The organism is Agrobacterium sp. 16-172Ci (assembly GCF_053522725.1).
On sequence record NZ_JBNWBW010000019.1, the window covers coordinates 57,672 to 113,750 of the forward strand.

At 58.4% G+C, this 56,079-nt stretch carries 53 protein-coding genes, 1 tRNA gene and 4 pseudogenes (1 of these 58 cut by a window edge); 29 read left to right on the plus strand and 29 right to left on the minus strand.

Annotated elements, in window-relative coordinates; translation table 11 throughout:
- The 10 genes from ACQZ40_RS17120 to ACQZ40_RS17165 all read right to left on the minus strand — a co-directional run.
- Nucleotides 1-620, minus strand: partial view of an ABC transporter permease gene (locus ACQZ40_RS17120; protein ID WP_003521979.1) — the 5' portion only. It extends 259 nt beyond the left edge of the window; only the first 620 of its 879 coding nucleotides appear in the window; the start codon lies at nt 618-620; its stop codon lies beyond the left edge, outside the window.
- On the minus strand, nt 617-1,690 hold the full coding sequence (locus ACQZ40_RS17125; RefSeq protein ID WP_174037449.1) for an ABC transporter ATP-binding protein: 1,074 nt from the start codon (nt 1,688-1,690) through the stop codon (nt 617-619). The genes ACQZ40_RS17120 and ACQZ40_RS17125 overlap by 4 nt, the downstream gene beginning before the upstream one ends.
- A gap of 277 nt (nt 1,691-1,967) precedes the next feature.
- Complete coding sequence (locus tag ACQZ40_RS17130; protein ID WP_142845637.1) at nt 1,968-3,008, minus strand: ABC transporter substrate-binding protein; 1,041 nt, start codon at nt 3,006-3,008, stop codon at nt 1,968-1,970.
- A gap of 62 nt (nt 3,009-3,070) precedes the next feature.
- Entirely contained in the window at nt 3,071-3,736 is a 666-nt protein-coding gene (locus ACQZ40_RS17135; RefSeq protein WP_003521976.1) for an RraA family protein, read from the minus strand.
- 15 nt (nt 3,737-3,751) lie between these two features.
- Nucleotides 3,752-4,534 carry a carbon-nitrogen hydrolase family protein gene (locus tag ACQZ40_RS17140; protein WP_448748341.1) on the minus strand — a complete coding sequence of 261 codons (783 nt, stop codon included), beginning with the start codon at nt 4,532-4,534 and terminating at the stop codon, nt 3,752-3,754.
- Between the two features lie 147 nt (nt 4,535-4,681).
- Entirely contained in the window at nt 4,682-5,590 is a 909-nt protein-coding gene (locus ACQZ40_RS17145; RefSeq protein WP_448748315.1) for a LysR family transcriptional regulator, read from the minus strand.
- A gap of 186 nt (nt 5,591-5,776) precedes the next feature.
- Nucleotides 5,777-6,373 carry an NUDIX domain-containing protein gene (locus ACQZ40_RS17150; RefSeq protein WP_078052933.1) on the minus strand — a complete coding sequence of 199 codons (597 nt, stop codon included), beginning with the start codon at nt 6,371-6,373 and terminating at the stop codon, nt 5,777-5,779.
- 28 nt (nt 6,374-6,401) lie between these two features.
- Entirely contained in the window at nt 6,402-7,247 is an 846-nt protein-coding gene (locus ACQZ40_RS17155) for a PhzF family phenazine biosynthesis protein (protein WP_448748316.1), read from the minus strand.
- Nucleotides 7,248-7,297: 50 nt separating this feature from the next.
- Nucleotides 7,298-7,927: a LysE family translocator gene (locus ACQZ40_RS17160; RefSeq protein ID WP_448748317.1), complete on the minus strand. Its 630-nt coding sequence runs from the start codon at nt 7,925-7,927 to the stop codon at nt 7,298-7,300.
- 36 nt (nt 7,928-7,963) lie between these two features.
- Nucleotides 7,964-8,368, minus strand: coding sequence for a VOC family protein (locus tag ACQZ40_RS17165; protein ID WP_448748318.1), 405 nt, complete (start codon nt 8,366-8,368; stop codon nt 7,964-7,966).
- A 130-nt stretch (nt 8,369-8,498) separates the two neighbouring features.
- Here ACQZ40_RS17165 and ACQZ40_RS17170 point away from each other — a divergent pair, with 130 nt between their 5' ends.
- Entirely contained in the window at nt 8,499-9,851 is a 1,353-nt protein-coding gene (locus ACQZ40_RS17170; protein WP_448748319.1) for an aminotransferase-like domain-containing protein, read from the plus strand.
- Between the two features lie 54 nt (nt 9,852-9,905).
- Nucleotides 9,906-10,512, plus strand: a pseudogene (locus ACQZ40_RS17175) (nucleotidyltransferase domain-containing protein).
- A 58-nt stretch (nt 10,513-10,570) separates the two neighbouring features.
- Here ACQZ40_RS17175 and ACQZ40_RS17180 read toward each other — a convergent pair.
- On the minus strand, nt 10,571-11,428 hold the full coding sequence (locus ACQZ40_RS17180; protein ID WP_448748320.1) for a LysR family transcriptional regulator: 858 nt from the start codon (nt 11,426-11,428) through the stop codon (nt 10,571-10,573).
- 91 nt (nt 11,429-11,519) lie between these two features.
- Between ACQZ40_RS17180 and ACQZ40_RS17185 the strand changes: the two genes are divergently transcribed.
- From ACQZ40_RS17185 to ACQZ40_RS17210, 6 genes are all read left to right on the plus strand, one after another.
- A complete protein-coding gene (locus tag ACQZ40_RS17185; RefSeq protein ID WP_448748321.1) occupies nt 11,520-12,770 on the plus strand; it encodes an MFS transporter in 1,251 nt (416 codons plus the stop codon).
- A 10-nt stretch (nt 12,771-12,780) separates the two neighbouring features.
- A complete protein-coding gene (locus ACQZ40_RS17190) occupies nt 12,781-13,047 on the plus strand; it encodes a hypothetical protein (RefSeq protein WP_448748342.1) in 267 nt (88 codons plus the stop codon).
- Nucleotides 13,048-13,204: 157 nt separating this feature from the next.
- Nucleotides 13,205-14,134: an MYG1 family protein gene (locus tag ACQZ40_RS17195; RefSeq protein WP_448748322.1), complete on the plus strand. Its 930-nt coding sequence runs from the start codon at nt 13,205-13,207 to the stop codon at nt 14,132-14,134.
- Between the two features lie 219 nt (nt 14,135-14,353).
- A complete protein-coding gene (locus ACQZ40_RS17200) occupies nt 14,354-14,902 on the plus strand; it encodes a TRAP transporter small permease subunit (RefSeq protein ID WP_059761233.1) in 549 nt (182 codons plus the stop codon).
- Between the two features lie 18 nt (nt 14,903-14,920).
- Nucleotides 14,921-16,426 carry a TRAP transporter large permease gene (locus ACQZ40_RS17205; RefSeq protein ID WP_448748323.1) on the plus strand — a complete coding sequence of 502 codons (1,506 nt, stop codon included), beginning with the start codon at nt 14,921-14,923 and terminating at the stop codon, nt 16,424-16,426.
- A 68-nt stretch (nt 16,427-16,494) separates the two neighbouring features.
- The gene (locus tag ACQZ40_RS17210) at nt 16,495-17,607 is read left to right on the plus strand and encodes a TRAP transporter substrate-binding protein (protein ID WP_448748324.1); all 1,113 of its coding nucleotides are present in this window, start codon (nt 16,495-16,497) and stop codon (nt 17,605-17,607) included.
- A 63-nt stretch (nt 17,608-17,670) separates the two neighbouring features.
- Here ACQZ40_RS17210 and mctR read toward each other — a convergent pair whose 3' ends face one another.
- The 3 genes from mctR to ACQZ40_RS17225 all read right to left on the minus strand — a co-directional run bounded on the left by mctR (nt 17,671) and on the right by ACQZ40_RS17225 (nt 21,160).
- Complete coding sequence (gene mctR / locus ACQZ40_RS17215; protein ID WP_448748325.1) at nt 17,671-18,303, minus strand: two-component system response regulator MctR; 633 nt, start codon at nt 18,301-18,303, stop codon at nt 17,671-17,673.
- Entirely contained in the window at nt 18,300-19,697 is a 1,398-nt protein-coding gene (mctS, locus tag ACQZ40_RS17220; RefSeq protein ID WP_448748326.1) for a two-component system sensor histidine kinase MctS, read from the minus strand. The genes mctR and mctS overlap by 4 nt, the downstream gene beginning before the upstream one ends.
- Nucleotides 19,698-19,876: 179 nt before the next feature.
- On the minus strand, nt 19,877-21,160 hold the full coding sequence (locus ACQZ40_RS17225; protein ID WP_125146510.1) for a cystathionine gamma-synthase family protein: 1,284 nt from the start codon (nt 21,158-21,160) through the stop codon (nt 19,877-19,879).
- A gap of 123 nt (nt 21,161-21,283) precedes the next feature.
- On the opposite strand from ACQZ40_RS17225, the gene ACQZ40_RS17230 reads away from it, so the two are divergent.
- Nucleotides 21,284-21,742, plus strand: a complete 459-nt coding sequence (locus tag ACQZ40_RS17230; protein WP_003521846.1) for an Lrp/AsnC family transcriptional regulator — start codon at nt 21,284-21,286, stop codon at nt 21,740-21,742.
- A gap of 55 nt (nt 21,743-21,797) precedes the next feature.
- Here the strand turns inward: ACQZ40_RS17230 and ACQZ40_RS17235 are convergent, their stop codons facing one another.
- The gene (locus tag ACQZ40_RS17235; RefSeq protein WP_078052891.1) at nt 21,798-23,486 is read right to left on the minus strand and encodes a dihydroxyacetone kinase family protein; all 1,689 of its coding nucleotides are present in this window, start codon (nt 23,484-23,486) and stop codon (nt 21,798-21,800) included.
- A 235-nt stretch (nt 23,487-23,721) separates the two neighbouring features.
- On the opposite strand from ACQZ40_RS17235, the gene ACQZ40_RS17240 reads away from it, so the two are divergent.
- The 9 genes and pseudogenes from ACQZ40_RS17240 (at nt 23,722) to ACQZ40_RS17280 (ending at nt 31,743) form a co-directional block, all read left to right on the plus strand.
- On the plus strand, nt 23,722-24,084 hold the full coding sequence (locus ACQZ40_RS17240) for a hypothetical protein (protein ID WP_065654901.1): 363 nt from the start codon (nt 23,722-23,724) through the stop codon (nt 24,082-24,084).
- 84 nt (nt 24,085-24,168) lie between these two features.
- Nucleotides 24,169-24,560 (plus strand): annotated as a pseudogene (locus tag ACQZ40_RS17245) (GFA family protein).
- A gap of 120 nt (nt 24,561-24,680) precedes the next feature.
- The gene (locus tag ACQZ40_RS17250; protein WP_065654962.1) at nt 24,681-24,986 is read left to right on the plus strand and encodes a hypothetical protein; all 306 of its coding nucleotides are present in this window, start codon (nt 24,681-24,683) and stop codon (nt 24,984-24,986) included.
- A 17-nt stretch (nt 24,987-25,003) separates the two neighbouring features.
- The gene (locus ACQZ40_RS17255) at nt 25,004-25,381 is read left to right on the plus strand and encodes an EAL domain-containing protein (protein ID WP_448748327.1); all 378 of its coding nucleotides are present in this window, start codon (nt 25,004-25,006) and stop codon (nt 25,379-25,381) included.
- A gap of 83 nt (nt 25,382-25,464) precedes the next feature.
- Nucleotides 25,465-26,733 carry a sugar ABC transporter substrate-binding protein gene (locus tag ACQZ40_RS17260; protein WP_104679853.1) on the plus strand — a complete coding sequence of 423 codons (1,269 nt, stop codon included), beginning with the start codon at nt 25,465-25,467 and terminating at the stop codon, nt 26,731-26,733.
- 13 nt (nt 26,734-26,746) lie between these two features.
- Entirely contained in the window at nt 26,747-27,835 is a 1,089-nt protein-coding gene (locus tag ACQZ40_RS17265; protein ID WP_338808598.1) for a carbohydrate ABC transporter permease, read from the plus strand.
- Complete coding sequence (locus ACQZ40_RS17270; protein WP_338808597.1) at nt 27,832-28,713, plus strand: carbohydrate ABC transporter permease; 882 nt, start codon at nt 27,832-27,834, stop codon at nt 28,711-28,713. The genes ACQZ40_RS17265 and ACQZ40_RS17270 overlap by 4 nt, the downstream gene beginning before the upstream one ends.
- A 307-nt stretch (nt 28,714-29,020) precedes the next feature.
- On the plus strand, nt 29,021-30,778 hold the full coding sequence (ggt, locus tag ACQZ40_RS17275) for a gamma-glutamyltransferase (protein WP_448748328.1): 1,758 nt from the start codon (nt 29,021-29,023) through the stop codon (nt 30,776-30,778).
- A 266-nt stretch (nt 30,779-31,044) separates the two neighbouring features.
- Nucleotides 31,045-31,743 carry a glutathione S-transferase gene (locus ACQZ40_RS17280; protein WP_448748329.1) on the plus strand — a complete coding sequence of 233 codons (699 nt, stop codon included), beginning with the start codon at nt 31,045-31,047 and terminating at the stop codon, nt 31,741-31,743.
- Between the two features lie 493 nt (nt 31,744-32,236).
- Here ACQZ40_RS17280 and ACQZ40_RS17285 read toward each other — a convergent pair.
- Nucleotides 32,237-34,014 (minus strand): annotated as a pseudogene (locus ACQZ40_RS17285) (thiamine pyrophosphate-binding protein).
- 130 nt (nt 34,015-34,144) lie between these two features.
- Nucleotides 34,145-34,324 carry a hypothetical protein gene (locus ACQZ40_RS17290; protein WP_065654894.1) on the minus strand — a complete coding sequence of 60 codons (180 nt, stop codon included), beginning with the start codon at nt 34,322-34,324 and terminating at the stop codon, nt 34,145-34,147.
- 727 nt (nt 34,325-35,051) lie between these two features.
- Here ACQZ40_RS17290 and glgA point away from each other — a divergent pair.
- Nucleotides 35,052-36,605: a glycogen synthase GlgA gene (glgA, locus tag ACQZ40_RS17295; RefSeq protein ID WP_448748330.1), complete on the plus strand. Its 1,554-nt coding sequence runs from the start codon at nt 35,052-35,054 to the stop codon at nt 36,603-36,605.
- Nucleotides 36,605-38,407 (plus strand): malto-oligosyltrehalose trehalohydrolase, encoded by a 1,803-nt coding sequence (gene treZ / locus ACQZ40_RS17300; RefSeq protein ID WP_448748331.1) that lies wholly within the window; start codon nt 36,605-36,607, stop codon nt 38,405-38,407. Before glgA ends, treZ begins: the two co-directional genes overlap by 1 nt.
- Here treZ and ACQZ40_RS17305 read toward each other — a convergent pair.
- Nucleotides 38,387-38,592, minus strand: a pseudogene (locus ACQZ40_RS17305) (sigma factor-like helix-turn-helix DNA-binding protein); the annotation flags it as partial. The gene treZ and the pseudogene ACQZ40_RS17305 sit on opposite strands and share 21 nt — an antisense overlap.
- Before the next feature lie 23 nt (nt 38,593-38,615).
- The gene (locus ACQZ40_RS17310; RefSeq protein WP_065654892.1) at nt 38,616-38,813 is read right to left on the minus strand and encodes a hypothetical protein; all 198 of its coding nucleotides are present in this window, start codon (nt 38,811-38,813) and stop codon (nt 38,616-38,618) included.
- A gap of 182 nt (nt 38,814-38,995) precedes the next feature.
- Here ACQZ40_RS17310 and ACQZ40_RS17315 point away from each other — a divergent pair, with 182 nt between their 5' ends.
- Together ACQZ40_RS17315 and ACQZ40_RS17320 are read left to right on the plus strand one after the other, a co-directional pair.
- The gene (locus tag ACQZ40_RS17315) at nt 38,996-40,165 is read left to right on the plus strand and encodes a zinc-dependent alcohol dehydrogenase (protein WP_448748332.1); all 1,170 of its coding nucleotides are present in this window, start codon (nt 38,996-38,998) and stop codon (nt 40,163-40,165) included.
- Nucleotides 40,166-40,175: 10 nt separating this feature from the next.
- Nucleotides 40,176-40,970 (plus strand): SDR family NAD(P)-dependent oxidoreductase, encoded by a 795-nt coding sequence (locus ACQZ40_RS17320; RefSeq protein ID WP_448748333.1) that lies wholly within the window; start codon nt 40,176-40,178, stop codon nt 40,968-40,970.
- 141 nt (nt 40,971-41,111) lie between these two features.
- On the opposite strand, the gene ACQZ40_RS17325 is transcribed toward ACQZ40_RS17320, so the two are convergent.
- The 4 genes from ACQZ40_RS17325 to iolG are packed head-to-tail and all read right to left on the minus strand — an operon-like array spanning nt 41,112 to nt 45,317.
- Nucleotides 41,112-42,158 carry a Gfo/Idh/MocA family protein gene (locus ACQZ40_RS17325; RefSeq protein ID WP_448748334.1) on the minus strand — a complete coding sequence of 349 codons (1,047 nt, stop codon included), beginning with the start codon at nt 42,156-42,158 and terminating at the stop codon, nt 41,112-41,114.
- Between the two features lie 31 nt (nt 42,159-42,189).
- Nucleotides 42,190-43,362 carry a Gfo/Idh/MocA family protein gene (locus ACQZ40_RS17330; RefSeq protein WP_022557482.1) on the minus strand — a complete coding sequence of 391 codons (1,173 nt, stop codon included), beginning with the start codon at nt 43,360-43,362 and terminating at the stop codon, nt 42,190-42,192.
- 14 nt (nt 43,363-43,376) lie between these two features.
- A complete protein-coding gene (gene iolE, locus ACQZ40_RS17335; protein WP_077981793.1) occupies nt 43,377-44,291 on the minus strand; it encodes a myo-inosose-2 dehydratase in 915 nt (304 codons plus the stop codon).
- Between the two features lie 18 nt (nt 44,292-44,309).
- Entirely contained in the window at nt 44,310-45,317 is a 1,008-nt protein-coding gene (iolG, locus tag ACQZ40_RS17340; protein WP_448748335.1) for an inositol 2-dehydrogenase, read from the minus strand.
- A 119-nt stretch (nt 45,318-45,436) separates the two neighbouring features.
- Between iolG and ACQZ40_RS17345 the strand changes: the two genes are divergently transcribed.
- A complete protein-coding gene (locus ACQZ40_RS17345; RefSeq protein WP_448748336.1) occupies nt 45,437-46,450 on the plus strand; it encodes a LacI family DNA-binding transcriptional regulator in 1,014 nt (337 codons plus the stop codon).
- An 82-nt stretch (nt 46,451-46,532) separates the two neighbouring features.
- On the opposite strand, the gene ACQZ40_RS17350 is transcribed toward ACQZ40_RS17345, so the two are convergent.
- The gene (locus ACQZ40_RS17350) at nt 46,533-47,399 is read right to left on the minus strand and encodes an aldo/keto reductase family oxidoreductase (protein ID WP_448748337.1); all 867 of its coding nucleotides are present in this window, start codon (nt 47,397-47,399) and stop codon (nt 46,533-46,535) included.
- A 119-nt stretch (nt 47,400-47,518) separates the two neighbouring features.
- On the opposite strand from ACQZ40_RS17350, the gene ACQZ40_RS17355 reads away from it, so the two are divergent.
- Nucleotides 47,519-48,436, plus strand: a complete 918-nt coding sequence (locus ACQZ40_RS17355) for a LysR family transcriptional regulator (RefSeq protein WP_078052924.1) — start codon at nt 47,519-47,521, stop codon at nt 48,434-48,436.
- A gap of 512 nt (nt 48,437-48,948) precedes the next feature.
- On the opposite strand, the gene ACQZ40_RS17360 is transcribed toward ACQZ40_RS17355, so the two are convergent.
- The 3 genes from ACQZ40_RS17360 to ACQZ40_RS17370 form a co-directional block, all read right to left on the minus strand.
- The gene (locus ACQZ40_RS17360; protein ID WP_081307784.1) at nt 48,949-49,248 is read right to left on the minus strand and encodes a DUF982 domain-containing protein; all 300 of its coding nucleotides are present in this window, start codon (nt 49,246-49,248) and stop codon (nt 48,949-48,951) included.
- 78 nt (nt 49,249-49,326) lie between these two features.
- Nucleotides 49,327-49,806, minus strand: a complete 480-nt coding sequence (locus ACQZ40_RS17365) for an Hsp20 family protein (RefSeq protein ID WP_174037378.1) — start codon at nt 49,804-49,806, stop codon at nt 49,327-49,329.
- A 166-nt stretch (nt 49,807-49,972) separates the two neighbouring features.
- Nucleotides 49,973-50,263, minus strand: a complete 291-nt coding sequence (locus ACQZ40_RS17370) for a hypothetical protein (protein ID WP_448748338.1) — start codon at nt 50,261-50,263, stop codon at nt 49,973-49,975.
- Between the two features lie 78 nt (nt 50,264-50,341).
- Between ACQZ40_RS17370 and ACQZ40_RS17375 the strand changes: the two genes are divergently transcribed.
- Genes ACQZ40_RS17375 through ACQZ40_RS17395 form a run of 5 tightly spaced genes read left to right on the plus strand, consistent with a single transcriptional unit; the run spans nt 50,342 to nt 54,823 of the window.
- Nucleotides 50,342-50,524: a hypothetical protein gene (locus ACQZ40_RS17375; protein ID WP_065654881.1), complete on the plus strand. Its 183-nt coding sequence runs from the start codon at nt 50,342-50,344 to the stop codon at nt 50,522-50,524.
- A 23-nt stretch (nt 50,525-50,547) separates the two neighbouring features.
- Nucleotides 50,548-51,657, plus strand: a complete 1,110-nt coding sequence (locus tag ACQZ40_RS17380) for a PAS domain-containing protein (RefSeq protein ID WP_125146495.1) — start codon at nt 50,548-50,550, stop codon at nt 51,655-51,657.
- Nucleotides 51,658-51,668: 11 nt separating this feature from the next.
- Nucleotides 51,669-52,115: a response regulator gene (locus ACQZ40_RS17385; protein WP_065654879.1), complete on the plus strand. Its 447-nt coding sequence runs from the start codon at nt 51,669-51,671 to the stop codon at nt 52,113-52,115.
- 9 nt (nt 52,116-52,124) lie between these two features.
- Complete coding sequence (locus tag ACQZ40_RS17390) at nt 52,125-54,437, plus strand: GAF domain-containing protein (protein ID WP_448748339.1); 2,313 nt, start codon at nt 52,125-52,127, stop codon at nt 54,435-54,437.
- Nucleotides 54,434-54,823, plus strand: a complete 390-nt coding sequence (locus tag ACQZ40_RS17395) for a response regulator (protein ID WP_104679844.1) — start codon at nt 54,434-54,436, stop codon at nt 54,821-54,823. Before ACQZ40_RS17390 ends, ACQZ40_RS17395 begins: the two co-directional genes overlap by 4 nt.
- 674 nt (nt 54,824-55,497) lie before the next feature.
- On the opposite strand, the gene ACQZ40_RS17400 is transcribed toward ACQZ40_RS17395, so the two are convergent.
- On the minus strand, nt 55,498-55,857 hold the full coding sequence (locus tag ACQZ40_RS17400; RefSeq protein WP_448748340.1) for a hypothetical protein: 360 nt from the start codon (nt 55,855-55,857) through the stop codon (nt 55,498-55,500).
- Between the two features lie 123 nt (nt 55,858-55,980).
- Nucleotides 55,981-56,057, minus strand: a tRNA-Met gene (locus tag ACQZ40_RS17405).
- Nucleotides 56,058-56,079: the final 22 nt, after the last annotated feature.

Sequence of the window (56,079 nt, forward strand, 5' to 3'; positions counted from 1 at the left end):
ACCTTCCACGGCGATGCGCCGAGCGTTTCCGCCGCCTCTTCGACACGCGGATCGAGCCTGCCGAAACCGGCAAGCAGCGCCAGGATCATATAGGGCATCAGGATTTCGGTTAGCCCGATGACGACGCCGACCTTGTTGAACAGCAACCGCACGCCGCTTTCGGCACCGAGCGCTAAGAGGATGTTGTTGATGAGGCCGTCATCGGCAAGGATCGCGATCCAGCCATAGGTGCGCACCACGGCCGATGTGAGCAACGGCGAAATGACGAGCACCAGCAGCAACGTCTTCCAGCGGCCCTGCGCCCGGTGAAGATAAAGCGCGATGGGATAGGAGGCGATGAGTGTGAGAACCGTAATCAGAAGGCTGGTCAGGATACTCTGGCCGATCAGTTCAATATAAAAACCGTCGGTCAGGGTGGACGACCAGTTGTCGAGCGTGTGGGCTTCGCCGAGACCGCCGCCGCCAAGGCTTTCACGGAAGGAAAGCAGGAGCAGGTTGAAGACAGGCATGACGAAGGCCAGCCCATTGACCGCAATGATCGGCCCGAGAAGAAGCGTTGCTAGAAACACCATGGAGGATGTGCGGCTGCCGGGAGCCGTGATCATGACCGCCGCTGTCATTGGCCTGCTCCGAAGACCAGCGTGTCCTCCACGCGCCAGACGAGGCTGACCGCGCTGCCCGCCGCCACAGGTGTTTCCCCGCCGGAAGTCGCGCGCTCCACCGACAATGTCTGTCCGCCCGCGGTAATCTCGTAGTGAAGGATATCGCCCGCATAATAGACATCGCGAACCTCACCGGCGATGCGATTGACCGGCGCTCCGTCGAAATCGGGTGCGGCGTCACCGGCAACCGTCATGGCCATGCGGTGCGGCCGTACCATAAGGTCGATCTTGCCATTGTGCGAGCCGGGCGCACGCAGTGTCGCGTCGCCGACCGTGATGTGATCGCCGACCGCGTTTCCGACCAGCCTGTTGGTGCGGCCGACGAAAGAGGCGACGAAAGCCGTTGCCGGGCGCTCGTAAAGATCATGCGGCGTGCCGAGCTGTTCCAGACGCCCGCCATTGAGCACGGCGACCTTGTCGCACATGCTGAGCGCCTCCACCTGATCATGGGTGACGAAGATGGAGGTGATGCCGAGCTGTTTCTGGATGCGGCGGATTTCAGAGCGCATCTCGTCGCGCAGCTTGGCGTCGAGATTGGAAAGAGGTTCGTCAAACAAAAGGATGGAGGGCTGGATGACCAGTGCACGCGCCAGTGCGACGCGCTGCTGCTGGCCGCCGGAAAGCTGGGCGGGCCGGCGATCCTCGCGCCCTTCCAGACGCACCATGGCAATCGCTTCGCGTGCACGCCGTTCCGCTTCGGCAGCCGGTACCTTGCGCATTTCAAGACCGAACATGACGTTCTTGAGAACCGTCATATGCGGGAAAAGCGCGTAACTCTGAAAAACGAGGCCGATATCGCGCTTGTAGGGAGCAAGCTGGGTCACATCCTTGCCGTCGATCAGGATCGAACCCGACGTCACGGGGGCAAGGCCGGCAATCATGCGCAGCGATGTCGACTTGCCGCAGCCGGATGGACCGAGGAAGGCAACCAGTTCGCCCTTGGGAATCTCGAGATTGAGATTATCCACGGCGACCATGGTTTCGTAGCGCTTGGTCAATGAACGAATCGAGAGAAATCCTGGCTGCATGATGTCTGAAGTTCCCATTCTGGCTTTTTGCCTTTCTCCAGAACATGTCCCATCCCGGCGGGGTCGCGGACATGCCCTGTCCCTTGATCTATGCAATCGCGGCGGAAATTCACCTGCACTGTGCGCGGCGCTTTCCCCAAGCAGGCCTTCGGGCCACCCACCCCTCCATCGATCCCAACACCGACGGAGGAAATGAGCCGGGGCCTATGCCGTTTCCGCATCCGCCCGAAGGGGATGCGGAAGACTTGCCATTTTTCACGACAGAGACGCGAAAGCCTTAGCGGCTGAGCGGGATGACCTTGCGGCGCCAGTCCTGCGTGATCTGGTCACGAACCTTCGAGAGGCCGATCCAGTCGACCGGGATAACCTTGTCCATCGCCTTGACGACCGTGCGATCGCTGACATCGGGAGCCACCGTGGCCTTGGCGTTCGTCGGCGCATAATACATGGCGGCGGTGAAGGCGGCCTGAGCTTCCGGGCTCAGCGCGTAATCGATGAACTTGCGGGCCGCCTCGGACGACGGGCCGCCCTTGACGAGATTGAGCGTGTTGATCTGCAGGATCGTGCCTTCCTTCGGAAGAACGACCTTCATCTTGCCCTTGGAACCATCGGCATTCACCTGGCTGCGGGCGTTCCAGCCCACGCCCAGCGACACCTGACCGTTGACGACAGTCGGATAGACTTCCGGCTTCGGTTCCCAGGTCTGGACGTTCGGCGCGACTTCAGCCATGGCATTGATGCCGGCGTCGATATTCTTGATGAAATCGGTGCCGCCATTCATATGGTCCATGATGATGGTCGTGCCGATACCGACGATGTCAGGAGCGCTCAACATGGCGATCTTGCCCTTGAAGGCGCTGTCTTTCAGGGCATTCCAGCTGTCCGGCGCGGTCTTGATTGCATCGGTATTGTAGATGAGAACGAGGTTGTCGAAGGTCACGCCGACACCGGCGACGCCCTCGAAGCGGGCGTTCGGATAGAGGTCGGCAACGTTCTTGGTAACGCTTTCATCGACCTTGTCGAACAGGCCTTCGTCCGTGCCGGTCTTGGCGACGGAGACGTCCATCAGCGCGATATCGGATTGCGGCGCAGCTTTCTGGGCACGCAGCGAGCCGAGCATGGCGGCGGAACCCTGCTGCGGGAAATAGTCGACCTTGATATCCGGGTTGGCGGCCATGAAAGGCTCGATGACGGCCTTGGTGTAACGCTCCTGGAAAAGGCCACTATAGCCGAGGAACGTCACGGTCTGCTGGGCGTGCGCCGGCATGGCGGCCGCACCCAGCATGAGAATCCCACTCAGAAGTATCGATTTCTTCATTGTCCTGTTCTCCTCTATTGTTATTGGGAGTGGCGAACGGATCCGCCACCCGAAAGATTGTGTCAGGCGCTGAGCTTCGCCTGGACGAATTTGTTGGCGCCGGAAATATCCGGCAGCTTCTCGCCGTTGCGCAGGCGTTCCAGAAGCACGATCTCGGCTTCCTGCATGCCGATGGCGCGTTCCGCCATGGCGCGGGCCTGGCTCGGATGAAGGGCGACAACGCCGCTTTCGTCGCACAGGATCGCATCGCCCGGATTGATCATCTGGCCGCCGACGCTGATCGGAACGTTGATCGCGCCTTCCAGACCAAGGATCTTGGTGGTGATCGGCGACGGGCCGCGGCACCACATTGGCATGTCTACCTTGGTGAACTCCGAGAAGTCGGTCGCCGGGCCATCGACGACACCGGCTTTGACGCCGGCCATCTTCATGGTGTTGGTGATGACACCGCCCCAGCAGGCGTGGCGGGTGTCGCCGCAACGGTCGATGAGAACGATATCACCCGGACGCACGAGTTGCGTCAGGTAGTGGAGCATGGTCGAATCCGCATTCGGGATGCGCAGCGTGACGGCGGTGCCCGCCACGCGCTTGCCCGGAAGAACGGCCCGGATTTCAGGATCGACGAAACCGGAATGAAGCACATGGCCGATCGTTGCGACTTCGACCTTTTCAAGAAGCTCGATGATGTCGGCGCCGATCTGTTCCGGCATGGGGTTGACGATAAACATTGGGTCTTTCTCCGATCAGAGAACGTGGTGGTTCGCCACCGGCACGTTGGCGCGCACCTTGGCCGAATAGTCGAAGTCGAGAGCGGCGCCAGCAGTCCCGACGGTGTCGGAGCATTGCGCGACGATGTGACCCCACGGATCGATGACCATGGAATGACCCCAGCAGGCCTTCTTGCCGCCCGCATGGGTGCCGATCTGGCCGACAGCGAGGAAATAGGTCTGGGTTTCGACAGCGCGGGCGCGGGCCAGCACTTCCCAATGGTCCTTGCCGGTCATCAGCGTGAAGGCGGCCGGCAGAACGATGACATCTGCACCCTTGTCCCGCAGGGCGCGGAACAGTTCCGGGAAGCGGATATCGTAGCAGATGCCGCAACCGACCGTCCTGTCGCCAACCTTGTAGGTCACGACCTCTTCGCCACGGGCAACGGAATCGGATTCGCGGTAGCTGATACCGTTCGGCGTATCGACGTCGAACAGGTGAATTTTGCGGTAACGGGCGATCTGTTTGCCGTCCGGGCCGAAAACGAGCGTCGAATTGTAAAAGCGGTTGCCTTCCTTCTCGACGATGGAACCGGCATGCAGCGTGATCGCGTGCTTTCTGGCCAGATCCGAAAGCAGCGAGTAGATCTCGCCGCCGGGGAATTCTTCCCCGCTCTCATGCATTTCCTGAGGATTATCTCCAAGAAATGCGAAGTATTCCGGAAGAACAACAAGATCAGGACTATCCGCCTTGACTGCCTTCTCAATTAAATCGGCAGCAACCCTGAGGTTTTCTGCCTTGTCGTTCTGGGTATTCATTTGAACAAGTGAGACTTTCACGTTGCTCTCCTCTCATGTTGCGAGGAGAATTAAGAACGGGAACTGTTTTCCTGACAAACGGAAAAACTCTATCGAAACCCATAAGGTAAGCTTATAGATTAATCATTTTGCGTTGCAGCATAAATTTTAAGCTGCGGCCGTCATCCATTGCGTGGTGGTTTCCCTGACGATTTCCGTCGCCATGTCGGCAATGGCACGGGCAAGCGCATTGTCGCCGCGCTCCTGATAAACCGTGTGGAAGGTAAGAGGCGGCACCGCCGGTGTGATGTCGAGAATACGCGCTTCGCCCGATTTGATGATGCCGTCCACCAAAACGCGCGGCAAGGCGCCCACCCCGACAGCCGTGGCCACAAGGCGCGTCATGATCGACAGCGAATTGGAATTGTAGATGCGGCTATCGGACAGTCCGTGGGAATCGAGAAGCGCCCGCAAGGCCTGATGCGGCTGTGAGCCGGTCGAGAAGGTAAGAAGCGGAAAATGCGCTATATCTTCAAGCGTCACACCGGTTTCCGGCAGCGGCAGCTCGACGGCGCCGACCCAACAGGATTCGAAGGTGCAGAGCGGTGAATTATAAATATCCGCAGCCATGATCGGCCCCATGATAAAACCGACATCCACCTCGCCGTTCTGAATGCGCTGCGAGAGTTTCAGACTGGTATCGATGGTCAGATCGAGGCTTACACCGGGATATTGTTCGTTCACACGGCGGATGAGCAGCGGCAGCCAGGCATAGACGATCGTATCGGCGGCACCGATCCGCACCGTACCCCTCAGCGCCTCGCGGTTACTGACGATCTGCCGGAACTCGCCGGTGAGGTTGACGATCTTTTCGGCATGTTGCAGCGCCAGACGACCCGCGGGCGTGAGGTTGACGCAGCGCACATCGCGCGTGAACAGCACGACACCAAGCTCCCGCTCCAAAGCGGCAATCCGGTTGGACACCGATGCTTGCGTTGTGTGCAAACGTTCCGCGGCTGCCGAAAAGCTGCTCAATCGGGCAGCCCAGAGAAAAGTTTCGAGGAATCGCGTATTCATGGGCTCAATCTTCTCGCATGGCTCCGCGATCCAGCTCCAAGTCTCTGGCTTCGTCTTGCCCTTGGCCTTTGTGGTTCAAGGGGCAGTATGTCCGATGCGCGCGCCCATAGGCAAGCGATCAAAGCCGGCGCCTCCCTTTCTCAAGGGATTGCGCCGGCCTCCCTGAATGGAGGCATTGGATGGGGATCAGCGTGCCGTGATCTTTTCCTGCAAGAGCCGGATGGCGAGATGCTGGATCAGAATGATCGTCTTGGCATCGCGAATATCGCCGCGGCCGATCATCCGCATCGCCTCGGGCAAGGCGATTTCCAGCACGTCGATGTCTTCGCCCTCGTCCGCTGAACCGCCACCTGCCCCGACCTTATGTTTCTCGGCATATTCACCGTAGAAAAAGGCGAGATATTCCGTGACCGATCCGGGGCTCATATAGATATCGAACAGATGCGTAAGTTCGGAAACCTCATAACCGGTTTCCTCGATCAGTTCCGCACGCATGCGCGTCGCCGGGTCAGCGCCTTCCAGCAGCCCCGCCGGTGTCTCGATCAGCGATTCCAGACCGCCATTCAAAAGCACCGGCAACCGGAACTGGCGGGTCAGCAGCACATTGTCGCTTGCCGGATTGTACAAAAGGCATGTCGCGCCGTTGCCGCGATCATATGCCTCCCGGGTCTGCCGTTGCCAGCTTCCGTCCCTCAGCTGAAGTTCATACTCATACTTGGTCAGCCGTCCCCAATCATCCGCCAATACGCGTTCGGAAATGGGGCGGTAAACACTGCTAGTCATCAAATTCACCTCGTTTTCGTCTGTCTTTTCAAAGGCCATGCAACCGGCCTTCGACATGCGTGCGCGTTTCGCCGCCAACCCATATCTGGCCGGCATCGTCGCGGGTCAGATAAATGCGGCCGTGGCGGCCAAGGTACGTTCCCTGCGCCGCGACATAGTCTTCGTCAACCACGCCCGTCGCGAAAAGCCATTGCGCCACCGAGGCGTTGAGGCTTCCGGTGACGGGGTCTTCGACGATGACGCCCAGATGATCGCTGAAGAAGGCCCGAACCTCAAAGGCGGTCTCGCCGCCTTGCGCATGAGGACCAACCACACCGATATCGATGCGGCCGGGCCAATTGCGGGCCGGGTCGAGGCCCAGCACCTTTTCGGCCGATGCCAGCCTGATTCCCAGCCAGCCGGGACCATTATCGATCCAGGCGGCATCGATGATATCGCAAGCCTCGATCCTCAACAGCTGCCGCGCCTCTTCCAGTTCGGTCGGCGTCGGTGCGCCGGAACGGATAAGCGGCGGAGCGGCAAAACAAAGTAGCCCATGCAAGCGCCTGATCGTGACCAGTCCCGCACCGCATTCCTGAACAATGGCGGTTTGATTTTTTGCCATGCCGTTGGCCGAAAGCCAGGCATGGCAGCTGCCAAGTGTGGGATGCCCGGCAAAGGGCAACTCCCTGTCCAGCGAGAATATCCTGACCCGGTAATCAGCCTGCGGATGGGTGGGCCGCAACAGGAAGGTGGTTTCGGAAAGGTTGAACCAGCGCGTCAATCGCTGCATTTCATCCGTCGATAAAGCATCGGCGCCGATGACGACCGCCAGCGGATTGCCGGAAAGCGGCCCGGAGCCGAACAGGTCGATCATATGGATAGCAAAACTCATGACACGGCTCTTTCAGTTGGGATTGATCGGCAACACGGACGGCGGGGCTGTCAGCTCTGCGAGAGAAGTAATTTCAACCCCGCAACGGCAAGTACCGCAGAAAGCACGGATTCGATCCAGCGCCGCAATCTGGTGTAAAGCGCAATCATCGAGGCGGTGGAAAAAAGAAGCGCATAGCTGCCGAATACGATGACGCCGAGAAGGGCGCAGCCACCAACGATCGCCGGCAACATGCCCGCCGGCGCGTCCTCGCGAAACCCCAGCGACATGATCGCTATCCGAGCCATGATCGCCTTCGGATTTCCGATATGCATGAGGAGACCCTGCCGGTAGAGCGCCCGATAGGGTGGCGTCGCACGCCCGGTGTTCATCCCCGCAAGGTCGGAAACCGGCTTCAGGGCCGACCTGCCCGCTCGAAAGGCCAGATACAGCAGGTAGACGCCGCCAAATATCTTGATGATGAAAAGCGCCTGGGCATAGGCGGCCAGCACGGCGGACATGCCCGTCGCCGCAAGGATCGCCCAGAAGAGCGAGCCGGTGATGACACCGGCAGCCAAAGCGAGGGCGGGCAGACGGCCATCACGCATTGCCGTGCCCATAATCGCCATGTTGCTCGGCCCAGGGCTGGCGGTGGCGACGATATAGGTGCCGTAGACGAGGGCGATCTGGCTGGCGATCATTCAGATTTCTCCAGAAGCAGGACACTTTCCCCAGCACTATTGCTGGAGGTCTCCGCGATGAACGATGTGGACCTTGTTGCCGTCAGGGTCACGCAGATAGGCGCCGAAATAGCCGTCTCCGTAATGCGGGCGTGGCCCCGGACCTCCTTCATCCGTGCCGCCATGCGCAAGGCCGCCGGCATAGGCAATCTCCAACGCCTCTTTCGACGGCGCCAGAAAGGCGACCATGCCGCCGTTGCCAACCGTGGCTGGCTCGCCGTTGAAAGGACGATAGACATAAAAGCGGGGCAACGGGGAGTGTGCTGCCACCCAGCAAAGCGCCGCAGGCCCGCCATCCGGGGTAACGACCCGCCGCGTCAAGCCGAGCGGGACAAGCACAGCATCGTAGAAGCGTTCCGCCCGCTCAAGATCACGCGTTCCGACGGTTACATGGCTGAACATTCGATCCTCCAAGCGCCGGCATGATCGCCGATCGCCCGCCGTAAAGTGTGGATTTCAGTCAGCGTCGTCATAGCCTATGTTACACTTGCTGTTTATTGAAATAGTGTAACGTGACACTTTTATCGAAGGTATGATCGTGCTGCTGCAATCCCCCTGGACTCCCCGTCTTGCAGATATTGAGGCGAATGCCGCAGAACGGCTGATGCTTGCTCTTGCCGATGACATCATCGAAGGGCGACTGACGGGCGGCGACCGTCTGCCCGCCCACCGCGACCTTGCATGGAAACTGGGGGTGGGGCTTGGCACGGTGACAAAAGCCTATTCAGTTCTCGAACGGCGAGGACTGACACGTAGCGTCAAGGGCCGGGGAACATTCGTGGCGCTCCAGGAGGCGCACAAGGATCGGCAGTTCGACCTCTCCTCAAATGCGCCGCCGGCCACGCTCAACGCCCGCATTCTGGCCAAGACGCTAACGGGGATCGCCCGCAGGATCGATGCGGATCACATCAATCTTTACGCCCCGCCCGCCGGACATCTGGAACACCGCCGTATTCTGGCCCACTGGCTCGAAACGCTGGGTCTGACTGTCGATCCGTCACATCTGGTGCTGACGAGCGGCGCCCGCCAGGCGCTGGCCCTGGCCTTCGATCTCGCCTGCGGCCCAAAGGGCCTGCTCCTGACCGAACGGATCACCTATCCCGGCGCGATCGCACTGGCCCGGCGTAAAGGATACCGGATGCAGGGTGTTGAAATCGATGCCGAGGGCATGGTGCCGGAAGCGCTTGCCGCAGCGCTCGCCGGCACGGCGTCGCGTGATGGCACAGCAGTCTACGTGACGCCGACGCTGCATAATCCGACAACCGTCACCATGGGCGCGGCGCGGCGGCAGATCATTGCGGATATTTGCCGTCGGGCAGGCGTATGGATCATCGAGGACGGTGTTTATGCGGCATCGGCCGAGTCCTTGCCGCCGCTCGCCTCATTGGCTCCTGAAATCTCGTTTCATGTGAACGGGCTCTCCAAGTCCCTTGGTCCCGGCCTGCAGATCGGTGTGCTTGCATTACCGGCAGGGCTGCACGACACCGCCGAAGACCTTCTGCAGGACATGCCGATGGCCCCATCCGCACTCTCCTGCGCGGTGGTTGAAGATTGGCTGACCTCCGGCATCATCTCGTCAATCCAGCGGGACTTGCGCCACGAGGCCCGACGGCGCTCCAGCCTGGCGGTTTCACTGCTCGGCACGAACCAGCTTGGCTCGCATTCCGATGCATACAACGTCTGGCTGCCGATGGAACGCTACGCCGCCAATCGTTTCGCATTCGCCGCTGCGGCAATACGTATCAAGTTGACCAGTCCGGAATCCATGCTGGTGAACCCCGACGATCAGGCGAGCGGTATTCGGCTCTGCCTCGGCGGCCCGTCATTCGACGATCTCACGGAGGCGCTGACGCTTCTGGCGGGACTGCTGAAGCGTTGGCCTTGAGGCCATCGGCAAATAAACGAGAATACGAAAATTGCATGGAAGCGACCGTATATTATGAGTGATCACCCGCTTGTGCCGGACCAGAATGCATGGAACCCCTGGAGCCCTGTCGAACTGTCCCAGCGACTGGACGGCGTATCGCTGCCATGGTGCGTTGTCGGCGGCTGGGCTCTCGATCTGTGGCAGGGGAGCAAGACGCGAGCATGACGATCTCGAATTCACGGTCCTGCGCGAAGATCTGAGTATTTTTCGCCGGAAACTGGGTGACATGGAGTTCTATACCGTCAACGATGGCATTATCGAACCGCTGCTGGCGGACCAGCACCCGGCTCCCGAGATTTTTCAAATATGGTGCTTCGATCGCCCTGCAGGGTGCTGGCGCGCCGATATGATGATCGAGCCGGGGACGAATGACACCTGGGTTTACAAGAGAAATCGGGAAATGACGCGGCCGCGGATCGAAATGGTGTCGCTGACCGCAGACGGCATCCCTTATCTCAATGCCTCCGCCGTGCTTCTGTTCAAGGCAAAGCACAGGCGCCCCAAGGACGAGGACGATTTCGGAAGAGCCCAGCCAAAGCTATCTCTTTCGGAACGCCTCTGGCTGCGAGAATGCCTTGACCGCCTGCACCCGGGTCACGACTGGGTACGGGCGCTGTGATCTCGGGAAGCGGCGACCGCGTTATCTCCGCCTCCTCCGAAATTCGAAAACAGTAATTTCAGGCTCGTGGGGACTGAAATGCCCGCGTGATCCGTCGCAGCACGGCGTTCGCATGATCGCCTGTGACCGCGGAAATCATCACCACGTCCAGTTTCGAAAGCTGTGGGAGCAGGCCTTCCCTCACCTCCCGCAGACCGGCGGGCGCTACACTTCGCGCCAGCAGTGCGACGCCGATCCCGGCTTCGGCAGCCGCTCCCACCGCCGTTGCCCCGGTTCCGACGAATACCTCACGCCAGGCGATGTCCGCCGCCTCCAGCGCCCGAAGGGCCATGGCTCGCAAATTGCAGGGCTCCGGTTGAAGCACCAGCGGCACCGGCAGGTTCGAAGGCAGATCGAAATCCGCGCTACAGTACCAGCCGAAGCTTTCCTGAAACAGCAACTCGCCATCGCGGCGAATGTCGTCATGCCGCAACACGACGATCGCATCGAGCGCGCCGGCATCGTAGAGCTCAAGCAGGGTCCTGGTGCCGGCGGTGCGCAAATGAAGCGTAACGCTCGTCTCACGCTCGCTGATCACCCGGAGTATCCGGGGCAGATCGGCCCCGATCAAATGATGCGTGAAACCGATTGCGAGGCGGGTCGGCTCCTGCCCAAAGACATCGAGCGCACGCCGGCCGGCCGCAACATAAGCCCGCGCGGGCTCCAGAAAGCGTTCGCCGGCCGCCGTCAAACGCACGCGACGCGGCGTCCGTTCGACGAGGCGATGCCCCAGCATGTCCTCAAGCCGGCGCAGGCGCAGCGATATTGCCGCCTGTGACGTGTTCATCATGCCTGCAACCCGTGTGAAAGACTGCAATTCGGCAACGAGAAGAAAAGCCTCGACGGCCTCGGGATCCAATGAGCGCATGTTTTGCATAACAAGCTGTTATCGCTGAAATGCGCAAGCCCCTAATTCTATCGGGTTCTCGCGAGCGCTATTGCACGAAAACTCTCTATAGGAGCTTTTCGTGTCTTCACAGATTTCCTCGACCTCGCCCACGCCCGCCACCGACCGCCGGATCTGGGCAGTCCTTGCCGTCGCCGTCGCAACGCAAACCGCCGGCTCGTTCGTATCGCAGGGGATTTACATCCTCGTGCCCTTCTGGCGAGAAGCATTCGGCATCTCCCTTGCATCCGCATCACTGGCCGTGACCGTCATGAACGGTGTGCAGATCGTGACGATGTTCACGCTCGGCCGCGCCATCGATATTCACGGTGAGCGCCGCATCGTCGGCATTGCCATGCTCGGCATGGCGCTCGCGATGGCCTGCGCGGCGTCATTCGCAAACAGCCTGCCGGCGCTGCTTTTGTGCATCGCGTTTCTGGGCGGCACCTATGCCGCTGTCCAACCGGGCGGCACGCGGGCGATCATGCGCTGGTTCCCGCCTGCCAAGCGCGGCATAGCGACTGGGTTTCGGCAGGCTGCGGTTCCTTTCGGAACGATGATCGCGGCCGCCCTCCTCCCGTTCATGTCGGTTCGTTACGGATGGCATGCGGCAGCATGGCTCTGCGCCGGTGTTTCCGTCACGGGCGCCGCACTCTTCTGGGGTCTCTATCGCGAGGGAGGCGATGTGGCCGCAAAAACCGAGCGCCCGCTTCCCCTGGCAAGACTCGCCCGCGAGGTCGGGCAGAATTCGAGCTTCTGGCCCGTATTACGGCTTGGTATAGCCATGTCCGCGTTTCAATTCACCCTCACCGCACACGTCATCGGCTTCATGGCGGATGGATTGGGGCTAGGCCTTTTTGCCGCATCGTCCATGTTTGCCGCAACGCAGTTTGCGGGCATTCCCGGCCGGATTTTGCTGCCATGGCTCAGCGACCGTTTCCGGCCCGGCCTTCGTACGCAATCCTTCGGCCTGGTATCCGTCATTGCCGCAGGCGCTGCCGCAATCCTCGCGGCACTGCCCATCGGCGTTCCGACGCCGTTTATCCTCGTCGTGCTTGTCGTGCTGGGAATATTCGGTATCGGGTGGTTTCCACTTTATCTTTTGCAGATCGCCGAAAGCGCACCGAAAGGTTCGATAGCGTCGACGATTGCCTTCGCTTCCACGATCTGCCTGGGTGTCATGGCAATCGGCCCCTATATATTCGGCCTTCTGGTCGATCATCTCGGCTACGGGGCAGCATGGTCCGCACTGATCGTGCCGGTGGTCGCAACAGCGCTGCCCCTCACAATCTCATCGCCGCGCCTGCCGAAAGCTCAGATCGGCTCTTCATGAAACGGGATAGGTGCGGTTCACCGAAACCGGCAAGGTGGTGGTGCGCGGCGAGCCGCAATTGGGCATCGTGACAGTCGGGCGTTTTCCGCTTGGACAGGATGACGTGACCGCGCAGGTCACGGCGGACCTCAACAGGGCAGGATATCTTGCCGAGGCAAGCGACGACATCCATGAGGACACCTCCGTCGCCATTCTCGGACGCGCCGCCTTTGACCGCTGGAAAACGAGCGGGAATGACCGGTCGGCACCCAACCTGTGGATCCTGAAGACGGCTTGAAACGCGGTGACAAACCGCCTTTCCTTCGGATCACGACGTCCAGCATATCGTTGCTTTTAGCCTCCATTGCGAATGGCGGGTTGAGATGCCGTCCGGCAAAGGGTATCAGGTGCCACTCCCAGGCGGAGCTTCCGCAAGCAACAAGGCGCATCCTGACATGATCCCGGACTTCCTCGTTACCCATTCCGGTGGCTTCCATGCCGACGAACTGCTGTCGAGCGTCGTGCTGACCCGGCTTTTCCCGCAGGCACGCCTGATCCGGAGCAGGGCGCCCGAATGGATCGCACCTGGCGCAGACCGCGTCGTCTACGACGTCGGCGGTGTTTATGACGCGGCGAAGGGCGCCTTCGATCATCACCAGCGCGGTGCACCGTTGCGCGAAGACGGTCAGCCCTATAGTTCGTTCGGACTGATCTGGAAGCATTTCGGCCGCGATTATCTCGCCGCCTTTGGCGTTCCTGAAGACCATATCGAAACCGTTCACGCCTCTTTCGATGCCAGCTTCGTGCTGCCGGTCGATCTGGTCGACAATGGCGCGCTCAGCCCCTCCACCGCCGGGGCACTCGCCGGGCTGACCCTGCCCGTCCTGCTGGAAACTCTGAAACCTGTTTTCGACGAGACAGATCCCGAAGCGGACAATCGCAGTTTCCACGCGGCGCTGGCCATCGCCCGCAGCTTCGTGGAGGCAAAGATTGCCAACAGCGCCGCGAAATTGCGGGCTGAAGCGCTCGTGAGCCGGGCTATCGTGGATGCCGGCGAGGGACATATTCTGGAACTGCCGATGGGAATGCCGTTTCGGCCCGCCATCAAGAAGGCGGGCGCCGACCATCTGCTGTTCGTCGTTCACCCACGCAACAATGACTGGTGCCTGACGGGCATCCGCCGCGAGGATGAAGGCTTTGAACTGCGGGCGGATTTGCCGGCGGCCTGGGCCGGCCTGACGGACAAAGATCTGGAAGCGGTTTGCGGCGTCGAAGGCGCGAGCTTCTGCCACAACGGCCGATTTGTCGCGGCGGCCAGAACCCGCGATGCGGCACTCGCCATGGCGGAGCTGGCGGTAAAAGAGGCGACCGCAGCCAAACAGTGACATCGCAGCCGACCATGCAACCACGCATTCGGCCCGGCAGCAGGAGGCGAAATTAAGCCCGGGTGCGGGTTTTGATCTCGCCCATACCCAGTTCTCGGTACGTCTCAGGAAATTCGCTGGCGCGCGCCCTTGAGCGTCAGGCCCCCATGGTTATCCTGCCCGAATTATGGCGGTCACACACGTATTGAGGAGTACGCGGCCGCTTTCGGGGAGGATATCATGAAGTTTCTGCTGGCCGTTTCGCGCGCCATCGATGCCGCCAATGCAGCCATTGGCAAAGGCATTTCCTGGCTGCTTCTCGCGGCCATTTTCATCAGCGCCATCAATGCCGTCATGCGCAAGGCGTTTTCGATGAGCTCCAACGCCTGGCTTGAATCGCAGTGGTATTTGTTTTCCGCCGTGTTTCTGATCGCCGCCGCCTACACGCTTCTTAACAACGAGCACGTGAAGGTCGATCTGGTCTACGGAAATCTTCCGCGCAAGGGGCAGCTGTGGGTCGACATTCTCGGGACCATCTTCTTTCTCATGCCTTTCTGCCTCATCACGGTCTATCTCTCCTGGCCGGTGTTTCTGCAGAAACTTGCTTCCGGTGAGGTTTCAAACAACACGGGCGGCCTCATTCAATGGCCCGTCTGGGCGCTGATACCGATTGGCTTCAGCCTTCTCGCCATCCAGGGCGTTTCGGAACTCATCAAGCGTGTCGCGATCCTGCGCGGCGATATCCCCGATCCCGTTGCAGAGGCTGACGCCGCGGCGGCAATGCTCTGATCGAAGGAAAAAACAACAATGGCATTCATTGCGGAAAATCTCGCGCCGATCATGTTTGCGGCGCTCATCATCGTGCTGTTGCTCGGCTATCCCGTGGCATTCGCGCTAGCCTTTGTCGGCTTTTTCTTCGGCTTCATCGGGATCGAACTCGGCCTGCTGCCAGCGACGCTGTTCCAGGCCATTCCCGATCGCATATTCGGCCAGATGTCGAACGAAACGCTGCTGGCGATACCGTTCTTCACCTTCATGGGGCTCATTCTTGAAAAGAGCGGCATGGCGGAGGATTTGCTGGACACAATCGGCCAGCTGTTTGGGCCGGTCCGCGGCGGCATTGCGTTTGCCGTGATCTTCGTCGGGGCAATTCTGGCCGCCACCACCGGCGTCGTCGCCGCCTCGGTTATCTCGATGGGCCTCATCTCGCTTCCCATCATGTTGCGCTATGGTTATGACCGCAAGGTCGCCGCCGGCACGATCGCGGCTTCCGGCACGCTGGCGCAGATCATCCCGCCCAGCCTCGTGTTGATCGTGCTGGCCGACCAGCTTGGCCGTTCGGTGGGCGACATGTACAAGGGCGCGCTCGTTCCGGGTCTCATGCTCGTGGCGGCCTATGCGCTTTATATCATCGTGACCTCGATCATCAGCCCCACGAAAGTCCCGGCCCTGCCGTTGGAGGCGCGGACCCTGCGCGGCACCAAGCTGCTGCTCAAGGTCATCACCTCGCTGGTGCCGCCGCTCGTCTTGATATTCCTCGTGCTCGGCACGATCTTCCTTGGGATCGCCACCCCCACGGAAGGCGGTGCCATGGGTGCTGTCGGCGCGCTTGCCCTTGCGCTTGCCAACCGCAAGCTCAATTTCGGTCTGATCCAGCAGTCGCTGCACGCCACGGCGAAGCTGTCGTCCTTCGTGCTGCTCATCCTGCTCGGCGCGCGCGTCTTTTCCCTGACCTTCTATGGCGTGAACGGCCACGTCTGGGTCGAGCATCTGATGACATCGATCCCGGGCGGCGAGATCGGCTTCCTGATCGTCGCCAACCTGCTGGTCTTTTTCCTGGCCTTCTTCCTTGATTATTTCGAGCTGGCCTTCATCATCATCCCGCTGCTGGCGCCGGTCGCCGATGCGCTTGGCATCGACCTGATCTGGTTTGGCGTGATGCTAGCGGTCAACATGCAGACGTCGTTCATGCACCCGCCCTTCGGTTTCTCTCTGTTCTTCCTGCGATCCGTCGCACCGACGCGGGTCTACAAGGATCGGATCACGGGACAGACGATCCAGCCGGTCACCTCGTCCCAGATCTACCTGGGCGCCATTCCCTATCTGTTCATCCAGCTGACCATGGTCGTCATCATCATCGCCTTCCCCGGCATCGTGATGCACTACAAGTCAGGCGCCAAGGTGGCGGATCCTTCGTCCGTCCATATCAACGTTCCCATGCCGAGTGCGGGAACGGACGCCGATCCCTTCGCCAATCCTTTCTCGGCACCCGGCAACAGCGCACCGAGCTTCGGAAAGCCGGCCACCCCATGACAATCGGCCGGGCGCAAAAGCGCCCGCCGCAACAAAAATCGCTGACGTTCAATAGGAGGAGGTAATCTATGAAGGTCAACCCAGGTCGCAGACAACTCTTGTCGGGCGGCGTACTTGCAGGGGCTGCTGCGGCTGCTTCGGCACTTGCGACACCCGCCATAGCCCAGTCTTTGCCAACCGTTCGCTGGCGTCTCACGTCCGGCTTCCCGAACAATCTGGACACGATCTATGGCGGCGCCGTCGTCATGGCCAATGCATTGAAGGCGATTACAGGCGGAAAGTTCGAAATCCAGGTCTTCCAGGCCGGTGAAATCGTTCCCGGCGCCCAGGCCATCGACGCCGTAAAAGCCAATACCGTCGAGATTTCCCATACCTGCGGCTATTATTTCACCGGGAAAGATCCGACATTCGCCATCGGTTCGACCATCCCCTTCGGCCTGAACGCCCGCCAGCAGAACGCATGGCTCTACCACGGCGGCGGCAACGAGGCTTACAACGAATTCCTTTCCGATTACGGCGTCATCGGCATTCCCGGTGGAGCAACGGGCGCCCAGATGGGCGGCTGGTATCGCAAGGAGATCAAGAGCCTCGAGGATATCAAGGGCCTCAAGATGCGTATTGCCGGCGTCGCCGGACAGGTGCTCGCCAAGCTTGGCGCGGTGCCGCAGCAGCTTCCGGGCGGCGACATCTATCCGGCGCTGGAACGGGGCACCATTGATGCCGCGGAATGGGTCGGTCCCTATGACGACGAAAAGCTCGGCTTCTACCAGATCGCGCCATACTACTATTATCCCGCATTCTGGGAAGGCGGACTGACGATCCACTTCTTCGTCAACAAGGACCAGTACGCAGCATTGCCTGATGAATACAAGGCAGCGCTCGACACCGCCTGCAAGGCCGCCAACATCAACATGCAGGCGCTGTACGACGTCAAGAACAAGGATGCGATCCGCTCGCTGGTTTCCACGGGCACGCAGCTTCGCCCGCTGCCCCGCGATGTGCTCGACGCCGCCTACAAGGCGACCTTCGAGCTTTATGACGAGTACACGCAGAAGCATCCCGCATGGGCCAAGATCTATCCGGGCTGGAAGAAGTTCCGCGACGAGAGCTTCGAATGGTTCCGCGTCGCCGAATATACCTATGACAGCTACGGCTATGCCATGCAGACGGCCGGCAAATAAGCCGACATAGACTTTACTGAGGCCCCCGAATGGCGACATTCCGGGGCCTCAACCCTTTGGCGGCTATTCTTTGATAAGCCCGTTATCGATCGCATAGCGGATGAGACCGGCGGTCGTCGCTATATCCAGTTTCCTCTTGATGTTCTTGCGATGGGTTTCCATCGTGCGCTCGGCGATGTCGAGCGCCAGGGCAGCGTCGCGATTGCTCTTTCCGCGCGCGATCAGCAGCAGAACTTCCTGCTCGCGTGTCGTCAGCGCCTTCAGCCTGCCGGAAGACCCTTCCATCAGCACATCGCGAACGCCAGAGGAAAAATAGGTGCCGCCGGCAGCCACGGTTTCGATTGCGGCGACTATTTCTTCGGTCGCCACGTCCTTCAGAATGTAACCGGCCGCACCATACATAACCGATGTCGATATATATTCCCGGCTGTCATGCATCGACAGCATCAGCACCCGGGCGGAAAGCTGCTTTTCCTTGAACAGCTCCAGGGCATCGATGCCATTGATCTGCGGCATGTTGATATCCATCAGCACCACATCGGGCCGCGCGGCGACAGCCGCGTCGATACCGGCCATGGCGGACACGGCGGTTCCAACGACTGCGAGATGCTCGTAAGTCTCGAGGACGGCCCTCAACCCATCCAGAACCAGAGGATGGTTGTCTATCAACAACACACGGATCGGATGAACGGTCACTCGGCGGCCTCCTGCAAGCCGCCATTGCGATCCTTCATGGCGGTGATGGGCAGCACCGCCCGCAGAACGGTTCCCTTTGCCGAGCTTTCGACATCCAGCCTGCCCCCGAAATGCGTCATGCGTTCCTGCATGTTTCTCAAACCGAGCCCCTTGCTCGCCGGCATCCCGTTTTCCGTCCGAACGGCCGGAAAGCCGCGGCCATTGTCGCTGACATCCATCTGGACCCGTTCATCGCGACTGGAGAACCGGATGGCGACCTGCGTCGCGCCGGCATGGCGCTCGATATTGGTCAGCGCCTCCTGCGCGACACGGTAAAGCGCAACCCGTGCCTCCGGGACAAGCATATGCTTGAAGGTCACGGATTCAAGCGTCGCCGCTATTCCCGTGCGTTCGGAAAAACTCGAGATGAGGGATTCCAGAGCCGCCGTCAGCCCCAGATCGTCGAGGACACGCGGGCGAAGATCGTGGGAGATGCGGCGGACTTCCTTGATCGCTTCGTTCAGCGCAATGGCGCCTTTGCCGATTGCCTCAACAGCGCGGACATTATCCGGCGTGACCTTGCGCCGCGCGAGATCGATCGCAAAACGCACGCCGACGAGATTTTGGGAAATGCCGTCATGCAGCTCCCGGGCAATGCGCAGACGCTCCTCCTCCTGGGTATCGATGATCCTTTGCATCAATTCCTTGAGCCGACCATCCGCCAGCCGCTGCTGGCGCAGATTGAGCAGCATGCAGGTGGCAAACACCAGCAATACGGCGGGAACCGCAAACAGGGCGACGATCAGGAAGTTCCAGGTGATCGAATGCCGCAACTCCTCCTTCGCCGCTGCCGTCGTCGCAAAAACGTCGTCGAGGTAAACGCCGGTACCGATCATCCAGCGCCATTTGTCGAGGCCGGCGGCAAAAGAAAGCTTGTCGGCCATTTTTTTGGTGGAAGGCTTTTCCCACTTGTACTGGACCAGCCCTCCCCCCTTTTTCGCCTCGACGATCAGATCGTAGATCACCCGGTTGCCATCGGGATCGTGGAGATCCAGCCAGTTGTTCCCCGGACGGAAATTCTGTCGCGGATGGACCACGTTCAGCCCGTCATAGTCATAGACGAAGAAATAGCCGTCAGTGCCGTAGTCGAGACCGGTCAGGATGCGCTTGACCTCTTCCTTCGCGGCCTCGTCATCAGGTCCTGCCTTGTCATAGACCGAGCGGATCGCCGAAAGGGCAAGATTGGTGAGGTTAAGGAGTTCAGCCTCCTTTGCCGCGAGCATGTTTCGTTCGAACGCATCGATGCTCGTGCGCGCCAGCGTCATGGACTGCCACGTGATCAGCGCTGTGATGACGATAATCGCAAGAACGAGAGGCCCGATGGCCAATGCGAGAATCTGGCTCCTGAGTTTCATGCGCCCCCCGACACATTCATCTTGCACACTTCACTTCACAACACTTAATGCCGCAAATCGGCGACGTTGGAAAGCGAGCCGCGCGACGCGACCGTGAGTGACCCTATCCAGGTTTGCAACCTGAGGGCAGCCTTCAATCATTTCTGTGGCGCGTGGGGTAAACGGCGTTCCCGTTTTCGTCAGGCCTGATCCAGGGCAAGGGTCAGGTCGGCGACAAGATCGTCGGGATGTTCTATGCCGATTGACAGCCGGATCGTGGAATCCAGCACACCGATGCGCTGGCGGACATCGGCAGGAACTCCCGAATGCGTCATCGTTGCAGGGTGAGACGCAAGAGACTCCGTGCCGCCGAGGCTTACCGCGAGTTTGAATATGTTGAGCGCATTGAGAAATTTGAAAGATGCGGCCTGCCCGCCGACGATGTCGAACGAGAAGGTCGATCCCGCGCCGGAGCATTGAGCAGCGAATACCCTGCCAACCGCGGACGCCGGATCGCTGAACGGCAGGTAATGGATTTTCTCGACCTTGGGGTGCGTATTCAGGAATTCCGCCACCACCCTGGCGTTGCTGTCCGCCCGCTCCATCCGGATCTGCAGCGTCTCAAGGGAACGTCCGAGCATCCAGCACGAATGCGGATCGAGCTGCGTGCCGATTGCTCCACGCAATGCCTTCACCTGTTTCATGACATCCTTCCGGCCGAGCGCTGCCCCGGCAATGAGGTCGGAATGCCCGCCAACATACTTCGTCAACGAATAGAGCGAGATGTCCGCACCGTATTCGATGGGCCGCTGGAACACCGGGCCGAGAAGCGTATTATCGCAGGCGATGATTGGCCTGTGCCCCTGCCTTTCGCTGATCACATCGGCGACCCGGCTCATCATCGAAATATCGACAATGCTGTTTGTCGGATTGGCGGGGGTCTCGATGAGGATGACGGAGACCCTGCCTTTCGTCATCGCCTCTTCTGCGGCAGCCATCACCGAGGTTTCGCTGACACCATCGGCGAAACCCACTGCCGAGACGCCGAAATTATGGAAGGTCTTGGCCAGCAGCGTCTCCGTGCCGCCATACAGCGGCTGGGAATGGAGCACGGTGTCACCGGGTCGCACGAAGGCGAAAAGTGTCGTCGAAATGGCGGACATGCCCGAGGAGAACAGCGCACAGCTCTCGGTGCGCTCATAAACGGCAAGACGATCCTCGACGATTTCGCTGTTCGGATGGTTGAAGCGCGAATAGACGAGGCCCGCGCCCCTGCCCTCCGGCGGCTCCTTGCGGCCGGAGACGTAGTCGAAGAAGTCGCGCCCGTCTTCCGCCGATTTGAAAACGAAGGTCGATGTCAGGAACACGGGAGGCTTGACGGCGCCCTCCGACAATTCCGGATCATAACCGTAATTGAGCATCTGGGTTTCAGGATGGAGAGCGTGGTTGCCGATATGGGTTTTGGACGGATGCGGCGCGGTCATTTCCGATGATCCCTGAGCTGGCGTTGAACTACCCGCAGGTTACACGCAGTGAAACCAAAATACCTTGCATTCTGAAGCGTCAAGTTATCTCATGAAGCAATATATTGCGGAGAACGGTCATTTATGTCGCAAAAAATTGCAGACCCGATCGACAGGCGGATACTCAAGGAATTGTCTGCCGATGCGCGGATCACCAACAACGAACTTGCCGAGCGGGTCGGACTGTCGGCATCGGCGTGCCTGCGGCGGCTTCGACGCCTGGAAGAGATGGGCGCCATCAAAGGGTACTCCGCGATCATCAATCCGGCAATCGAGGGATGGACCATGACCGCCCTTGCGTCCGTCCGCCTCAGCCGCCAGCACGATGACGAAATCCGGATGTTCGAGGCGGCCGTGCTTGACTGGGACGAGGTTCTCGAATGTCATCTCGTCACGGGTCCGAGGGACTACATGCTCAAGGTCATGTGCGGTGGGCTGGAGGATTACGAGCGTTTCATCAAGGACAAGATTGCAAAGCTGAAATGCGTCGAGACCATTGAGACCAGCTTCGTCATGAACACCATCAAGGCGCGGCGCATCTGAGCTTCGCGGCCACGGCGGTAACCCGCTTTCTCATCAGGCCCGCCGCCCATCGGCGCTAATCGTTCCCGATTGCTTCAAGCCAGATGCTGACGGCGACAGCTCCCGCATCGGGATGTCCTATAGCTCGCTCGCCAAGATAGCTCGCGCGCCCGAGCCGCGGCTTCATAGACGCGGTCGCCTCGGCGCCTGCGATGCCTGCCGCCGAGGCGGATCGCCAGGCCTCGTCGGTCAAAGCTCCGGCTGCGAGCTTGTCCCGGAACGTTTCCGCCGCCGGATTAAGCGCATCTATCATCGTACGGTCCCCCGGTCTCGCACCACCGAGTTCCGAGACGGCAAGAACGGCAGCCACGAACGCCTCCGCCATCTGTTGGTCCGTCGGCTTTTCGATCCCGGCAAGATGGCGCGAAGCGCGCATCAGGCCCGTGGCGTAAAAGGGGCCCGAGCTTCCGCCGATTGCCTTCCGCATCGCATTCGCCATCGCCATCAAGCCACCGGACACATCTGCGAAGCTCTCCCCCGGCAGCGCCAATATTGCTTCGGCGCCTCGCACCATGCTTGTCCCAAGGTCACCGTCGCCCGTAACACTGTCGAGCTGCGTCAGTTTAGGCTCTGCAGCGATCAGGGCTCGGGCGACCCGCTCCGCCGCGGAACGCAGTCGTTCACCGGCTGCTGTTATTTCGATTTCCGCAGTCACGCTCTTCTCGACACCTGCCGAAGGCAAGACGCGGTTGCGGTTCACCGCACCGCCGCGCGGCCATGCGCCGGCGTCGGTCGGCGCATCGATGAGGTTGAGCATTGCGTCGTCCACATGCATGACCGACAAAGAAAAGCCGGGCATATCGAGGGCGGAGAGGAAGGTACCGGCCCATGCCCGTTCGACCACGACGCCCTTTGCTTCCAGGCGTGTGATGGCGGATCGCGCCACGACCGCAAGTTCCATTGGCGGCGTCGATCCCAGTCCGTTGACCAGAAGCGCAACCCGGTCTCCGCTCTTCAGCCCGCCATCGGCTTCGATCGTCTCGAGGACCAGCTTCACAAGCTCGTCCGCCGATGCGATGGACATCCGCCGGACGCCCTGTTCGCCATGGATGCCGAGCCCGACTTCGATTTCAGCGTCGCCAAGGACGAAGCCCGGTCTGCCGACGGCAGGGAGCGTGCAGGAGCCCAGCGATATTCCCATGGAGGACAATTTTTCGGCGGCTTCCCGGGCGATGCGAGCCACCTCTTGAAGGGGAAGTCCTTGCTCCGCGGCCGCGCCGGCGAGCTTGTGAACGAGCACTGTGCCTGCAATACCCCGGCGGCGGTCGTCGGGAACTGTGTCCTTCAAGGCGACATCATCGGCGACGACCACGATCTCGACCGGAATTCCTTCAGCCCGCGCCAGTTCGGCCGCCAATCCGAAATTCAGCCGGTCGCCCGTGTAGTTCTTGACGATAACCAGAGCGCCGGCGGGTCCGGCCGCAGCCCTGATCCCGGCAAGAACCGCATCGGTGCTTGGCGAGGTGAAGACATCGCCTGCCACCGCAACGGTCAGCATGCCCGCGCCGACATAACCCGCATGGGCTGGCTCATGGCCACTGCCCCCGCCCGACAGCACCGCCACCCTGCGCTTTTCAGGGGCCTGAAGGCCAGACCGGATAACGACATTCTCATCCGCAAGCAGGACCGTCGCGGGGCTGAGGGCCACCACGCCTTCGAGCATGTCCCGCACAACGGTGGCTGGATCGTTGATGAGCTTCTTCATGCCTTACTCCTCGATGCAGTTCGTTGGCCGGCGGGGACACGCACGTGCCCTGCTGACCGTGAACAAGCACGATCTCCCGGCCAATTTCAAGTTCCAGCTATTCGAACTCGCGACATCGATTGTGGGCGCGCGAGGGAAACACAGGTGCATATCCGCCATTGCCTCTCGCGGCGGAGGCGCTATCATGATCGCGCTGTATGACGGTAAGCTTTGGGAGGAGCGATACGTGAGACGGATGTGGCCAGACGAATTTGCGTTTCTGCTGGACGGTGCAGAAGAGGTTGACCTACATATTCCATCGACGGCGCATGACGATGGTTCGCCCGGAAAAACAATATCCAGAAAGGCCTTGAAAGCCCGGATCAGCCAGCAGGATTTTGAAAATATCTGGCATCTCGCAGAGGCCCGCTACCGGCTGAACGGCAGGTTCTCTGACAAGGCGATTACGCTGATCGCCAACAACCCCCACTACCAGAAATGGCACCCTTCCGACGGCGGCAGCATCGAAAGCGTCTCCGATAGCGGTCAGAAATACACGACACGCTATGTGATCGTGCATTTTCTTCTGGATGATGTCAGCGAAGCTGTCGAAGCCTGAGATCCGGAGGGGCGGTTCCTGCCGGTGAGTGGTGGAGGGGCCTCGAAAGCCATATTTCGGGGATTTAGAACTGGGAGCAACAGTTTGCGCTTGGCCCATTGCTCATGTCGTCAGCTAACTGTCGTGACAAACGCAGAACCCCGCAAGGTCTCCGTTTGTCACTGCCGTGCGTGCCAGCATCGTACCGGCTCAGCGTTCGGTGTCGCGGTATTTTATGAAGCCGATCAAGTTACTGCGTCGGGAGAATACCAAACCTACATGCGGCCCGGAGATAGCGGGAAGAGCCTGGAGTTCCGCTTCTGCCCCGTCTGTGGATCGACCGTCTATTGGATACCGGAATTTCGGCCCAATCTCGTCGCCATCGCCTTGGGCTGTTTTGAAGATGCAAGCGCTATGGAACCAACTCAGAGCGTTATGAGGAGACCCGCCATGCTTGGGTTTCCCTTTCTTTTCGAGATTCTGGAGAGAAACGTTAACGGGCAAATTCATTGCAGGGACGTCGAATTCCGTCGGATCGATACAGGGTCATACAAAGTTTGAGTTGACCCTCTTGGACGGTGAGGCGAGACTTGAATGCCTGAACGATGGGGGAAATGATGGATCAACCACACCGATGGCGCCATATGGCAAGCGCGCCGAAAAACGGAGATCGGATTCTCATCACGATACGTCCGTCCGAACAAGGGCCATCCCAAGTTGACCTTGCGTACTGGTCGAAGGGCGACCAGTACGGTTCAGAAGGCTGGCGTGCCTCAGACTCGTCGCCAGGGCGGATCATCGAATACTCGGAGCCGGAATTGAAGTGCTGGATGCCTATGCCCTCAGCCAATACCGATGGCCTTGCGATGCCCGCTCCCTGGGAAGGTGACGATGCCCGGGAGCTTGATGGGTCCGGGATCTGAGGATAAACGCCAAAGCAATGAGCCCGCGCAAGGCGGGACATTCCATCGCGATAGACGATTTCGGCACCGGCTATTCCAGCCTTCAATATTGGCAGGGGCTCCCCATGGATGCCCTGAAGATCGACAAGTCCTTCGTCGACACGACTGGCAGGAAATCCGCAACCAGCACCGTTACGCTGCATATTACCGGAATGGCGCGTGAACTTGGCCTGTTGACCCTCTGCGACGGTATCGAGACGGAGGAGCAGGCAGCGTATCTGCGGGAACACGGCGTGGACTTCGCTCAGGGCTGGCTTTTTTCGAGGGCCCGGCCTGCCCCCGAAACGCTTTCGCTCGGCTCCTTCACTTCTCCGTGCTGTTTATTTTTCGAACGCTTCTTCTGGTCGCGTTCTTGAGAAGGTGCAGCGCCAGAACGCAAATTTTCTGCGGAACAATCGGTAGATGTTGAAGTTACTCTTCTTCAGGAGGAGGACAATCTATGATCACCAAAGCCATTTTTGTGGGGGCAGCCGCTGCCTTGACGACGCTTTTTTCCACTGTGGCACTGGCGCAGACCGACCTGACCATGTGGTATCACGGCGCGGGCAATGTGGAAGAACGCAAGATTCTGGCCGGCATCATCGAGGACTTCAATTCGTCCCAATCGGACTGGCGGGTCTCGCTTCAGGAATTTCCCCAAACCGCCTATAACGAATCCGTCACCGCCGCCGCGCTCTCCAACAAGCTGCCAGACATTCTGGATGTCGACGGCCCGAACATGCCGAACTGGGCCTGGTCCGGTTATCTGCAGCCACTGCAGATCGACGAGGCAAAGCTTGCCAATTTCCTGCCCGGCGCGGTGGGAAAGTGGGGAGACAAGCTCTATTCGGTCGGCCTGTGGGACGCGGCTGTCGCGGTCTTTGCCCGCAAATCGGTTCTCGATGAAAATGGCATTCGCATTCCAACGCTGGACCGGCCGTGGAGCGGCGAGGAATTTAATGCCGCGCTCGAAAAGCTCGCGGCCAGCGGCAAGTTCGAATATGCGATCGACCTCGGTATGGCCGATAAAACCGAATGGTACAGCTATGCCTTCAGCCCATTTCTGGAAAGCTTCGGCGGAAGCCTGATCGACAAGGAAAATTATCAAACCGCCGAGAACGCCCTTAACGGAGACAATGCCATCAAGTTCGGAGAATGGTGGCAGTCCCTGTTCCAGAAAAAACTGGCACCCGGAACATCGCAATCGCCTGCCGACCATGAAACCGGCTTTCTGGAAGGCCGTCACGCGCTGCAATGGATGGGCAACTGGGTTGCGGTGAAGGCTCTGGAGAAATATGGAGACGACCTGCTGTTCCTGCCTGCCCCTGATTTCGGAAACGGTCCGAAGATAGGTGCGGGATCCTGGCAGTTTGGTGTATCGGCCACCAGCAAGCATCCCGAAGGCGCATCCGCCTTCATCGAGTTCGCCATACAGGACAAATATCTCGCGCAGTTCTCCGATGCGATCGGCCTGATCCCGGCCACGTCTTCGGCAGCCCAGATGACGGAGAACTATAAACAGGGCGGCCCGCTCGAAGTTTTCTTCGAGCTCTCCAAGCGTCAGGGAACGTTGCGCCCGGTGACGCCGGCTTACGCCTTCATCTCGCCGGTGTTTTCGAAAGCGGTGTCTGACATTGCCAATGGCGCGGATGTCGCCGATACGCTGGACAACGCGGCCGACGAGATAAACAACAACATAGAACGCAATTCCGGTTACCAACCCAAATAGGGGAAGGTTGTCGATGGCGCTCTTGTCTTCAAAGGGAAAATTGACCCGGGACAGCTTTACGGGCTGGTTCATGGCCGCACCGGCGATGGCGCTGATCGGGCTATTCCTGATCACGCCCTTTCTGCTGGGGCTCGGGTTTTCCTTCACCAACCAGCGGCTGACATCTCCCAATCCGACCGAGTTTGTCGGCGTTGAAAATTACACCCGGCTGCTGGGTATCGGCGTGTTGAAGCTTGAGCCGGAAAGGGAGGCGGATGGGAGCCTCAAGCAGGATGCGGATGGCGCAACCTCCTATCCGCGAATTCGCACTTTCACCCGCAACAATCCAGAATATCCCCATCTGGACGGGATGCGGGAATATAAGAGCTTCAGCTGGGGTGAGAACCAGATCGTCATTCTGGCGCGCGACGTCGTGTTTTTGACAGCGCTCGTCAACACGCTTTCCTTCGTGGCGGTCGTTGCCCCGGTTCAGGCGGCGCTGGCGTTGTTTCTTGCCCTGTTGGTGAACCAGAAGATTCCCGGCGTCACGATTTTCCGCGCGGTCTACTTCATGCCCGTCGTGCTGTCGGTTGTGGTGGTGGCGTTGCTCTGGCGGTTTATTTATGCGGCGGATAACGGGCTCCTGAACAGCCTTTTGAGTTACATGAGCTTCGGGCTGTTCCAGCCAGTCGACTGGCTGGGCAGAACCGATACCGCCCTGTGGGCCATTCTGGTCATGTCCGTCTGGCAGGGGGTCGGTTTTCACATGGTCATATGGCTTTCCGGCCTGCAAACAATCTCTCCGGATCTTTACGAGGCAGCCGATATCGAAGGCGCGAGCCGCTGGCAAAAGTTCAGCATGATAACCTGGCCGCTGCTGCGCAACACGGCCGTGCTAATTATCATCGTCATCACCATGCAGGCTTTTGCCCTTTTTGCGCAGATCGATGTGATGACCAAGGGCGGCCCCCGCGATTCGACACAAAGCATCGTCTATCAGGCGGTTGAGCGGGGATACCGACAACAGGACATCGCGGCAGGTTCGGCAATCTCGGTCGTCCTCTTCCTGCTTGTCCTGTGCATCTCACTGACCCAACGATACCTGACAAGGGAGAAGCAATGATGCAGGCCGGACAACGCAAGAGCCTCGCTTTTCTCATCGGCAACTATCTACTCATGCTCGCTTTCGCGGCGATCTTCATTTTGCCTCTCTTGTTCATGGGCTTCTCGTCGCTGAAACCGAACGACCAGCTGCTCAGTGATGCGACCTCGATACGCGCTTTCCTGCCGGTTGGAGATCTGTCGCTTGAAAACTACACCGCGGCTTTCGCCCGGGCGCCGATTGCGACCTTCATATTCAACTCGGTTCTGGTAACGGCCGTTACCGTGTTTCTCGCCCTGCTGCTTGGCTCGCTTGCCGCATTCGCCTTCACCTTTTTGAACTGGCGCGGAAAGGATATTCTCTTTTCGGTCATCCTCGCCACGCTCATCATTCCCTTTGAAACCATTGCCGTGCCTCTGCTGCTCGAAGTCAACAATCTGCCATGGATCGGCAGCAACGGGTTTACCTGGGGATGGCTCAATTCGTGGCATGTGCAGATCATCCCATGGATCGCAGACGGGCTGACGATTTTCCTTTTCGTGCAATATTTCAAGGATCTGCCAAAGGAGTTGCTGGAGGCGGCGCGCATCGACGGGGCCGGCTGGCTGCGGATTTACGCGCAGGTGGTGATGCCGCTTAGCGGCCCGGTCATCGCAACGGCTGCGATCCTGAAGTTTCTCGTCATGTACAGCCAGCAATATCTATGGCCGCTTCTCGTTACCCAGTCCGAGGCCTACAGGCCGGTGATGGTGGGGCTGCAATATTTCTTCCAGCTCAACACACCCTGGGGTGAGGTGATGGCCTATCTCACCATCATCACGCTGCCGGTGCTGATCTTTTATCTCTGCCTGCAGAGGCTGTTTATCTCCAGTATCGCGGCAAGCGGTATAAAGGGATAGCGCCTCATCCTGCACGGGGTGAAGGCCTGACACAGGGCTTTAGTGAGAATACACTGGGACTTGCGGGAGCTTGCTGCATTCCATTAGCGCCGAATATTCTGGCCAACCCGGAGGCTGTTGTGTTTTCTTACGAACTTGAACGCTGAACGGCGCCCGGCAGATCGTCGTTCCAGATTGGCTGATTACACTGCCATTAAAATCGAATGTTTGACCGGGAAGGGCAGTCGCCCGAGAGTTGATCTTAAGCGCCCTGCGAGATTTGCCCTTCTCACATTCATGGTTTGCGCCGCTCTGAAGGATGAGGCCGATGAAAATGAGATTTTTCTGTGAGGCTGTTGTTGCCTTGATGTTTTCCACCGCAATCGCCTCCGCCCAGCAGGCGTCCGACACGGTGGCGCCGGAAAAGGCAACCGGGCTTGCCACCGCCAAACGTGTCGAGTCGAAGAACTTCATGGTCGCCGCAGCCAATCCGCTCGCGACCAAAGCGGGACGCGACGTGATCGCCGCAGGCGGCAACGCCATAGATGCGATGGTGGCGGTGCAGACTGTGCTGGGCCTCGTTGAACCGCAAAGTTCCGGTCTCGGCGGCGGCGCCTTCCTCGTCTATTACCACGCTAAAAGCGGCAGGCTGACGACGTTGGACGGCCGGGAGACGGCACCGATGGAAGCCACGCCAAAGCTCTTCCTGGATGACAAAGGTCAGCCGCTTAAATTCATGAACGCAGTCATCGGCGGTCGTTCCGTTGGCACGCCGGGAACGGTGCGACTTCTGGAGGAAGCTCACAAACGCTATGGAAAGGCGGAATGGGCAAGCCTGCTGAAGCCGGCGGAAACGCTGGCGACCGAAGGTTTTCAGGTGTCGCCGCGCCTTGCCTCTCTGATCGCATCAGAGGGTGACCGGCTGAAGACATATCCAGAGGCACGGTCCTATTTCTTCGACACCTCCGGGGCCGCGCTGCAGGCCGGTGCTCCGTTGAAGAACCCGGCCTATGCCGAGACGCTTGCAGCGATCGCCAAGGGCAGCGCCGATGCCTTTTACAAGGGGAAAATTGCCGAGGCGATCGTCAAGACCGTGCGCGAGGCAGCCGACAATCCTGGCGTGCTATCGCTTTCCGATCTTTCCAACTATCGCGTCATCGAGCGCGAGCCAGTCTGCTTTGTCTATCGTGCACTTGACGTTTGCGGCATGGGACCGCCATCGTCAGGCGGCATCGCCATCGGCCAGATGCTCGGCATGGCGGAGAATTTCGATCTTAGATCGCTGGGGCCGAAAAATGTCGAAAGCTGGCGCATTATCGGCGACGCGCAGCGTCTCGCCTTCGCCGACCGCGAGCGTTACGTCGCTGACATCGATTTCGTGCCGCTACCGGTCAAGGGCATGCTGGACAAGACCTATCTAGGGGAGAGGGCAAAGCTGCTCGACGGCGACAAGGCGCTGGCCAAAGACGCGGTCAATGCCGGTGAGCCGGAATGGGACCACGCGCTGCTTTTCGGCCGGGATGCCGCGCTTGAGTTGCCGTCGACGAGCCATTTCGTCATCGTCGACAAGGACGGCAACGTGGTCTCGATGACGACAACGATCGAAAGCGGCTTCGGCTCGCGTCTGATGACTAATGGCTTCCTGCTGAACAACGAGTTGACGGACTTTTCCTTCAAGACGCATGACGGCGGTCTGCCGATTGCCAACCGCGTCGAACCCGGTAAACGACCGCGCTCCTCCATGGCTCCCACTATCGTAATGAAGGATGGAAAACCGCTGCTCGCCATTGGTTCGCCCGGAGGAAGCCAGATCATCGGCTATGTGGCGCAGGCGCTGATCGCCTATATCGACTGGGGCATGCCGGTGGAAGTGATCGTCGCCCAGCCGCATCTCATCAACCGGTTCGGCACCTATGACATCGAGGCCGGCACCAGCGCGGAAGAACTGGTCGGTCCGCTGAAGGCGCTGGGTTACGAGGTGAAACCGGGTGAGATGAATTCCGGTCTGCATGCTGTCGAAATCACCGCCGAAGGCTTGGCCGGCAGCGCCGACCCACGACGCGAGGGAGTGGTGATGGGGGAGTGAACGCTCAGCCTGCGGAAAAACGGCGGCCTGAAGAGACTGAGCATAGCGTTCGTGTGGAGGTTAGATGATTACCCCGCAGGGTGTTCTGTTTTTAGCGAGGAAACCGTAAATAACAGGGCCTTACGTCCAAAAACAACTCTTGCTGCGCCATGGAAGCCGTCAAAGCGTCAGAGCATTCCTTGAGTTCCATTTTTACTCTTAGTGCACGTCGGGGAACTGGTAACAACCAACGCCGTTCGATGTTTGCATGACCAATGGAGGAAGGCATGAAAAACTTCGCCCTTTATTACTGGCCAGTTCCTTTTCGAGGTCAGTTCATCCGCGGAATTCTGGCCCATTGTGGGTACTCCTGGGATGAACACGATGCCGATGCGATTGAAAATATTATGGATTGTGCGGTGGAAAAGCAGCCGGTTGCCTTCATGGGGCCACCGGTTCTGATTGACCGTGAGCGCAATTTTGCGATCTCCCAGATGCCGGCGATCGCCATCTACCTGGGTGAACGGCTGGAGATGTTGCCGACAACTATTGAGGGCCGCGCACGCAGCGCCAAGATCGTTAACGATGCCAACGATGTCCTTGATGAGTTGACTCTCAACGGCGGGCGCGAAATGTGGGCACCTGAAAAATGGGAAGAGTTCGTCCCACGCCTGCAAAAATGGATCCGTATTTTCGCGGATACCGGGGCACGAAACGGCTTGAGCCCTACTTCCGGCTTTATGCTCGGAACAGAAAAGATTGGCGTAGCAGATATAGCGACTGCAATCCTTTGGACTACGGTCGCCGACCGGTTCCCTGTCATTCAGGGCATCATTGAGGATACGTCACCTACAATCTGGGGCCTTTCCAGAAGAGTGGTAGCCACAACTTCGCTGGCCGCCTTGAACGATAAAAGTTTCGAGGAATACGGCAACGCTTATTGCGGAGGAGAGATTGAGAAATCGCTCCGAAAGGTAGCGGGTTGATTCACGTCTGCGCGGCGCCATCGCTTTGTCTGCTTTGCAGCCGGACAAAAGTCTTGAAGAGATACGCACCCCGACGCACCATTTCACAGCCACGCGGTTGAAAGGAACCCGAACCAACGCCACTGTCATTACAAAAGTCCGATAGCGGAAGATTAGTCACTTGGATTTACAACTCCGCCCGATCGTAAGCGCGCCGGCTTGCTCTGATGGTGTCCAGATTGTCGTGAACCAGAGGTTAAATTCCTCAAGGGCGCGCAAAGCTCCGTGTGAGCGTCAGCATGCGCTGGGTGACCTCACCGACCTCTTTTCAAAAGCGGAGCCGATGATCTTCCGCGAGAGAACGACGCCAAAGAACCGGCACAATCCATTTGTCACTCAGCAGGCTGCAGACTCCGTTTGACGGAATGGGTCTGAAGTGTCTGTCGTTTGGCAGCGCGCAGAGATGATTGCTCCACCATGTCTCTGTCGCGTCGGACAGCCGGTATGGCGCCAGTTATCCTGGGTCAGCCTCTGGCAGACCTTCTCCAAGCATCATTGTCCGCAGCGGCTCGCGCGCCATATTCTCTTCTATCTGCCGATGCCCCGGCGTATCGGGCAGCGCTTTCTTGAAGTTCGCCGCATAGTCGCCCGGCATTTTCGGCGGCATCATCGGCTCGTATTTATCGACAATCGACTGGATGATAACAGGGCCATCCTCGGCGAACGCCGCGTCAAGGACCGGTTCTATCTCGCCAAACCCGGAAATCGTAAAACCCTTTCCGCCCATTGCATCGGCCGCCCGGGCAAAGTCTATCGGTGCGAGTTCGCAGGCGAATTGCGGATGGCCGAGGAACATCATCTTTTCCCATGCAATCTGATTCAGCATCCCATTGCAGATAACCAGAATCTTCAGAGGCAACCGATGCCGGACGGCGGTGGAGAATTCGCCGAGTTGCATGGCAAGTCCGCCATCGCCCACAACCGCATATACGTTACGGCCGGAATAGGCCAATCCGGCGGCAATGGCGTAGGGCAAGCCGGAGGCCATCGAGGCGAGTGCACCCGAAACGGCAAAGGCGTTACTGGTTTTCAGGTCGATGTGACGCGCAGCCAGTTCCGTGTTCTGACCGGAATCGGTCACAAGCATTCCGTCTCCATCGATACGCCTGCCGAAGGCACGCACCACTGGCTGCGGTTTCAACTGTGTTGATTGCTCCGATGTCAGGGCGTCCATCTGTTCGCGCCAGGTGTGCATCCCTTTCCGCGCGGCTTCCAGAAAACTCCGGTCGCTCTTTTTCTCCAGCAGGGAATTCAACCGGTTCAGTATGTCACCTGCGTCACCCACCAAGCCACACTGCACGGGATGCCGAAGTCCGATGCGCTGCGGGTCAAGATCGATCTGAACCGCCTTGACGGTGTTTGGATCCGGATAAAATTCGATGTAAGGAAATGTCGACCCCACGATAAGCAGGGTATCGCAATTTTTCATGATGTCCTGGGAGGCGGCGGTTCCCAGAATGCCAATTCCGCCGGTGGTGAATGGGTCGTCATCATCCATGACCGTCTTGCCCAGAAGAGCTTTCGCCACCGGCGCGCCAAGCAGTTCGGCGGTTCGCTTCAATTCTTTCTCAGCGCCAAGGACACCGCGTCCGGCAAGTATCGCAACCCTGCTGCCACGATTGAGCAAGGATGCCGCCTCGTGGATGAGTTCGTCAGCGGGTTTCGGACGATACGCGAACCAGTCATTCGGAACATGCCTGGGCAGATTACGGCGAGACCGTCCTTCCTCGGCTGGCTTTTCCTGCGTGTCGTTTGCTATCGAGAGATGCGCGACGCCACGCCGCGCGATCGCCGTGCGGCAGGCGAGGCTGGCGACATTTTCCATATGCGCAGCGTCGCTGACGACGGTGTTATAAATGCTGACATCCTCAAAAACGCGGGTCAGGTTGACGTCCTGCTGCGTGAAAGTTTCGATCAGGTCGTGATATGCATCCCGGTGATTGCGAGGACAGGAACCTGGTCCAGCTTGGCGTCATAAAGACCGGTCAGAAGATTGGTGCCACCGGGACCCGAAGTGGCAAGACAGACGCCGAGCCTGCCGGTCCATTTGGCATAGGCCGTCGCCATGAAGGCGGCGGATTGCTCGTGTCGGGTCTGGACAAACCTTATCGCATCCTGACGTTTGCGAAGCGCCTCCATGACGCCATTGATGCCGTCTCCCGGAAGGCCGAAGATCGTGTCGACCTTCCATTCGATCAAGGTTTCCACCAGAACGTCTGCTGCGGTCGTCATGATCAGTTCCTCAACTCTCGGCGGTCGTTCCAGACTGGCCATCGAAAGCGGTCATGAAACGTCCTGTCCCGTCAGGGAATAAAACAAGGAAATCCCCACGACGCGCGCGGGGATTCCCAATCTGTCAGCGTTAGGAGTTTTTGTGGCTCTGCTGGCCCGCCTTCACATGTTGCTCATGCGTGCCACCGCGGGTCTTGCCATTGTCGTCGTTATTGGAGGCCGATGCCGACTGCGAACGCTTGTCGCTGTTCTTGTGGCTCTGCTGGCCGGCCTTCACGTGCTGTTCGTGCGTACCACCTTGATTTGGCATGATATGTCACTCCTCATATGGTGATTTTTCACTTGCGCACCCTGTGGCGCGCCCTAGACCAACCATGCCGCGCCACGGGAGTTCCGAGATTTAATATTTCGTGAGGAGCTATTGACGGAACGGCCCCGAGCCCGGCTGTCGCGCGCAGGGCCGTCGCAATCGCCGTCTGTACACTTGCGTACGTCTACCTTTGGAGGTTTCCCTGTAGCCGGAATTTTCCTAAACGCCGACAGCAATATCGTTAAGGCAGCGGACGACACTGTTATGTCGGCGGAACGCGACCCTGCTCTACGCCGTGCAGACGTCGCCCGACCCAGCACCTCGCCGTCGGAGCTTGCGGCGTTTTTACATTTCGGTGCATCCCTAAATTACTTGCGCGCGGGATAAAACGTAGCCGGCGGACGGGAACAAACCTCTGCAAGCAAGGTTCGGGTCGCTCCACGGAACCTGTACCCGGAGAGGTGTAACATGACCAGGAAAACGCTCTGCATTCCTGAAGAAAACCGCAGCCATCACTATCCCGGCGACAATGGCCGTCAGAGCACAGAAGATTCCTCTTCCGACAACACCCAGACGGGCCGATAGGCAACATCAAAACAGACACGACACATAAAGGCCAGCAGCAGGACAGGCAGGGTCCCCCTGTTCCGGGCAGGCGAGCTGGTTGCACCAACCTTTTTCCGGGCTCCTCGCAGTCTGAGATCAATACGTTCCCTGGAGGCGCCAAATGCGGATTCTTGCCGTCACGGCCGAAATGTTTCCATTCGTCAAAACCGGCGGATTGGCCGATGCGGCAGGCGCTCTGCCGGAGGCACTAGCAAGACACGGCGCGGAAGTTCGTACATTGCTACCCCTCTACCGTAGGCTCACGCCGCTCGTCCGCGGCAAGAAGCCGTGTCTGGTCGCCAATATTCTAAAGCAAGCGGTATCGGTTTACTCCCTTGACGCCGACGGTCACAAGCTTCTGCTTCTTGAAGCGGCAGACCTGTTTGACAGGGAAGGTCCTCCCTATGGCATGAATGGCAAACCTTTTGCCGACAATGATCTGCGCTTTGCGGTCCTGTCCAAGGCGGCGGCGGAAATTGCCCTCGGCGCGATTGACGACTGGAAGCCTGATCTTGTTCATGCCCATGACTGGCACGCGGCCTTGACCTGCGTTTATATCGCGGAGTCGGCGGCGGCGGTGCCCTCCGTCCTCACCCTTCACAATCTCGCATTTCAGGGACAATATCCACTCGAGCGGGCGGGTATGCTTGAGTTGCCCCAACATCTCTGTACCGTCGATTGCCTCGAATATTATGGCGACCTGTCGTTTTTAAAGGGTGGCCTGACGACCGCGTCGGCCGTAACGACAGTAAGCCCCACTTACGCAAGAGAAATTCTGACACCGGAAATGGGAATGGGTATGCACGGCGTGCTTGCCACGCGGCGCGAGGACCTGCGTGACATCGTCAACGGTGTCGACCAGGAAGTCTGGGACCCGGCAACAGACCCCTACATTCTTACAAATTTCACGGCTGCGACGGCCACGCGCCGGAGCCTTAACAAATATGCCTTGCTTCAGGCCCTTGGCCTCGCCCCGACCCAAGGCCCTGTTTTCGGTGTGGTCAGCCGTCTGACCTGGCAAAAGGGCATCGACCTCCTCCCTCAGGTCGTTCCACTTATCATTGCGAGAAAAGGAAGATTGGTGATTCACGGAGAAGGCGACACCGCACTGGAAGACAGCTTACGCGCGCTGGCAAAACGTTATCCTGAACTGGTCTGCGCCCATATCGGTTACGATGAGCGTCTGGCGCATATGATTCAGGCGGGCTCAGACTTCATTATCCAGCCTTCACGGTTCGAACCCTGCGGCCTGACACAGCTTTACGCCCTGCGATACGGCGCACTGCCCATCGTCAGCCGCACTGGCGGGCTAGCGGAAACCATCATCGATGCAAATGACGCAGCCATTGAGGCGGGCGTGGCAACAGGCTTTCAATTCGAGCCTGCAAATGAGGACGATCTACGCGCGGCGCTCGATCGTGCCATCAGTGCCTATAGTGACCGAGAACTTTTCAGACGGCTTCAGGCACAAGCCATGCGGGCCAATTTTTCCTGGGACAAGAGTGCCGCACAGTATATGGCGCTTTTTGAAAGCCTTGTCGGCGACAACAAGCCCAAAACGGGTGCTGTCGCCGATATTAGGCCCGAGACTTTTGCAAAGCTAAGAGCTGACAGACGGCAGGCGGGAACCCTGGGATCACCAACAGGTCAGGCCACTGGCAACAGGAGGCTTTGATGATGAATGCAGCGAATTATCGCAAATGGGGCGCGCAGCGCAATCAATCCGGCGAAACGGATTTCAGCATCTGGGCACCCGCCTCAGCAGCGGTGAAACTGTGGCTGAACGATGCGGAATTCGACATGCACACGGCTGGTGATGGCTGGCACCACATCACAAAACCCGCCCTCCCCGGCGATCGCTATTGCTTCGTGCTGGCCGACAGGACGAGGGTTGCAGATCCCGCTTCCAATCAGCAACAGGTAGGCCCGCTTGGCCCCTCCCTGATCGTCAACCATGATTTCATCTGGAAAAACCCGGACTGGAAGGGCCGACAGTGGCACGAAACAGTCGTCTATGAGCTACATGTCGGGACTTTTACACCTGAGGGCACCTTTGCGGCCGCGGCGGAGAAACTTGAATATCTCGCAGACGTGGGCATTACCGCGATCGAACTCATGCCGCTTGCGACCTTTGCTGGAAGTCGCGGCTGGGGTTACGACGGCGTCCTGCAATTTTCACCCCAACGGGATTATGGCTCCCCAGACGAGCTCAAGGCCTTCATTGATCAAGCCCATGGCCACGGTATCATGGTGCTGCTGGATGTCGTCTACAATCACTTCGGCCCCGCAGGAAATACGCTTCAGGCCTACGCGCCGGCATTTTTCAAGAAGGATGAGACACCATGGGGACCGGCGCCGGACTTCAACCGGGCCGAAGTTCGGTCATTCTTTCTTCAGAACGCATTCTACTGGCTCGAGACCTATCGCTTCGACGGATTGCGGATCGATGCCGCTGATCATCTCGCTGGCGGCGGAGAGGTCGATTTCCTCATCGAGATGGCGCGAGAGGTGAAGCGAACAATAAGAAACAGGCATGTGCATCTGGTCATAGAGGACGCGAGAAACGCGGCCTCGCCAATGACGCCCTTGGCTGATGGCACCGTCCTGATTGATGCGCAGTGGAACGATGACTTTCACCACGTCGTCCATGTTGCGACCACGAAGGAAAAGGGCGGCATCTATGGCGACTTCGCGGCACGGCCCTACGACAAGCTTTGCCGCTCGCTTGCGACCGGTTTTGTCTACCAGGGCGAACCGCGCCCTTCCCGGGATTTTGGCAGCAGCGGAGAACCGAGTGAGCATCTGCCACCGCAACGATTCGTGAATTTTCTCCATAATCATGATCAGGCCGGAAACAGGTTACGCGGTGAAAGGCTTCGTGCCCTTATTGCGCTGCCCCTCTTTGAGACGCTTGAAACAATTCTACTCCTTTCCCCACAGACGCCGTTAATTTTCATGGGTGACGACCATGGCTCGGCCAACCCTTTTTTCTTTTTCTCCGACCATCCGGATGACGACCGGGAACAGGAAATAGAAAATCGGCTTAAACAGGCGGAAATGTTCCAGGGAGAACTCCCACCCAATGCCCGGCAGCTGGTACGTGATCCAAACGATCCCCACACGATGCAGCTTTCGACCTTGAACTGGCAAGGGGCTGAAACGACCGATGGAAAACTGGCAAGGGCGAGGATGACCGCGTTGCTTTCAAAACGGCGCTGGCACATCTGGCCTCTCCTTTGCTCTCACTTCGAGAAAGGTGTTGTCCTCGAATGTGAGTCAAAATGCCTTGCAATCGACTGGCATTTCCAAATGGGACGGCTCCAAATGCGGGCAAATCTTTCGGCAAACACATGTGAGCTGCCGCCGGTAAAGGGAAAACTCCTTCACCAGTATGGCAGCATCAATAACACAAACTACGGAGGTTATGCGGCACAGTTTGCAGTTGACGGACCGCGCTCAGTCCAGATTTCGACGTAGCGTCTCCCTCGCCCTGTTGACGCGGCTTTTGATGGTACCCACCCGGCAGCCGCAGATGGCGGCGGCATCGGCATAACCCGTCCCTGCCGCCACGAGCAGCAGAGCTTTTTTCTGGTCCTTGTCGAGATGGCGGATAGCCGCATGACCTCCTGATGCCGCACACGCCATTCCTTGCTGGCAGGGGTAATCCGGCCGCAAACCACAATCTTCACCGTGCGAGGTCCTCGATCACAAGTTCGATGGATTGTGGCTCGGCGCCATCTTTCGTCTGCACCGTCAAAACGCTGCCGGTGTTCAAAACACCCTCAAGCACGGTGCGTTCGTCTACAATGATCCTGATCACCTTGGGGGTCGCAGCTTCGATGTTCAGGCTGTTGCTGGTTTCGTACTCAACTGGCTGGGTCAAGGCTGGCCTCCGGATCGTGGAAAGATAGGCGGTCTAACTTCGCTCCGGCAAGCTTGTTCCCTCTCTAACGGCGCACCGCCAGCCGCCATCGCTCGAACAGCCCCGGAACTTTGACGATGGGGCCGGGTTAGGCGTGAACCCGGCGCACCCGCTGCTCCACCGATCCAGAAGGAACACCGATCATGAAGGCACTGACTTGGCACGGCAAACACGACATTCGCTGTGAGAGCGTCCCTGATCCACAAATCGAGGACGGCCGCGACGCGATCATCAAGGTGACCGCCTGCGCAATCTGCGGTTCCGATCTTCATCTCTACAACGGGATCATGCCCGACATGCATGGTGGCGATATAATGGGCCACGAGACTATGGGCGAAGTCGTTGACGTCGGCAGGGACAATAAGACGCTGAAGGTCGGAGACCGGGTTGTCGTTCCCTTCACGATTGCCTGTGGAGAGTGTTTCTTCTGCAAAAGAGGATTTTACTCCGGCTGCGAGCGCAGCAACCCCAACCCCCATAAGGTCCGGGAAATGTGGGGAAACTCCCCCGCCGGGCTGTTCGGCTACACGCACCTTCTGGGAGGTTTCAGCGGCGGCCAGGCCGAATATATGCGCGTTCCCTATGCCGATGTCGGGCCTATCAAGGTTCCTGACGGGCTGACAGACGAGCAGGTCCTGTTCCTGTCAGACATTTTCCCGACCGGTTACATGGCGGCGGATTTCTGTAATATCCAGCCCGGCGATACGATCGCGATCTGGGGCTGTGGTCCTGTCGGCCAGATGGCCATCCGCTCCGCCTTCCTGTTGGGTGCGGAACGGGTCATCGCTATCGATTCCGTGCCGGAACGGATCGCCCTTGCGGCCGCCGCCGGCGCGCTCACACTGAATTATCTGGATGATGATATTTACGAGCAGATCATGGAATTAACCCATGGCCGGGGCGCAGACGCCTCCATCGACGCCGTGGGGACGGAACCCGATCCGGCCGCCGGCTGGGATTCCCGTCTTGACCGTATCAAGGTGGCGACATTCATGGGGACGGACCGCCCGCATGTGCTGCGGCAGGCTATTTATTGCTGCCGCAACTTCGGCACAGTCTCGATCGTCGGGGTCTATGGCGGTTTTCTCGACAAAATCCCGATGGGCTCCGCGATCAATCGCGGCCTGACATTCCGGATGGCGCAGACACCGGTGCAGGCCTATCTGCCCACCCTTATGGGTCGGATCGAGAAGGGAGAGATCGACCCCTCCTTCGTCATCACCCACCGCGCCACCCTCGATGAAGGTCCTGATCTTTATAAAACATTCAGCCACCGCGACGACGGCTGTATCAAGGTCGTCCTCAAGCCATAGGAGAAGAATCATGCCTGCGGAAAAATCAATCAAAGGCCTTGCTGTCGTCACCGGCGCCTCCTCAGGCATCGGTTACGAACTGGCAAGATGCGCGGCGCAGGACGGCTACAATCTCATCATCGTGGCTGACGAGGCGGAAATCGAAACGGCGGCGACACAGTTGCGGGCAGCGGGAACGGAAGTGGAAGCCGTGCAAGCCGACCTTTCGACACAGGCAGGCGTGGAAAAACTTCTCTCCCGCATAGCGACGAAAGAGTGGCCGGTCGATCTGCTGTTTGCGAACGCGGGACAGGGGCTGGGCAACGGTTTTCTCGATCAGAAAATGGAAGCGGTCCAGCGGGTGATAGCCACCAATATCAGCGGTACCGTTGCGCTGGTGCATGCGATCGGCAACGGCATGCGCCAGCGCGGCAGCGGCCGGATTCTACTCACGGGCTCCATTGCCGGTTTCATGCCCGGCACCTTTCAGGCGGTCTATAACGCGACAAAAGCCTTCATTAATTCCTTCTCATTCGCACTTCGCGAAGAGCTGGATGGCACCGGGGTCACCGTCACGTGCCTGATGCCCGGCGCGACCGAGACAGCGTTTTTCAAGCGCGCGGACATGCTCGACACGGCGGTTGGCAAACAGAAAAAGGACGACCCCGGCTTCGTTGCACAAATCGGCTACGATGCGATGATGAATGGTGACGGAGACGTCGTGTCCGGCTGGAAGAACAAGCTGATATCGGCCGCGGCAAACGTGACCCCTTCGCATATCCTCGCAAAACAACACCGCAAAATGGCTGCCCGGGAAGGAAAGTGACGCTGGCTTACGCGGATCCTGTAAACCGCAGAGTGGATTGCGAAGGGAGGCGTCCAAAGAGCGTCGTCATACCCGCGGCGCGTTTCGCCAGGCTCATGATCTCGCGCAAAGATTACAACGACTATCGGACCAGTCTTGCGGTCATTCAGACAACCCTGCTTTCCTGAAGTCGATATCGAGCGCTGCGCGGATCGCATCAAGTGTTTTCATCGTGTCAAGTGATGCATCAAGCGGTCTGCAAGGACTTTCAACGTCGCCGTCGCTGATACTGTAAGCGACCCCAGCAGCCTGATGGTAAAGCCCTTCGAAATGCGCGCCACGAGGTTCCGCGTATTTCAACCTGACAGTCCCGTCCAGCGACCACACTTCGAACGCGCCTGGCAAATGGAACTCGTTGACAAACCGGATCGAGCCCTCCGTGCCGACCATGGTCGCGCCGGTTGGCGTAAACCCATAAAGGGTCGTTGCCATGGTCCCCTGGCAGCCCCGGGAATTCATCATGGCTACAGCCAGCTGCCCATTCACTCCGGCCGGATCGGGACTTGCAACGCCGACGACCTTGGAAGGAACGCCAAGCAGCTTGCTTATTAACGACACTGGATACGTACCTAGATCAAGCAGCGGCCCGCCCGCCAGTTTTGGGTTGAAGATGCGGTGCTCACGCGGAAGATACTCGCCATATTCCGTGTAGACCGATTGGATGTCCCCAATAACGCCCGCATCAAGGACCTGCTGGACAATGTCGAATTTCGGCAGGAAATACGTCCAGAGCGCTTCTGCAAAAAAGACGCCTTTCTTACGAGCAGCAGTGACCATTTCGGCAGCCTGGGCATGATTCAGCGCCATCGGCTTTTCGACGAGCACGTGCTTACCGGCGTTGATCGCGAGCAGGACGTGCTCATGGTGCCAACCATGTGGGGTAGCCACATAGATGATATCGATATCGAGTGATTGAACGAGCGCCTCGTAACTTCCATAAGCGTTCTCGACACCCCACTCAGATGCAAACCGCTTGGCAGTTTCTTCCGATCTCGAACCCACGGCCGCGATTACTTGCCGAGTGTGTGCCTTTACCGATTCTGTGAACTTTGCCGCTATCCAGCCAGTCCCCAAAATGCCCCAGCGCAGTGGAGGAGCGTCCAGGGGTGCTCGCAATCGGGACGGTGGAAGAGCGGTTGGAAATGTCATCTTAAATCTCCTCAAAAAGCCTCTCGATTGCTCAGGACGCCGTCTGTTCCCACTGGCCCGTTGCCAGAGACCGCTCCATGGCGTCAATAATCTGTTCGTTGGCTAGCCCGAATTCGAAATTTGGGTAACAGTCGGCATCGCGCATGATGCCTTCGATCAGGTCACGTACCTCGATAACCTTGACGTCGAAGTAGCCGAGGCCACCGCCAGCGAAATCAAAGCCGAAAAATGCCGAAAACTGCGGCACTTGGCTTCCCGCTAGGATCGTCTTGAATCCGCGGTCAGGCTTGGGGTCGTTGAAACGCGATATCTTCAGCTCGTTGAAGCGCTCTCCGTCCATGATGATCGTGCCCTCCGTCCCGGATATTTCCCAGTAGACGCCAAAGACCTTGCCGGCAGCTACGCGGGATGCCTCAATGGTGCCACCTGCGCCGGATTTGAAGCGGACCAGCGCCTGGATCTGATCCTCGTTCTCGACCATCGCGCGAGGCGCATCATTGCCCGCCTTTGCACCGTAACCCGAACCACCCCGGGGCACGGGCCTCGTCGGAAAAAACGTCTGACTTTGGGCGATGACGCTTTCAACCGGACCCAGCAGATATTGTGCAACGGAAATTACGTGGCTGCCGAGATCGCCCAGCGCCCCTGATCCTGCATCGCGACGCGTACAGCGCCACGAAAATGGCAAATCGGGATCATTGAAAAAGCCTTGATCGAACCAGCCGCGAAAGCGCATGGGCTGTCCGATATCGCCTCTGTCGATCAATTGCTTGGCCAACATTGCCGCCGGTGTCTTGATGTTGTTGAAGGCGACCATCGTCTTGACGCCTTTTTTTCGGGCAGCTGCAGCCATTTGCTCTGCCTCTGCCAGCGTCACGGAAAGTGGCTTTTCGCAGTAGACGTGCTTGCCTGCTTCTATCGCTGCAAGCGCCATTTCATGGTGCATGACGTTTGGCGAGGTGATGTCGACGATATCGACGTTGGGATCCTCAACCAGTCGCCGCCAGTCTCCGGTGCTTTTCTCGAAACCATATCGGGCGGCGGCATCGGCAGCCATTTCATCGCTCGCATCGGCGAGCATATAGAGATGGGGGATGGCCGCCAGATCACGATACAGCACGCCAGCACGACGGTAGGCGTCCGCATGGGCCTGGCCCATGAAGCCTGAACCGATCAGGCCGATATTGAGTTTTTTTTGGGTCATGGCCTCTCTCCCTTTCAATCTGGTCTAGCTGCGAAAAGGTCGTGCATGTGAAAGAAGGCGCGAGTGACGGCAGGACGCGGCGGCGCTTGGGCGGGATCCTGCTCAGCCTCCACCACGAGCCAGCCCTTGTAGCCGCCGCGAACAAAGCGCACGATCGGACTGAAATCGACGTTACCATCGCCAGGAACAGTGAACATGCCGGCACGAACACCGTCGTTAAAGCTGAGGTCGCGGCTGCGAACATCCGTCATCACGGGAGTGCGCATATCCTTGAGATGAATGTGGTTGATGCGATCGCCGAAACGTTCGATCAGCCGTGCGTACTCGAAACCACCACCGGCGGCATGGCCGGTATCGAGCAGAAGCCCAGCCTCCGCTCCCGTCTTGTCGAAGAGCGACGAAATCTCGTCGAAGGTCTCTGCGACCATCATCAGGTGGTGATGATAGGCGAGCACCAGCCCGTATTCTCCGCCAAGCCGCTTGCCGAACTCTGTCAGTCTCGCGGCGTAACCGCCGATATCATCCGCCGGCATGGTCAGGCGTTTCGACATCGGCGCATCGAGCGGCGCGCCTGGTGCCATCATCGCCACCTCGCCATAGACAAGCACACTGCTGCCCATGTCCCGCAGCAGGGCAGCGTGCGCGGCGACGCTTGCCATCTCCGCATCGACGCCGCGCTCGGCAAGTTCGCCGGAATACCAGCCGGATGCGAGTTGCAGGTCGCGGCTGTCCAGAAGCGGACGAAGCACGGCGGCGTCTCGGGGGAACTTGCGACCCAGCTCTACGCCTTGGTAGCCGATTGCTGCCGCATCGTTCAGGCAGGTTTCAAGCGATATGTCGCGTCCGAGATCCTCAAGCACGTCATTTACCCATGACAACGGGCTGACGGCAATTCTGACACCTTCTGGCAGGAGATCGGTGGTTGTCATAGTTGTTGCCTTCCTTTCTCAAGGATGCCAGTCGGAACTGATGTGGACGGGTGAGCCGGTTGTCATCGAAACGATCGCGGCCTCGGCAAGGCGTTGTGCCTCCAAGCCATCTCTTATCCCGGCGAGGGGTTTGGTACCCTTCTCGATCATATCGATGAAGGCGTGCATTTCCGCGAGATAGGCACCCGCAAAACGTTCGATGAAATAGTTCATGGGTATCGACGAATGAAAACCATTGGCGTCGGCGATCATGACGCCCCGTTGCGGGCGGTTTTCGACGTAGAGCACCTCGCTCGAGCACAGGGCCTCCAACCTCTGATCGTAACCGAATGGCGCACGCCGGCAATTTATCATCTGAACGAAGCGACCAGAAACCGATGTCAGTGTGATCATTGCCGTGTCGATATCGCCTGCCGCTTCGATTTCGGGGTCGATCAGGCTTTTTCCAACCGCGTAGACAATTGCGATTTCCTCTCCAAGAAGATAACGGGCCATGTCGAAATCATGGATCGCCTGGTCTCGAAACATGCCACCCGACCGCTCGACGTAGAAACGTGGCGGGGGCGACGGGTCGCGGGTGTGCATGACGATGTGCTCCAAGCGGCCTGCCTGACCACTCGCAATCCTGTCACGCACCAGACGATAATCCGGATCATATCGGCGTTGAAATCCAAGTAGGCAGGCCACACCGGCGTTTTCAACCTTGCTTGTGACATCTACGACGGTTGCAAAATCAAGGCTGACCGGTTTTTCACAGAACACGGCTTTGCCTGCCTGCGCCGCCCGCAAAAGCAGTTCCGCATGGGTATCAGTGGAACTCGCTATGACGATGCCTGTAATGCCTGGGTCGGCAAAGACTTCTTCCGGCTCGCACAGCACGGCTCCGGTTTGGATTACGAGATGCTCGCGATGCTCGCTTGCGACGGGGTCAACGATGTATTTCAGGCGCGCTGAGGGGTGAGCAGCCGCGTTCAGGGCATGCACCTGCCCGATACGGCCTGCGCCAAAGACGGCGAGCTCAATCATGTTTGTAACCTCCCTTTTTCGAAACGCCCATGACGTTCGAATGAGAAAGATGATAGCGTTAGGTTCTTGATGCGGTATTCTATTCTTGAAGAGATCTCGTCAAAATAGGGCCACTCGGAATGGGAAAGATCACGGCAAGGGACATCGCCAAGGCAGCAAACGTTTCGCTTTCCACCGTTGACCGTGTTCTTAACAATCGTGGCGGCGTCACCGACGCGAAGGAAAGACGCGTTATCGAATGGGCTCGAAAGCTCAAGATTGATCGCGCGCTCAATCAGCGGGCCGCACGAACTCTCAGGATTGCCGTTCTGCTTCAGCGTCCCGAAAACCCGTTTCACGCCTCAGTCCAGGCAAACTTCGAGGCGGCAGCGCGAGATTTTCCGCAGTTCAATCTGCAGTTCAAAATCCATCATATCGATCCGGTAAAGCCTCGTGCAACAGCAGGCCTGATCGGCAGCCTCATCAAGACATGCGATGGGATGGTGATTGTCAGCGCAGCGGATCCCGATATTGCTGCCGCATTGAGAGAATTTGGCACGTCGGGCAAGCCGGTTATCACGCTTGTCACTGACATCGCAGGCTCGGAGCGCTTTGCCTATGTTGGTCCCGACAACGTCAAGACAGGCAGGATTGCCGGCGATCTGATGGGCCGCCTTCTCGGGCGAGACGGTGGAGACGTCATTGTGATTTCTGGAATGCTCAGCATGATGGGACATGAGGAGCGTGAGGCCGGTTTCCGTGCCGTGCTAAACGAACGCTATCCCGATTGTCATGTGACCGAGGTGCTTGAAAGCTACGAGCGGGCTGAACTGGCTGGCGACTTAGTGTTTAGCGCCTTGAAGCGCAACAGCGCCATTCGCGGGATCTACAATGCGTCAGCTGGCGCATCAACCGTCCTGAATGCCGTGGATGCTGTAGGACGAGCGAATGAAATAGTGTTCATCACCCATGAATTGACGGACGAGAGACGGCAGTTGCTGCGAAAGGGCTTGATCGATATCATCATCGATCAAGGACCCGCTTTCGAGGTGCAGACTGCTATTGGTGCGCTTGCAGCTTTCTTTGGGCGACAGGAAAGACCACCACCCTCGCTCATAACGCCGGTCCAGATCCACACAATTGAAAATTGCTGAAATGGGCAGGCTGTTTGAGACGAACTGGAACATCCCCTGGACCATCAACCTCCACAGGTTCCTCAGATCTAAACAAACGGCATTAGGCAGCAACATTATCCAGTTCCGACAGTACCTCCGAGGGAAGCTCTATCGTGGCCGCTGCAAGGTTTTCCCGCAGATGGAGTCGTGATGAAGTGCCAGGGATCAGGAGAATATTCGGCGATCGTTGGAGAAGCCATGCAAGGGCCACCTGCATCGGCGTGGCGTTGAGCCGGGCGGCGAGGCTCGACAGGGTCGAGGATTGCAGCGGTGAGAAGCCGCCAAGAGGAAAGAACGGGACATAGGCCACGCCTCGAGAGGCGAGCGTGTCGATTAAGGCTTCGTCCTGGCGATGCGCAAGGTTGTACTGGTTCTGCACACAGACGATCTCGGTGATCTTGCCGGCTTCCTCAACCTGCTTGGCCGTGACATTAGACAGTCCAATATGCCGGATCAGGCCTTGTTGCTTCAACTCCGCCAGAACCTGAAGCGGCTCATCCAACGAGCCTTCTGCGGGACCATGCACGTCGAACATGGCGCGGAGGTTCACTACATCGAGCACATCGAGCCCGAGATTGCGGAGGTTGTCATGAACGGCCTGCGTCAGGCCGGCGCGCGAAAATGACGCGTTCCACGAGGCGTCAGCTCCCCTGACTACGCCGACTTTCGTGACAATCACCAGGTCGCTGCCATAGGGATGCAAGGCCTCGCGTATGATCTCGTTCGTGACATGCGGACCGTAGAAGTCGCTGGTGTCGATGTGATTGACGCTGCTGTCCACAGCCTCGCGCAGAACGGCGATGGCCTCCCGACGATCGCGCGGCGGGCCGAACACGCCTTTGCCCGCAAGCTGCATCGCGCCATAACCCAGCCGGCGCACCGTACGATCGCCAAGCTTGAAGGTTCCTGTATTTTCGATAGTGCTCATGGCTGTATCTCCTTTGTAGTCCTCAGAAATAGATGTTTGGCATATGCGGCACAAGAAGCTATAATCCGGACAAGCTGTCCGCTCTAACGGACAATCAGCCTCATGGTTTGGAGAACAGGATGTCGGACATTACGGACGTCAATGCGTTTCTGCTGGTGGCTCGATCCAGAGGTTTTCGGCAGGCCGCGCGCGAAAGTGGCATCAGTTCCTCCGCGTTGAGCGATGCGGTGAAACGCCTGGAAGAGGACATTGGGGTAAGGCTATTCAATCGCACCACTCGCAGCGTACTCCCGACGGAGGCCGGACGTCTCTTGCTGGAGCGCACCGGACCTGCGTTTGCAGAAGTTGCATCGGCACTCGACGAGGTAAGAAGCAGCCGCGGCCGCCCCTCGGGGGAGCTCAGGCTAAATGTCCCGATGAGCGCGGCAAGGCTGGTCCTGCCTGCGATCGTGCCGCCGTTCTTGGCAGCCTATCCAGACATAAGACTGGAAATCGTGACCGACGAGAATTTCGTCGACATCATAAAAAGCGGCTGCGATGCTGGCATCCGTTATGACGAACGGCTCGAGCAGGATATGGTGGCTTTGCCGATCGGCCCGCGTCAGCAGCGCTACGCCCTTGCCGCGTCGTCGCGTTATCTCGCAAGGAGGGGTGGACCGCAACATCCACGAGACCTGCTTTCGCATGATTGTATTCTGGGGCGGTTTTCGGGGCGTGCACTCCCCTCTTGGGAATTCGAACGCGATGGGGAGGAAGTCATCATAAATCCGAAAGGTAACCTCGTGGTCCAGTTCGGCGGCGGCACTGATCTTGGCATCGACGCAGCCATTGCCGGTTCTGGCATGATTTATATTTTCGAGGACTGGCTAAGGCCACACTTTGATCGAGGAGATCTGGTGCCGGTGATGGAAGAATGGTGGCTGCAGTTTTCGGGTCCGTTCCTCTATTACCCTGGGCGGCGCCTTGTGCCCGCGCCATTGCGCGCATTTATCGATTTCGTGAGGCAATCGCACAAGGTATGGATCGGGGCAGAATGAGCGGACGCTTCGGTTTGAACTTGAAGGTCGGTCCTCGCTCTTGATGGGAATCGAACCGGCGACACTGCTTTTAGCGGAGGCTCGGTTTCCAACGATATGTCGAGCGTCCGTCATGGTGGACATGCGGTGAAACAGCGATCATGTGTCGAAAAAGAGCAGCGCTCCATACCGACGCTCAATAGCATTGACGGCGAACCAGCGAACGGGGCCGAAATACTCGTGAAGGCCAAGCCTTTGCGGGGAACGAAGGTAGAGTTCGAAAACAATCCCTGCTGGAGTCAACCCAGGTTCAACCCGCGTGCTGGCTTACATGAACTGTTGTCCCGACGACGTTGGACGGCCGGGAGACGGAACCGATGGAAGCTACGCCAAAGCTCAGGGTTAACATCGACGACTCGCCCGAAGGTCTGGCATCGGGTAGTCTTGCCCTCTACTCGATGGGACCTCTCGGAATACAGCCCACCTTAAGTTGGTGGAACTATCTTCGTCCGAAGTGAACCTCTCGAGCTGCATCACCCCACGTGTGGATCTCTATCGCGATACCTGCGAGAAGCCAAAACCGCAGATGTTTCAGGGGCAAGAAGTTCATGCTTTTCCGCAAACGCTGTGAACAGACCACGCGCCGTTTCTGCCTCAATCTCGCCACGAAGGGCTGCCTGACAGGCTTTTAAGGCAACGGAATGGGCAGTGTCTCTGAGTGACACCGGCCACTCGGCCAGGTGTCGGTAAGCATCCATTAAGGTACGAACTTCCGTCGGGAACCCCAAGCCGACAAGAATAGTAACTGGTTTGCTGAACATATCGGGTTTCATCGTTCTCTCCTTCCAACCCGTCATGTTGACGGGCGCCATCTCAATGGCGCCCTTGGACTTAGTGGACAAACTTACAGATCAAGCCGCCTTCTGTGCTTCAATCTGTGCCGGAGCCGCCGACGTCAGCGTGGGCGTGGGCGTGCTCTGAATCGAGATCTTGCGCGGCTTCAATGCCTCGGGAATCTCGCGGACAAGCTCGATCGACAGGAGACCGTTATTCAAACCCGCTCCGCTCACACGGACATGGTCGGCGAGTTCGAAACGATGTTCGAACGGGCGACCAGCGATGCCGCGATGCAGGTAGCCATCCGAGGGTGCCTCCTGCTTCTTGCCGGCAACAGTGAGCAGGTTGGATTGGAAACTGACGTCGAGATCGTCTTGGGCAAAGCCCGCCACCGCAATCGAGATCCGATATGAATCGTCCCCTGTTTTGACGATGTCATAGGGCGGCCAGTCGTTCGTCGAACGGGCACGCTGAGCGTTTTCCAGAAGATTGAAGATCCGGTCGAAACCAACGCTCGAGCGGTAGAGTGGTGCATAGTCGTAAGATGTTGCCATAGCCATATCCTCCTTGAAGCAACATGGGTACGGGAGTGCCAAAAGCGGCGCTCCCGGCAATGCCAACCCTGTCTTAAGCGGCTGGCGGCAGACGATTTGGTTTTGGTGATTTTCCGATTCAAGATCTGCTGCGGAAAAAATTTACCGAATTCGCACTATCCGGCTGTCAATGTACCGATCGACTGAGAACACGATGCGGATAAGCCGCCATGAACTGCGAGATCATCTCGCAAGCTTGCTGCAATACCCGCTCGGCGGTTTCGGGAGTGTCGCGTGCCAGTTCATCGGCGTTTACGCGGATGGCTTCCGCCATATTCGCAGACATCAATGCAAATCGCCCCTCACCGTAGACTAGGGCCTCCTGCGAGGCGGTCTCAAGCCATCGCGCAAAATCGACAATAATCTCTTCCCTCTCGGCGGTGCTAGCGTCCTTGATGATCTTAATGTTCTCTTCCATTTGCTCTCACTCCATACAGACGTGGGAAAGCGACCGGGCTCATCAAGCCCCGATCGCCGGGTGAGCTAGGAAGTGGACATGTCCGATTCAAGCCTGGTGCAGCTTGAACTCACCGTCGACACGCCGCCATTCTGCGGCGGCGTCCAACCCAGCCTCGAACATCGTCTGACGAAGCGCCTTAACAGATGCGCGGATGAAGATACGCTTTCCTGCCAAACGAGCTCCTGCCATGGAACCAATATGGGAGCCGCACATTATTAGTTGCCGCAAAATCAGGAATCCTCATGACAGATGACCCTCAGACCCGACAAGACGCCAGAGATGCAGGGAACCGTCTCGTTGCTGGTCATGCTTCTGAAGATCCATTCGCGGCGGCGTTCAAAGCCACGCGTATGCCCATGCTCATCACCGATCCGCGTCAACCTGACAACCCGATTATCTTCTGTAATACGGCGTTCTCTAAGTTGACCGGCTATTCCAACGAGGAGCTAATCGGAAAGAACTGCCGTCTCCTTCAGGGACCGAATACCGATCCGAAAGCTGTGCAGAAGCTTCGCGAAGCCGTTGCGGCAGCGCAGGATCTGTCAATCGATATCCTAAATTACCGGAAAGATGGATCAGAATTCTGGAACGCCCTCTTCGTCAGTCCGGTTCGCGATGCCTCAGGAACGGTCATCTATTTCTTCGCCTCGCAACTCGACTTCACAAATATCAAGAGCAAGGAAGCGAAGCTCGCCCAGGCACGTCATACCGCCGAAGAAGAAGTTGCGTTGCGAACCGCGGCTCTGACAGATGCTCTTCGAGCGAAAACGGCCTTGGTTCACGAGGTCGATCATAGGGTAAAAAACAACCTGCTGACGATTGCGTCGATCGTGAAACTTCAAGCGCGTATGACTGAGAATGATGTCGTTGAGCGAACACTCATGTCAGTGCTCAATCGGGTCGAAGCTCTAAGCACGGTTCAGCGTAAACTCCTGAACGACGAAGAGGTCGGCTATTTCGACGTCGCAGATTTCGCAAACACCCTGATGCTTGACAAGATAGGTGCGCTTAAGCGCCCCGACATCCAGCTCACGACAGATCTTCACGAAGTCGTAGTCCCAGCGACTAAGGCATCTCCGCTGGCCCTGATCATAAACGAGCTCGTCGGCGACGCTATCCGCAGGGGTCTGAGTGACGGCGGTGGCAAAATCCATCTCGAGATAAGGCGGCTGAACGGGCACTTCTTGATGCGGGTCATCGACACCGTTTCGCCAGTGGAGGTAGACAAAGAAGAGGAGGCTTTCAGCCAGAAGATGCTTGAGGCGTGTCTCCTGCAACTTCGCGCCAAGATGGACCGGAAGATTACCGGTCACAAAACAGACGTTAGCGTCGAACTGTCGGTGAAAGACTGAGAGGATTTGTCTTGAATATTCTGATTGTCGAGGACGAGGTCCTCCTGGCTATGGAGCTGGAAAGCGAAGTGGAAGATGCCGGCCATCATGTCGTCGGGACGGCCGCTGACAGCCGGGAAGCAATCGAACTCGCTGAAGCGACCTCGCCGCAATTTGCTTTTGTCGATATTCAGTTGCTTGACGGCCCGACAGGCATCGATGTCGGCCGCTACCTGTCGGAAAAAACAATACCCTTCGTTTTCGTGTCAGGTAATCTCAAGCGTATACCAGACGATTTTGCCGGAGGACTCGGGGCGATCGAGAAGCCTTACACAATGAACGGGTTGCAGAACGCCATGCAGTTTCTTCAAAGTTTTGTCGATGGAGGCCCCACGTCCGTAGTTCCGCCGAGCCTTGTTCTTTCGCCCGCCGTCCTTGCGGCTCTTGCTTCACGATCAACTTCGCGTCCGCGCGGTTAAGGAAACCCAGTGAGTTCACCATCGGAGCGCATCGGCGCTGTTCGAGATTCAGGTCTGCTTGAAGCTCCGGTTCAGTCGGAATTCCAGGACATTATTGAGGTCGTCAAAGCGGGGCTGAACTGTCCTGTGGCGCTTGTGTCGATACTCGATGAAGATCGTCAGGTTTTCATCGCTCACCTCGGCTTGCCGGAAAAATGGGCCGAGGCGGCTGAGACCCCCCTGACGCACTCATTCTGTCAACATGTCGTCCGCGATAAACAGCCTCTGATCATAGGTGACGCAACGATCCACGATCTTGTCCGGAACAATCTGGCCATCACGGATCTTGGCGTGATCTCCTACATGGGGGTTCCAGTTACGTTGCCGGACGGAATGGTGATCGGGGCGTTGGCTGCGATCGATGGTGAGCCACGTACCTGGACGGAGAGCGAGCTCGAGTTGCTCAGTCGGATCGGCAAGCTGGTTTCGAACCAGATCGCCACTTTTCTATCCGAGCGTCGATGGAGTTCGCTTTTCGAGCAGCTCGAGGAAGGCATTATCGTCGGCTCAGTTGTTCGGGATATCGATGGCAAGATCGTCGACTGGCGGTATGAAACGGTCAATCCCGCTTGGAGTGAACTGGTAGGCTATCCTGACCAAAACGTGTCAGGCCGTACAATGCGTGAGATTTTCCCGAGTTTTGAACAGGAGTGGGTTTCCGACGTCGCAGACGTTGTCGAAACCGGCCAGAATAAACGGTTTACCCGGAAAGTTGGCTCGCTTGGCCGCTGGTTCGATGGCTACGTACAAGCTACCGGTAATGACAAGTTTGTCATCATCTTTGTCGAGGTGACAGACCGAATGCGGGCGCTGGAGGCACTTCAGGAGAGCGAGACAAAGCTGCGGCTCATCGTCGAGGGGGCGAAAGACTACACAATTCTGACAGTGGATAACGAGCACCGCATTACCAGCTGGTTTGGCGGGGCGCAGGAAACGTTTGGCTGGTCGGAAGCGGAGATGCTCGGCCGGCCGTTCGCAGAGCTCTTTACGGATGAGGATCGCGCGGCAGACGTTCCGGCTAGGGAAGTGCGTAAAGCCGCAGCAGAAGGCCTCGCAGTCGATCGGCGATGGCACCAGACAGCGGACGGATCAAAGGTGTTTCTCGACGGGACCCTTCGCCCGCTTCCAAGCCGAGGTGCTTCACCGATTTCCGGGTTCATCAAGGTCGCACGGAATGCTACGGCGCAAAAAGTTGCGGAAGACCGACAGCTGGCATTTCTGGAGCTAGGTGACAAAATTCGTGAACTGGACGATGTCACAGATGTAGCATTTGCTGCAGCCGAGATTATGGCGCGAAACCTGGCTGGCGCCACAAGAGCAGGCTACGGCCTTGTGGACCCCATCGCCGAGACCGTTGAAATGCTGCCAGACTGGCGAGCAGAAGGGGTCTCGACCGTCGCTGGCCTACATCAGTTTCGTAACTATGGATCATATATCGAGGATCTTAAGCGCGGCGAGACGGTGATTATCCCAGACGTGGCAAAAGATCCCCGGACGTCAGACTCGGCCGAGCTGTTTCATTCGATCGGAATCTCGGTTCTCGTCAATGTTCCGATCGTTGAGCACGGCGCGTTTGTGGGAGTGATGTTCGTTCACTACGACAGACCCCATCACTTCACGACGGAAGAGCGCGATTTTGTCCGCACAATTGCCGACCGCACGCGCGAAGCCATCTCCAGGATACTAGCCCAACAGGAACAGCAGGTTTTGAACCACGAGATCAGTCATCGCCTGAAGAATACGATGGCCATGGTCCAGGCGATTGCAACGCAGACCTTGCGTCCGGTGACAGATCGAGGGCCAGTCGAGGCCTTTACCAACCGTCTCCACGCGCTCTCCAAAGCCCACGAGGTCCTTCTCGTGCAGGATTGGTCTTCCGCGCGTATGGAGGCCGTCATTGATTCTGTTTTGCGCCAGCTGTCACTACCCGACCGTTACTCGATGTCAGGTCAAGACTTGGAGCTTGGACCGCGCTCGGCTCTTTCTCTGGCTCTTTTGATGCATGAACTTGGCACCAACGCCCTGAAATATGGAGCATGGTCGAACGACGTGGGTACCGTTACCGTTCGTTGGACAACGCAGGAGTGCAACGGAGATACTGCGCTTCATCTTGACTGGAACGAGCATGATGGGCCCGCGGTGGTTACGCCATCAGGTAAAGGTTTTGGATCGAAACTCATACGACTTGGATTGATGGGAACAGGCGGTGTCGAAATCAATTACGATCCGGAAGGATTGCGAGTGACGATGCAGGCATTGGTTTCGCAACTGAGGCACTCATGATGATGGCTGACATTATGAACAAAGTTGCGATCATCCTGGTAGTCGAAGACGAACCGCTGTTGCGCCTGGCTGCCGTCGACCTCGTTGAGGCGGCAGGATATCAAGCGGTTGCCGCGGCAGATGCGACAGAAGCCGTGGCTATTCTGGAGGAACGCGACGATATTCGCATTGTGTTTACCGACGTCGATATGCCGCGCGGCCTCGACGGCATGCGCCTTGCGGCCATCATTCGTGATAGGTGGCCGCCGATCAAGGTGATCGTTGTTTCTGGACATATCCAGGACCCTGGCGACCGGATTCCTGCTGAAACGGTATTTTTCGCCAAGCCTTACCGGGAAGAGCAGATCGTCGAGACTATTAGGCAGCTGCTTCAACAGAAGGCGTAATTCGATAAGAGCCAAGTTTGCCATGCACACACTAGGCCAAAGCATGTCCGCCGATGTTCGTTAGCCATCTTGCAACGATGTTGCCGAGTAATGCACCGACACCCTGAACCGTCAGCAGGCCACTTTCCTACCTGCCGCGCAATGCACAGCAAAGTCGCATAAACGTCTGCTTTGAGGCTCGTCAACGGAAGCCGAACAACGGCGACTTCAATTCCGGCCGCCTTCAGTATATCGTGCACGGGTCGCCATGATGATCCATCCATCGTTGCGCAACGCACAAGAACGACGCTTGTCCGCGGCGGCGACTTCGTCAGCAAGGCCTTGATACTTGCTCGGATCGCGTGTGAGCGCGCGCCCCTTGAATTGACCATTGGCCTTCAGGGCACTGCCAATCGACGGCCTCGACGGCGCCTGCTGTACGAACCAGAAGACCATCCTGCGCAAGAATCTCGAGGATCGGGTTCTGTCCTGCCTCCCCGCTGCGTTCTTCGGAACGGGTTTATTCGACGACGTCGCCGGACAGGCAGCGCCAGAACCTTGCAGCATCGACGAAGAAGGAACCGGACGAGCGCCAGCGCATTTCCGGGGAGTTGAAGGCTGCCGAACAGGAACAGCGTCAGATCATCCAGCAGATCAGCGATCGCGCCGCCGAAGGACGCCCTCGCCTCGCCGCCCTAGACGATATGCTCGACACGCTGGAGGAGCGCCGCGCCGGCCTTGAGGCCCGGCTGAAGCAGGCACCGGCGGAAGAAGATTTCGGGGAGAAGATCAGGAGGCTGAAGGCGGAAGTCAGTCCTGAAGCTGTCGAGCTGGTCATCAATTCGGCCTTCTATTACCTGCGCGAGCACGCCGATACCGAGACGAAGCAGCCCTTCATCAACCTCGTGCGCCAGTTCATTCAGAAGGTCGTGATCGGCAAGACCCCGGGCCACCAGCCGGCATCGCTCGAAGTCCACGGCCGGATCGCTTCCATCCTCGCGGCGATGGAAGCCGCAACGATCCTGGAGAAGCAGTTCGAGGCGCTCAAACAGCACGATTATCTGGAGAAGTTACGCGCCGGGGAGATCGAGACGGAGCAGAAACAAAAAAGCTCCTCGACTCATATGAGGAGGAGCTTCGTCGCAAATACCCCGAGTGGGCGAATTTGCAAGTGTCGGTGGTTGCGGGGGCAGGATTTGAACCTGCGGCCTTCAGGTTATGAGCCTGACGAGCTACCGGGCTGCTCCACCCCGCGTTGACTTGTTTTATTATAGCAT

Coding starts and splice junctions, on each gene's coding strand:
- ACQZ40_RS17345 (WP_448748336.1), top strand. CDS start 45,437: ATGGGAAAGATCACGGCAAGGGACATCGCCAAGGCAGCAAACGTTTCG.
- iolE (WP_077981793.1), bottom strand. CDS start 44,291: ATGACAACCACCGATCTCCTGCCAGAAGGTGTCAGAATTGCCGTCAGC.
- ACQZ40_RS17380 (WP_125146495.1), top strand. CDS start 50,548: ATGACAGATGACCCTCAGACCCGACAAGACGCCAGAGATGCAGGGAAC.
- ACQZ40_RS17130 (WP_142845637.1), bottom strand. CDS start 3,008: ATGAAGAAATCGATACTTCTGAGTGGGATTCTCATGCTGGGTGCGGCC.
- ACQZ40_RS17140 (WP_448748341.1), bottom strand. CDS start 4,534: ATGAATACCCAGAACGACAAGGCAGAAAACCTCAGGGTTGCTGCCGAT.
- ACQZ40_RS17365 (WP_174037378.1), bottom strand. CDS start 49,806: ATGGCAACATCTTACGACTATGCACCACTCTACCGCTCGAGCGTTGGT.
- ggt (WP_448748328.1), top strand. CDS start 29,021: ATGAAAATGAGATTTTTCTGTGAGGCTGTTGTTGCCTTGATGTTTTCC.
- ACQZ40_RS17225 (WP_125146510.1), bottom strand. CDS start 21,160: ATGACCGCGCCGCATCCGTCCAAAACCCATATCGGCAACCACGCTCTC.
- ACQZ40_RS17145 (WP_448748315.1), bottom strand. CDS start 5,590: ATGAATACGCGATTCCTCGAAACTTTTCTCTGGGCTGCCCGATTGAGC.
- ACQZ40_RS17315 (WP_448748332.1), top strand. CDS start 38,996: ATGAAGGCACTGACTTGGCACGGCAAACACGACATTCGCTGTGAGAGC.
- ACQZ40_RS17150 (WP_078052933.1), bottom strand. CDS start 6,373: ATGACTAGCAGTGTTTACCGCCCCATTTCCGAACGCGTATTGGCGGAT.
- ACQZ40_RS17230 (WP_003521846.1), top strand. CDS start 21,284: ATGTCGCAAAAAATTGCAGACCCGATCGACAGGCGGATACTCAAGGAA.
- ACQZ40_RS17280 (WP_448748329.1), top strand. CDS start 31,045: ATGAAAAACTTCGCCCTTTATTACTGGCCAGTTCCTTTTCGAGGTCAG.
- ACQZ40_RS17260 (WP_104679853.1), top strand. CDS start 25,465: ATGATCACCAAAGCCATTTTTGTGGGGGCAGCCGCTGCCTTGACGACG.
- ACQZ40_RS17125 (WP_174037449.1), bottom strand. CDS start 1,690: ATGCAGCCAGGATTTCTCTCGATTCGTTCATTGACCAAGCGCTACGAA.
- ACQZ40_RS17350 (WP_448748337.1), bottom strand. CDS start 47,399: ATGAGCACTATCGAAAATACAGGAACCTTCAAGCTTGGCGATCGTACG.
- ACQZ40_RS17155 (WP_448748316.1), bottom strand. CDS start 7,247: ATGAGTTTTGCTATCCATATGATCGACCTGTTCGGCTCCGGGCCGCTT.
- ACQZ40_RS17255 (WP_448748327.1), top strand. CDS start 25,004: ATGAGCCCGCGCAAGGCGGGACATTCCATCGCGATAGACGATTTCGGC.
- ACQZ40_RS17375 (WP_065654881.1), top strand. CDS start 50,342: ATGTCCGATTCAAGCCTGGTGCAGCTTGAACTCACCGTCGACACGCCG.
- ACQZ40_RS17270 (WP_338808597.1), top strand. CDS start 27,832: ATGATGCAGGCCGGACAACGCAAGAGCCTCGCTTTTCTCATCGGCAAC.
- ACQZ40_RS17355 (WP_078052924.1), top strand. CDS start 47,519: ATGTCGGACATTACGGACGTCAATGCGTTTCTGCTGGTGGCTCGATCC.
- ACQZ40_RS17135 (WP_003521976.1), bottom strand. CDS start 3,736: ATGTTTATCGTCAACCCCATGCCGGAACAGATCGGCGCCGACATCATC.
- mctS (WP_448748326.1), bottom strand. CDS start 19,697: ATGAAACTCAGGAGCCAGATTCTCGCATTGGCCATCGGGCCTCTCGTT.
- ACQZ40_RS17200 (WP_059761233.1), top strand. CDS start 14,354: ATGAAGTTTCTGCTGGCCGTTTCGCGCGCCATCGATGCCGCCAATGCA.
- ACQZ40_RS17180 (WP_448748320.1), bottom strand. CDS start 11,428: ATGCAAAACATGCGCTCATTGGATCCCGAGGCCGTCGAGGCTTTTCTT.
- ACQZ40_RS17360 (WP_081307784.1), bottom strand. CDS start 49,248: ATGAAACCCGATATGTTCAGCAAACCAGTTACTATTCTTGTCGGCTTG.
- ACQZ40_RS17395 (WP_104679844.1), top strand. CDS start 54,434: ATGATGATGGCTGACATTATGAACAAAGTTGCGATCATCCTGGTAGTC.
- ACQZ40_RS17370 (WP_448748338.1), bottom strand. CDS start 50,263: ATGGAAGAGAACATTAAGATCATCAAGGACGCTAGCACCGCCGAGAGG.
- ACQZ40_RS17330 (WP_022557482.1), bottom strand. CDS start 43,362: ATGACCCAAAAAAAACTCAATATCGGCCTGATCGGTTCAGGCTTCATG.
- ACQZ40_RS17235 (WP_078052891.1), bottom strand. CDS start 23,486: ATGAAGAAGCTCATCAACGATCCAGCCACCGTTGTGCGGGACATGCTC.
- ACQZ40_RS17160 (WP_448748317.1), bottom strand. CDS start 7,927: ATGATCGCCAGCCAGATCGCCCTCGTCTACGGCACCTATATCGTCGCC.
- ACQZ40_RS17170 (WP_448748319.1), top strand. CDS start 8,499: ATGATCGTGCTGCTGCAATCCCCCTGGACTCCCCGTCTTGCAGATATT.
- ACQZ40_RS17265 (WP_338808598.1), top strand. CDS start 26,747: ATGGCGCTCTTGTCTTCAAAGGGAAAATTGACCCGGGACAGCTTTACG.
- glgA (WP_448748330.1), top strand. CDS start 35,052: ATGCGGATTCTTGCCGTCACGGCCGAAATGTTTCCATTCGTCAAAACC.
- ACQZ40_RS17290 (WP_065654894.1), bottom strand. CDS start 34,324: ATGCCAAATCAAGGTGGTACGCACGAACAGCACGTGAAGGCCGGCCAG.
- ACQZ40_RS17250 (WP_065654962.1), top strand. CDS start 24,681: ATGGATCAACCACACCGATGGCGCCATATGGCAAGCGCGCCGAAAAAC.
- treZ (WP_448748331.1), top strand. CDS start 36,605: ATGATGAATGCAGCGAATTATCGCAAATGGGGCGCGCAGCGCAATCAA.
- iolG (WP_448748335.1), bottom strand. CDS start 45,317: ATGATTGAGCTCGCCGTCTTTGGCGCAGGCCGTATCGGGCAGGTGCAT.
- ACQZ40_RS17195 (WP_448748322.1), top strand. CDS start 13,205: ATGATCCCGGACTTCCTCGTTACCCATTCCGGTGGCTTCCATGCCGAC.
- ACQZ40_RS17240 (WP_065654901.1), top strand. CDS start 23,722: ATGTGGCCAGACGAATTTGCGTTTCTGCTGGACGGTGCAGAAGAGGTT.
- ACQZ40_RS17320 (WP_448748333.1), top strand. CDS start 40,176: ATGCCTGCGGAAAAATCAATCAAAGGCCTTGCTGTCGTCACCGGCGCC.
- ACQZ40_RS17165 (WP_448748318.1), bottom strand. CDS start 8,368: ATGTTCAGCCATGTAACCGTCGGAACGCGTGATCTTGAGCGGGCGGAA.
- ACQZ40_RS17210 (WP_448748324.1), top strand. CDS start 16,495: ATGAAGGTCAACCCAGGTCGCAGACAACTCTTGTCGGGCGGCGTACTT.
- ACQZ40_RS17205 (WP_448748323.1), top strand. CDS start 14,921: ATGGCATTCATTGCGGAAAATCTCGCGCCGATCATGTTTGCGGCGCTC.
- ACQZ40_RS17325 (WP_448748334.1), bottom strand. CDS start 42,158: ATGACATTTCCAACCGCTCTTCCACCGTCCCGATTGCGAGCACCCCTG.